The 57,671-nt window shown below is 47.9% G+C and carries 61 protein-coding genes and 1 other annotated feature (1 of these 62 running past the window's edge); of the genes, 35 read left to right on the top strand and 26 right to left on the bottom strand.

Translation table 11 applies throughout. The annotated features are described in order from the left end of the window. On the top strand, positions 1-673 hold the 3' portion of the coding sequence (locus tag K9W43_09150) for a thiamine pyrophosphate-dependent enzyme (GenBank protein MCF2137387.1). The gene continues 182 nt to the left of window position 1, outside the view; the window shows 673 of its 855 coding nt (coding positions 183-855); its start codon lies off the left edge, out of view; its stop codon occupies positions 671-673. 5 nt (positions 674-678) lie between these two features. Next, the gene (locus K9W43_09145) at positions 679-1,242 is read left to right on the top strand and encodes a 2-oxoacid:acceptor oxidoreductase family protein (GenBank protein ID MCF2137386.1); all 564 of its coding nucleotides are present in this window, start codon (positions 679-681) and stop codon (positions 1,240-1,242) included. 124 nt (positions 1,243-1,366) lie between these two features. Here the strand turns inward: K9W43_09145 and K9W43_09140 are convergent, their stop codons facing one another. The 7 genes from K9W43_09140 to K9W43_09110 form a co-directional block, all read right to left on the bottom strand. After that, complete coding sequence (locus tag K9W43_09140) at positions 1,367-1,738, bottom strand: 4Fe-4S dicluster domain-containing protein (GenBank protein ID MCF2137385.1); 372 nt, start codon at positions 1,736-1,738, stop codon at positions 1,367-1,369. 1 nt (position 1,739) lies between these two features. Further along, on the bottom strand, positions 1,740-2,831 hold the full coding sequence (locus K9W43_09135; GenBank protein MCF2137384.1) for an NADH-quinone oxidoreductase subunit H: 1,092 nt from the start codon (positions 2,829-2,831) through the stop codon (positions 1,740-1,742). A 4-nt stretch (positions 2,832-2,835) separates the two neighbouring features. Then, a complete protein-coding gene (locus tag K9W43_09130; protein ID MCF2137383.1) occupies positions 2,836-4,065 on the bottom strand; it encodes a nickel-dependent hydrogenase large subunit in 1,230 nt (409 codons plus the stop codon). Position 4,066: 1 nt separating this feature from the next. Next, positions 4,067-4,636: an NADH-quinone oxidoreductase subunit C gene (locus K9W43_09125; protein ID MCF2137382.1), complete on the bottom strand. Its 570-nt coding sequence runs from the start codon at positions 4,634-4,636 to the stop codon at positions 4,067-4,069. Further along, the gene (locus tag K9W43_09120) at positions 4,633-5,160 is read right to left on the bottom strand and encodes an NADH-quinone oxidoreductase subunit B family protein (GenBank protein ID MCF2137381.1); all 528 of its coding nucleotides are present in this window, start codon (positions 5,158-5,160) and stop codon (positions 4,633-4,635) included. Before K9W43_09120 ends, K9W43_09125 begins: the two co-directional genes overlap by 4 nt. A 13-nt stretch (positions 5,161-5,173) precedes the next feature. Further along, positions 5,174-5,503, bottom strand: coding sequence for an NADH-quinone oxidoreductase subunit A (gene ndhC, locus K9W43_09115; protein MCF2137380.1), 330 nt, complete (start codon positions 5,501-5,503; stop codon positions 5,174-5,176). An 87-nt stretch (positions 5,504-5,590) separates the two neighbouring features. Beyond that, complete coding sequence (locus K9W43_09110; GenBank protein MCF2137379.1) at positions 5,591-6,109, bottom strand: gamma carbonic anhydrase family protein; 519 nt, start codon at positions 6,107-6,109, stop codon at positions 5,591-5,593. A gap of 75 nt (positions 6,110-6,184) precedes the next feature. Here K9W43_09110 and K9W43_09105 point away from each other — a divergent pair, with 75 nt between their 5' ends. Further along, a complete protein-coding gene (locus tag K9W43_09105; protein ID MCF2137378.1) occupies positions 6,185-6,748 on the top strand; it encodes a DUF4184 family protein in 564 nt (187 codons plus the stop codon). Positions 6,749-6,761: 13 nt separating this feature from the next. Here K9W43_09105 and K9W43_09100 read toward each other — a convergent pair whose 3' ends face one another. After that, positions 6,762-7,706 (bottom strand): Lrp/AsnC family transcriptional regulator, encoded by a 945-nt coding sequence (locus tag K9W43_09100; GenBank protein ID MCF2137377.1) that lies wholly within the window; start codon positions 7,704-7,706, stop codon positions 6,762-6,764. Positions 7,707-7,782: 76 nt separating this feature from the next. Here K9W43_09100 and ahcY point away from each other — a divergent pair, with 76 nt between their 5' ends. From ahcY to K9W43_09080, 4 genes are all read left to right on the top strand, one after another. Further along, positions 7,783-9,039 (top strand): adenosylhomocysteinase, encoded by a 1,257-nt coding sequence (gene ahcY, locus K9W43_09095; GenBank protein ID MCF2137376.1) that lies wholly within the window; start codon positions 7,783-7,785, stop codon positions 9,037-9,039. 175 nt (positions 9,040-9,214) lie between these two features. Beyond that, on the top strand, positions 9,215-9,691 hold the full coding sequence (locus tag K9W43_09090) for a hypothetical protein (GenBank protein MCF2137375.1): 477 nt from the start codon (positions 9,215-9,217) through the stop codon (positions 9,689-9,691). Positions 9,692-9,765: 74 nt separating this feature from the next. Further along, positions 9,766-10,956, top strand: coding sequence for a winged helix-turn-helix domain-containing protein (locus K9W43_09085; protein ID MCF2137374.1), 1,191 nt, complete (start codon positions 9,766-9,768; stop codon positions 10,954-10,956). A gap of 174 nt (positions 10,957-11,130) precedes the next feature. Next, positions 11,131-13,224 (top strand): S8 family serine peptidase, encoded by a 2,094-nt coding sequence (locus K9W43_09080; protein MCF2137373.1) that lies wholly within the window; start codon positions 11,131-11,133, stop codon positions 13,222-13,224. 150 nt (positions 13,225-13,374) lie between these two features. On the opposite strand, the gene K9W43_09075 is transcribed toward K9W43_09080, so the two are convergent. Continuing rightward, positions 13,375-13,707, bottom strand: a complete 333-nt coding sequence (locus K9W43_09075; GenBank protein ID MCF2137372.1) for a hypothetical protein — start codon at positions 13,705-13,707, stop codon at positions 13,375-13,377. 215 nt (positions 13,708-13,922) lie between these two features. On the opposite strand from K9W43_09075, the gene K9W43_09070 reads away from it, so the two are divergent. Continuing rightward, complete coding sequence (locus K9W43_09070) at positions 13,923-14,231, top strand: hypothetical protein (GenBank protein ID MCF2137371.1); 309 nt, start codon at positions 13,923-13,925, stop codon at positions 14,229-14,231. Here K9W43_09070 and K9W43_09065 read toward each other — a convergent pair. Beyond that, complete coding sequence (locus K9W43_09065; protein MCF2137370.1) at positions 14,218-15,864, bottom strand: FAD-binding oxidoreductase; 1,647 nt, start codon at positions 15,862-15,864, stop codon at positions 14,218-14,220. The two genes, K9W43_09070 and K9W43_09065, sit on opposite strands and share 14 nt — an antisense overlap. A gap of 170 nt (positions 15,865-16,034) precedes the next feature. Here K9W43_09065 and K9W43_09060 point away from each other — a divergent pair, with 170 nt between their 5' ends. From K9W43_09060 to K9W43_09040, 5 genes are all read left to right on the top strand, one after another. Beyond that, positions 16,035-16,940: a metallophosphoesterase gene (locus tag K9W43_09060; GenBank protein ID MCF2137369.1), complete on the top strand. Its 906-nt coding sequence runs from the start codon at positions 16,035-16,037 to the stop codon at positions 16,938-16,940. Between the two features lie 123 nt (positions 16,941-17,063). Beyond that, positions 17,064-18,368, top strand: coding sequence for a hypothetical protein (locus K9W43_09055; GenBank protein MCF2137368.1), 1,305 nt, complete (start codon positions 17,064-17,066; stop codon positions 18,366-18,368). A 98-nt stretch (positions 18,369-18,466) separates the two neighbouring features. Then, positions 18,467-19,765 (top strand): anion permease, encoded by a 1,299-nt coding sequence (locus K9W43_09050; GenBank protein ID MCF2137367.1) that lies wholly within the window; start codon positions 18,467-18,469, stop codon positions 19,763-19,765. Between the two features lie 203 nt (positions 19,766-19,968). Beyond that, complete coding sequence (locus K9W43_09045; GenBank protein ID MCF2137366.1) at positions 19,969-20,466, top strand: hypothetical protein; 498 nt, start codon at positions 19,969-19,971, stop codon at positions 20,464-20,466. 84 nt (positions 20,467-20,550) lie between these two features. Further along, positions 20,551-22,323, top strand: a complete 1,773-nt coding sequence (locus K9W43_09040; protein ID MCF2137365.1) for an alanine--tRNA ligase — start codon at positions 20,551-20,553, stop codon at positions 22,321-22,323. A 57-nt stretch (positions 22,324-22,380) separates the two neighbouring features. Here K9W43_09040 and K9W43_09035 read toward each other — a convergent pair whose 3' ends face one another. From K9W43_09035 to K9W43_09020, 4 genes are all read right to left on the bottom strand, one after another. Next, positions 22,381-23,142, bottom strand: coding sequence for an MBL fold metallo-hydrolase (locus K9W43_09035; GenBank protein ID MCF2137364.1), 762 nt, complete (start codon positions 23,140-23,142; stop codon positions 22,381-22,383). Positions 23,143-23,353: 211 nt separating this feature from the next. Continuing rightward, positions 23,354-24,523, bottom strand: a complete 1,170-nt coding sequence (locus K9W43_09030) for a hypothetical protein (protein ID MCF2137363.1) — start codon at positions 24,521-24,523, stop codon at positions 23,354-23,356. Positions 24,524-24,668: 145 nt separating this feature from the next. Continuing rightward, positions 24,669-25,043 carry a hypothetical protein gene (locus K9W43_09025; GenBank protein MCF2137362.1) on the bottom strand — a complete coding sequence of 125 codons (375 nt, stop codon included), beginning with the start codon at positions 25,041-25,043 and terminating at the stop codon, positions 24,669-24,671. A 68-nt stretch (positions 25,044-25,111) separates the two neighbouring features. Next, entirely contained in the window at positions 25,112-25,660 is a 549-nt protein-coding gene (locus K9W43_09020; GenBank protein MCF2137361.1) for a nitroreductase family protein, read from the bottom strand. A gap of 482 nt (positions 25,661-26,142) precedes the next feature. Between K9W43_09020 and K9W43_09015 the strand changes: the two genes are divergently transcribed. The 7 genes from K9W43_09015 to K9W43_08985 all read left to right on the top strand — a co-directional run bounded on the left by K9W43_09015 (position 26,143) and on the right by K9W43_08985 (position 31,080). Continuing rightward, the gene (locus tag K9W43_09015; protein MCF2137360.1) at positions 26,143-26,802 is read left to right on the top strand and encodes a hypothetical protein; all 660 of its coding nucleotides are present in this window, start codon (positions 26,143-26,145) and stop codon (positions 26,800-26,802) included. A gap of 87 nt (positions 26,803-26,889) precedes the next feature. Next, positions 26,890-27,387, top strand: a complete 498-nt coding sequence (locus tag K9W43_09010; GenBank protein ID MCF2137359.1) for a leucine-rich repeat domain-containing protein — start codon at positions 26,890-26,892, stop codon at positions 27,385-27,387. Between the two features lie 15 nt (positions 27,388-27,402). Further along, on the top strand, positions 27,403-28,212 hold the full coding sequence (locus K9W43_09005; protein ID MCF2137358.1) for an SDR family oxidoreductase: 810 nt from the start codon (positions 27,403-27,405) through the stop codon (positions 28,210-28,212). Beyond that, positions 28,209-28,970, top strand: coding sequence for a class I SAM-dependent methyltransferase (locus K9W43_09000; GenBank protein ID MCF2137357.1), 762 nt, complete (start codon positions 28,209-28,211; stop codon positions 28,968-28,970). Before K9W43_09005 ends, K9W43_09000 begins: the two co-directional genes overlap by 4 nt. Positions 28,971-29,090: 120 nt before the next feature. Then, positions 29,091-29,747: a hypothetical protein gene (locus K9W43_08995; protein ID MCF2137356.1), complete on the top strand. Its 657-nt coding sequence runs from the start codon at positions 29,091-29,093 to the stop codon at positions 29,745-29,747. 1 nt (position 29,748) lies between these two features. Continuing rightward, positions 29,749-30,486: a PH domain-containing protein gene (locus K9W43_08990; GenBank protein ID MCF2137355.1), complete on the top strand. Its 738-nt coding sequence runs from the start codon at positions 29,749-29,751 to the stop codon at positions 30,484-30,486. An 81-nt stretch (positions 30,487-30,567) separates the two neighbouring features. After that, positions 30,568-31,080: a GNAT family N-acetyltransferase gene (locus tag K9W43_08985; GenBank protein ID MCF2137354.1), complete on the top strand. Its 513-nt coding sequence runs from the start codon at positions 30,568-30,570 to the stop codon at positions 31,078-31,080. On the opposite strand, the gene K9W43_08980 is transcribed toward K9W43_08985, so the two are convergent. Further along, a complete protein-coding gene (locus K9W43_08980; protein MCF2137353.1) occupies positions 31,072-31,428 on the bottom strand; it encodes a hypothetical protein in 357 nt (118 codons plus the stop codon). The two genes, K9W43_08985 and K9W43_08980, sit on opposite strands and share 9 nt — an antisense overlap. 135 nt (positions 31,429-31,563) lie before the next feature. On the opposite strand from K9W43_08980, the gene K9W43_08975 reads away from it, so the two are divergent. Beyond that, positions 31,564-32,064 (top strand): hypothetical protein, encoded by a 501-nt coding sequence (locus K9W43_08975; protein ID MCF2137352.1) that lies wholly within the window; start codon positions 31,564-31,566, stop codon positions 32,062-32,064. Between the two features lie 81 nt (positions 32,065-32,145). Beyond that, a complete protein-coding gene (locus K9W43_08970) occupies positions 32,146-33,228 on the top strand; it encodes a winged helix-turn-helix domain-containing protein (protein ID MCF2137351.1) in 1,083 nt (360 codons plus the stop codon). Positions 33,229-33,239: 11 nt separating this feature from the next. Here the strand turns inward: K9W43_08970 and K9W43_08965 are convergent, their stop codons facing one another. Beyond that, a complete protein-coding gene (locus K9W43_08965; GenBank protein MCF2137350.1) occupies positions 33,240-33,659 on the bottom strand; it encodes a MarR family transcriptional regulator in 420 nt (139 codons plus the stop codon). 114 nt (positions 33,660-33,773) lie between these two features. Here K9W43_08965 and K9W43_08960 point away from each other — a divergent pair, with 114 nt between their 5' ends. Together K9W43_08960 and K9W43_08955 are read left to right on the top strand one after the other, a co-directional pair. Next, a complete protein-coding gene (locus tag K9W43_08960; GenBank protein MCF2137349.1) occupies positions 33,774-34,745 on the top strand; it encodes an NAD(P)-dependent oxidoreductase in 972 nt (323 codons plus the stop codon). Positions 34,746-34,958: 213 nt separating this feature from the next. Next, on the top strand, positions 34,959-36,170 hold the full coding sequence (locus tag K9W43_08955; protein MCF2137348.1) for an NAD(P)/FAD-dependent oxidoreductase: 1,212 nt from the start codon (positions 34,959-34,961) through the stop codon (positions 36,168-36,170). Between the two features lie 43 nt (positions 36,171-36,213). Here the strand turns inward: K9W43_08955 and K9W43_08950 are convergent, their stop codons facing one another. After that, entirely contained in the window at positions 36,214-36,891 is a 678-nt protein-coding gene (locus K9W43_08950) for a hypothetical protein (GenBank protein MCF2137347.1), read from the bottom strand. Between the two features lie 277 nt (positions 36,892-37,168). On the opposite strand from K9W43_08950, the gene K9W43_08945 reads away from it, so the two are divergent. The 3 genes from K9W43_08945 to K9W43_08935 all read left to right on the top strand — a co-directional run bounded on the left by K9W43_08945 (position 37,169) and on the right by K9W43_08935 (position 39,418). Further along, positions 37,169-38,182 carry a leucine-rich repeat domain-containing protein gene (locus K9W43_08945; GenBank protein ID MCF2137346.1) on the top strand — a complete coding sequence of 338 codons (1,014 nt, stop codon included), beginning with the start codon at positions 37,169-37,171 and terminating at the stop codon, positions 38,180-38,182. Positions 38,183-38,512: 330 nt separating this feature from the next. Next, complete coding sequence (locus tag K9W43_08940; GenBank protein MCF2137345.1) at positions 38,513-38,665, top strand: hypothetical protein; 153 nt, start codon at positions 38,513-38,515, stop codon at positions 38,663-38,665. Between the two features lie 165 nt (positions 38,666-38,830). Further along, positions 38,831-39,418 (top strand): GNAT family N-acetyltransferase, encoded by a 588-nt coding sequence (locus K9W43_08935; protein MCF2137344.1) that lies wholly within the window; start codon positions 38,831-38,833, stop codon positions 39,416-39,418. A 92-nt stretch (positions 39,419-39,510) separates the two neighbouring features. On the opposite strand, the gene K9W43_08930 is transcribed toward K9W43_08935, so the two are convergent. The 3 genes from K9W43_08930 to K9W43_08920 form a co-directional block, all read right to left on the bottom strand. After that, positions 39,511-40,446 (bottom strand): restriction endonuclease, encoded by a 936-nt coding sequence (locus K9W43_08930; GenBank protein MCF2137343.1) that lies wholly within the window; start codon positions 40,444-40,446, stop codon positions 39,511-39,513. Between the two features lie 25 nt (positions 40,447-40,471). Next, the gene (locus K9W43_08925) at positions 40,472-42,079 is read right to left on the bottom strand and encodes an Eco57I restriction-modification methylase domain-containing protein (protein MCF2137342.1); all 1,608 of its coding nucleotides are present in this window, start codon (positions 42,077-42,079) and stop codon (positions 40,472-40,474) included. Positions 42,080-42,594: 515 nt separating this feature from the next. Then, the gene (locus tag K9W43_08920) at positions 42,595-43,206 is read right to left on the bottom strand and encodes a GNAT family N-acetyltransferase (GenBank protein MCF2137341.1); all 612 of its coding nucleotides are present in this window, start codon (positions 43,204-43,206) and stop codon (positions 42,595-42,597) included. Positions 43,207-43,448: 242 nt separating this feature from the next. On the opposite strand from K9W43_08920, the gene K9W43_08915 reads away from it, so the two are divergent. The 5 genes from K9W43_08915 (at position 43,449) to K9W43_08895 (ending at position 46,403) form a co-directional block, all read left to right on the top strand. Then, a complete protein-coding gene (locus tag K9W43_08915; GenBank protein MCF2137340.1) occupies positions 43,449-43,757 on the top strand; it encodes a nucleotidyltransferase family protein in 309 nt (102 codons plus the stop codon). An 86-nt stretch (positions 43,758-43,843) separates the two neighbouring features. Next, positions 43,844-44,080, top strand: a complete 237-nt coding sequence (locus K9W43_08910; GenBank protein MCF2137339.1) for a type II toxin-antitoxin system HicB family antitoxin — start codon at positions 43,844-43,846, stop codon at positions 44,078-44,080. A gap of 820 nt (positions 44,081-44,900) precedes the next feature. Then, positions 44,901-45,494: a hypothetical protein gene (locus K9W43_08905; GenBank protein MCF2137338.1), complete on the top strand. Its 594-nt coding sequence runs from the start codon at positions 44,901-44,903 to the stop codon at positions 45,492-45,494. A 2-nt stretch (positions 45,495-45,496) separates the two neighbouring features. Further along, complete coding sequence (locus tag K9W43_08900; protein MCF2137337.1) at positions 45,497-45,910, top strand: hypothetical protein; 414 nt, start codon at positions 45,497-45,499, stop codon at positions 45,908-45,910. A gap of 49 nt (positions 45,911-45,959) precedes the next feature. Further along, positions 45,960-46,403, top strand: a complete 444-nt coding sequence (locus K9W43_08895) for a GNAT family N-acetyltransferase (protein ID MCF2137336.1) — start codon at positions 45,960-45,962, stop codon at positions 46,401-46,403. Between the two features lie 224 nt (positions 46,404-46,627). Then, positions 46,628-46,723: a sequence feature (23S ribosomal RNA rRNA prediction is too short), on the bottom strand. Between the two features lie 120 nt (positions 46,724-46,843). On the opposite strand, the gene K9W43_08890 is transcribed toward K9W43_08895, so the two are convergent. Further along, complete coding sequence (locus tag K9W43_08890; GenBank protein ID MCF2137335.1) at positions 46,844-47,383, bottom strand: hypothetical protein; 540 nt, start codon at positions 47,381-47,383, stop codon at positions 46,844-46,846. Between the two features lie 270 nt (positions 47,384-47,653). After that, complete coding sequence (locus K9W43_08885) at positions 47,654-49,012, bottom strand: hypothetical protein (GenBank protein MCF2137334.1); 1,359 nt, start codon at positions 49,010-49,012, stop codon at positions 47,654-47,656. Positions 49,013-49,489: 477 nt separating this feature from the next. On the opposite strand from K9W43_08885, the gene K9W43_08880 reads away from it, so the two are divergent. Beyond that, entirely contained in the window at positions 49,490-50,644 is a 1,155-nt protein-coding gene (locus K9W43_08880) for a leucine-rich repeat domain-containing protein (GenBank protein ID MCF2137333.1), read from the top strand. Here the strand turns inward: K9W43_08880 and K9W43_08875 are convergent. Next, entirely contained in the window at positions 50,552-51,676 is a 1,125-nt protein-coding gene (locus K9W43_08875) for a type I restriction-modification system subunit M (protein ID MCF2137332.1), read from the bottom strand. The two genes, K9W43_08880 and K9W43_08875, sit on opposite strands and share 93 nt — an antisense overlap. Before the next feature lie 352 nt (positions 51,677-52,028). On the opposite strand from K9W43_08875, the gene K9W43_08870 reads away from it, so the two are divergent. Then, positions 52,029-53,387, top strand: a complete 1,359-nt coding sequence (locus K9W43_08870) for a hypothetical protein (GenBank protein MCF2137331.1) — start codon at positions 52,029-52,031, stop codon at positions 53,385-53,387. Positions 53,388-53,600: 213 nt separating this feature from the next. Then, positions 53,601-54,893, top strand: a complete 1,293-nt coding sequence (locus K9W43_08865; protein MCF2137330.1) for a leucine-rich repeat domain-containing protein — start codon at positions 53,601-53,603, stop codon at positions 54,891-54,893. Positions 54,894-55,534: 641 nt separating this feature from the next. Here the strand turns inward: K9W43_08865 and K9W43_08860 are convergent. From K9W43_08860 to K9W43_08850, 3 genes are all read right to left on the bottom strand, one after another. After that, positions 55,535-56,308: a hypothetical protein gene (locus tag K9W43_08860; protein ID MCF2137329.1), complete on the bottom strand. Its 774-nt coding sequence runs from the start codon at positions 56,306-56,308 to the stop codon at positions 55,535-55,537. Between the two features lie 15 nt (positions 56,309-56,323). Beyond that, positions 56,324-56,791 carry a hypothetical protein gene (locus tag K9W43_08855; protein ID MCF2137328.1) on the bottom strand — a complete coding sequence of 156 codons (468 nt, stop codon included), beginning with the start codon at positions 56,789-56,791 and terminating at the stop codon, positions 56,324-56,326. 234 nt (positions 56,792-57,025) lie between these two features. Continuing rightward, a partial coding sequence (locus tag K9W43_08850; GenBank protein MCF2137327.1) for a hypothetical protein occupies positions 57,026-57,671 on the bottom strand: 646 nt, incomplete at its 5' end.

Raw genomic sequence — 57,671 nt, 5'->3', positions numbered from 1 at the left:
CGGAAGAGTGTCAGGTTATTTCAAGACAGGCACATTCCACACCACCCATGGCAGGTCAATCGCTTTTGCAGAGGGCCTCAAGATCGCCAATCCCGAACTTGAGGTCATTGTTGTGTCAGGCGATGGAGATATTGCAGCAATCGGTGGCAATCACCTCATCCATGCCTGCAGAAGAAACATCGACATCACAGTCGTCTGTGTGAACAATTTCAACTATGGAATGACAGGGGGCCAGTTTGGACCAACAACCGAACACGGTAGATACACACAGACAAGCCCACGCCCACTTGGAGATATTGAGTGGCCATTTAATCTCGTCAAGCTTGCAGCATCTTCAGGAGCGACCTTTGTCGCACGATGGACCGCGGTCCAAGTAAGACGGGCCACAAGATCCATTGAACGAGGCATTGCCCACAAGGGATTCTCGTTCATCGAGATCGTTGGGGCCTGCCCAACTTCGTACGGCCGCAGCAATCAGCTCGGAGATGGTGTTGCTATGCACAGGCACCTATTGGAAGTTGCAGATATTCAGAACGGCCTACCACCTCATGAGGCTGAATTGGAATACAACTCACGTATCGTATGCGGTGAGTTCGTGGATATCGAGAAACCGGAATATACAGAAGTTCTTCGGGAAGCACAGGCAAAGATGCAGCAGCAGAAGAGGAAGTGAAGTGGATGACAAGATATGAGATCCGTATTGGCGGTTTTGGAGGGCAGGGTGTTGTGACCATGGCCGTTGTGATGGGCGAAACCGCCGCACTGTTCGATGGAAAGTATGTGGTACAGACCCAGTCATATGGCCCAGAGGCTCGTGGCGGTGCAAGCAAGAGCGAGGTGGTCATGGATGGAGAAGCTGAGATTGATTATCCCAAAGTACAAAATCCCGATGTCTTCATCGCAATGAGCAGGGCAGCCTATCTCTCATACAAGGATGGTCTCAAGGAGAATGGGGTTCTCATAATAGATGAGGATCTTGTCGAGATCGAAGGGGACTTGCCAGAGGGAGTAAAGACCTACAAGATTCCGGCCACCCGAATTGCAGAGAAAGAGATAGGAACCAAACAGGCCACAAACGTTGTCATGCTGGGTGCGTTTGCTGTGATAACAAAGGCGATCTCCGTTGAAGGACTCAGAAAACGAATCGAGGAACGCTGGCCACGTTTCGTCAAGACGAACCTTCTTGCTCTTGATCTTGGAATGAAGGCAGGAGAGGCTGCACTCACCAGCGGTGGCAAATAGACACCAAAGCAATCAGCACGTGATGATAGAGTTGTATTTACAGAGATCTCTTGAACGAGTGATTGTGAAAAGAAAAAGAAGAGTGAGGCCGCATGTAGCGGCCCATCGGTTTCTACGTGTATGATTAGTAGATGACCATATCACTACGACTCAGAAATGCCATCTCATACTCTTCATCGAGCCTGAGAACATTTCGGGGACAAGACTCGACACACTGCGCACATAGGATGCAACGGTCAAAGTGACAGATTGGTCGGACACCAGTCTTGGTCTTGAAATCATCAGGACGACACTCAATCATCTCGATAGCTCCTGATGGACAGACTCGTTCACAGATCTTGCAGCCCGTACATTTCTCCGGCTCCGCATAAGACCACTTTCCTCGGAGGCCCTTAGGAATATTGAGACCCTCTTTAGTAAAGGGATAGATGACTGTTGCAGCCTTCGAGTGAGCGCTCTTCATCAGCTCTTTTTGCATTTTACCTAGTCGAGGCATCTTAGATCACTCCCAATAACGGAAACACGTATACTATAGCCACCTGAACTACCATGAGAGAAACGAGTGCAAGTGGTACCATGACCTTCCAGCCATACCGGACAATCTGATCGATTCTCCATCGTGCAAAGACCGTTCGCATGTTGGAGAGAATAATGACGATTATTGCCGACTTGAACATAAAGACCAATGGATAGTAGAGCCAGCCCACCCAAGTGGTTGCAGCCAAGGTGGCAAAGTCAACCGAGAACATACTCAGGGGGATGAACTCCAACAGGTATGGCCCTCCAAGAAAGAGCGTGGTTGCCAGTCCAGCACTGAAGACAAGCAGGACATCCTCTGCAAGATGGATGAATGCAAGCTTCTTGCCGCTGAACTCAACCTGCCACCCGTGAACGATCTCGACCTCAGCATGACTCACATCAAAGGGGATGCGTTCCAGTTCTGCCTGAGCTGCGATCAGATAGATGACAAATGGCAGAACGAGTAGCCAAGCATATGCAGGGCTCAACTGAGTAATCCTGTATAGGATCGTGCTCAGCGCAAGACTCCCCGTCAAAAATGCCGGAACAATGAGTGCAAGAATGAGGGGGATCTCGAAGCTGACCAAGAGCATACCTGTACGAGCAGCACCAGTCTGACCATAGGGATTTGAGCTGAAGTACCCTGCAAGAATGATGACAAATGCCATCAGGGTGCTGATGAACAGGATAATGATCAGGTCGCCCTCAAAACTGAGAATCCCTTGGACACCCGGAACAGAGGGGTTCATGTCAACGATGGGGAGGAACATGCACAGCACTAGTGACAAGACCAACATGACAACTGGAACTGCTGCAAATCCTCTTCTGTCGGCCTTTTCAGGGGTCAGGTCTTCTTTTCCAAGTAGCTTGAAGAAGTCCATCAATGGTTGAAGGATACCCTTCCAGCCAGTATGGAGTGGCCCAACACGGTTCTGCAAACGCGCGTACACCTTACGATCGATCCATTCCCATAAGAGGGCCAAGAAGGTGATGAAGAAGATACCTGGGAAGATAAGAATCCAAAGACCTTGGACGAGCAGGCCTATGAACTGATCTACTATTGTCTGCATTTTATCACTCGCTCCTCGAATGCTCATTGTACCATTTGTTCGAGCGGACGCGAAGCACATCCAGTGGTACAAGCTCTATTGATTCGTCACTTGCGTCGATGACCGCTACTCTATCCGTACAACTGTAACATGGGTCAATCGCGGCCAAGATGATCGGCGCATCCGCAAGATAGTTCCCGCGCAGGGTATGTGCCATTGAAACCCAGTTAGCGTGGGTGGGTGCGCGCACCTTAATCCGCTCAGGCTTATCGGTTCCATTGGTCACTAGGAAGTGGATAACCTCACCACGTGGCGCCTCATAGCGAGAGAGGACCTCATTTGGTTGAATCCTGGGGCGAACCCGCTCACGGATTGACCCGCCGGGTAGGTTCTCGAGAAGCCACCGGCTCATTTTAATCGATTCGATAGTCTCGACGATACGAACTATCGTACGCCCAGCCACATCACAACGATCGTTGAGGACGATCTCAAAGTCGCCCGTATCAAGTAGATAGGGATATGCCTGAGTGGGATCATTAAAGCGAACATCGACTGGCACATTGCTCCCCCTTGCAGTAGGACCAACAGCCCCAGTCTTCTTGGCAATGTCGGTCTCAAGAAGCCCAACATCAGCAGCCCGATCCCAGAACGTCTTCTCGTGAATGGCCACATCACGGTAGTATATCATTCGTTCCTCAAGCTTGTCAAGACCACGGAGCAACTTTGGAACGAGCTCATCAGGGATATCACGACGAACACCACCAGGAGTATTCATGTCATAATTGACCCGGTTGCCAGAGATGTCCTCCAACATATCCATGACGACCTCACGATCTCGCCACGTATACATGAAGGCCGTATCAAAACCAACCTCGTGGAACGCTACACCGAGCCAGAGCGTATGAGAGTGAATTCGCTCCAGTTCCCAGACGAGAGTGCGAATGAACTTTGCGCGTTCGGGAATCTCAATCTCCGCAGCAGCCTCGACTGCTTGGGCGTAGTTACCATTATGGGTGGCTGAACAGATCCCACAGATTCGAGCCAGAAGATACAGATTTTGTATATGGGAATTTGTTTCTGCAAGTTTCTCAATACCACGATGGTTGTAACCGATATTGACCTCGGCATCCACAATGTACTCACCCTCAACGGTGAGCTTGAACATTCCAGGCTCCTTGAGCGCGGGATGCTGGGGGCCAATAGGAATCGTGACACGTGGGGGGATAACAATCCGTTTTTCATCGGCACTGGTCATGTTACAGTTCCTCCTTTGGCTTGGGGCCGACGGTCTTTGACCGCTTCATCAATCCTCGTGGGTCGGCCCAGTCCTTACGAAGCGGATACTCTTCTGAGGGCCAGTTCTCGGGTAACTCGCATCGCCGCACATTCGGATGTCCAACTGGGAAGATGCCAAATAGTTCCCGAAGCTCGTTCTCAACAAATTCCGCACCCGGTACAAGATCCGTGATAGACGGATACTCCGGATGGTCCCGTGGTACATTAAGTCGGATAGTGACGGCTATCCGTTGTGCGTTCAAGAAAAAGTGATAGTTCGCTTGAAGGTCGTCCCCAAGATCACGACCTGAGAGTGTGCTAAACTGCCACATATCATGCGTATTCTGCATATACACAATAAAATCACGTAGCTTCTCGGGGTGCACCCTAATGAAGACCCGACGAGGCTGTACGTGTACATAACACTCTTCGGCTACAACCGCATCAGGTTGATCTCGTAGGATCGTGTCAAGTAGTGCATACTCCTTCTTGTGCGACTCGTCACGTTCTGCTGGTCTGTATTCAGGAATTGCTGATTCAGTACCACTCATGCATGAACAGCCTCCGTATTCTCAGTAGTACTCTCCGTTGGGGGAGCTGGCTCTTCAAAATCAGGAGCTAATTCTTTGGGGGCAACCCCCATTAATTCTGCAAGAACCTGAAGAAGCTGGTAAGCACCATACATGATAGCAGATGGTTTTGGTGGACACCCGGGGACATAGGCTGTCACGGGGATGGCTTGATCGATACCACCAAGAACATTGTAGCCGCCTCTGAAGACACCACCACTACATGCACAGGAACCGATGGCCACAACATATTTCGGCTCTGGCATTTGTTCGTAGATGCGCTGGAGGCGAGGCTTGATCTGTTCTGTGACCGGACCAGTAGCCAGCATGATGTCTGCATGCCGCGGACTACCCACCAGTTTCACACCAAACCGTTCGAGATCCAGACGAGGCATCAGAGCTGCAATAATCTCGATGTCACAACCATTACAGCTTCCACTATTGAAGTGAAAGACCCATGGCGATTTGACTTTGGCCTTATCAGCCAGTCGTTTGAAAAATCCCACTCGTGATTCCTCCTTATTCGTTAGTTGGGGTCAGTGACACATACGCGGCCGCGACCAGTGCGATCAGTAGATATGCGATCACCACGATACCTGGGTTTGACCACGAGAGAAACAACATGAACCCAATAATGTCAAAGAGCATGAAGTATAGGGCGTAGTTGAAGAGTTGAAGGTGAAATTGCACCTTTCCACCCAGAAAACTTGGTTCTCCACAGGCATATGCCTCCACTGCTGCACCTGTCTGTCGTGCAGGTGGAGCGACCGAGCGCCCCAGCAGTAGAAGTAGGCCTGCAAAGAGAAAACTCAATCCGAGCACCAATATGAAACCGAGTATGAGGGTCATACCAATCCACGTCCTGCTGAATACGAGCGAGCGCCATCAGATAGCCCTAATATGCTTGCTGGTTGAGGACTGCTTGCACAACCGCTCTCACATGTCTTCCTGAGAACGGTAGATCTTGCCTAGCTCGATGTAGGACTTGGCACCGAGCAGAAACTCGGCCATCATATTCTCGGGAACTTCTTTCACGACCTTCCCGGGGATACCCAACACTAGTGAGTGTGGTGGGATCACAGTCCCCTCTGTGACAACGGCACCTGCACCAATAACGCTACCTTCACCGATCTTGGCGCCTGTCAGTATGATGGAGCCAATCCCGATTAGACAATTATCGCCGATCTCACAGGCATGAATCACACAATTGTGACCTGCCGTCACGTAGTCACCAACATAAGCCCCATTATCAAAGGTCGTATGGACGGAAGCATTGTCCTGAATAGAGGTGCCTTTCCCAATGCGTATCTCGTTCATGTCACCTCGAAGAACAGCAAATTCCCAGATGGACGATTCAGCATCAACCTCGACATCACCGATCAATGAGGCACGAGGCGAGATATATGCATCAGAATGGACTTTCGGAAACTTGTCTCTAAAACGGTAGAGTCCCAAATCTCAACACCGACCAAAAAAGCCATCTTACAGGCCTTAAGGTTATTGCCACAACCAACTCAGAGGTGTAATCACATGCCGCTCACTCCACTTCATTATCCGGCTGCGTATATCATGAAGAGAGCCTTCAGACGACTCCCCCTTCCAGCACTTGTCGTGGGAGCGGTGATCCCAGATGTTGAAGTCCCAATTCTTGTCATCTTCTTTCCGAGCCTTCCCGATCATCTGCTCTTGCACAGTCTCATAGGTGCGTTCACCATCGGTTTGCTTCTAGCAGTCATTGTGACACGATACCTGTACACACCAATCATCACAACGATATTCAAGGTTGACAGGAACGACCTCTCGGAGCAATGCAGGATCACACCACTACTGGTCCTCGCATGTGCCCTTGGAATACTATCACACTTGCTTCTTGATTTCCCAATGCATCCATTCAATCCCCTGTTCTGGCCGTGGATAAGTCCATATGCTCTCCCGGGACCACTATTGGTCTTCTTTGGACAGGGGGATCTTTCAGCAGGTTACAGGTACGCAGCTCTGCTATACGATATGATCCTCATCCCCATGTGGCTCATCATTCTGTACGTTCATCGCAGAGAGAAACTATGGACCAGAATCTGGGCGAATCTCGAATAATCAGACAAGAACCTCAGACAGGAATGAACCACTCCTCCAGTGAGATCTGCGAGCGCGTATCAATGATGTTCGAGTTCTCATAGAGCCGACGGAGAAATTGATTATAGTGCAGTATGCTGCTACAGCGCACTGTGGCAAACAGGCTGAACGACTCACTTGTCCGGTGGAGATCCCATACCTCATTCATCTCAGCAACTACATGGGCGGTCTCTGCTATGCTACCGGGAGCAGGCTTGATCTCTAGAAAGAACTTGATAGGCAGACCAATATGGATGAATAGCAGGTCTATCGAATATCCGAGAATAATGCCCGATTCCTCAAGTCGTGTCATTGCCTTTGATACTGCGGGTTGGCTCAATGGTGGAGCCATTCGTCGCCCAATCTCCAGCTGCGACATCGGAAAGGGATTGGACTCAGAGGGCACGTGGCGCCGAATGATATCAAGTAGCGCCCAGTCCTTCGGAGTGAGATGTACTTCTGAGGCCTTGTGGGTGTGAACAATAAAGCCCTTGGTCTTGTATGTTGTAAGGACCTGCACTAACTCGTACGTCTTGGATCCGGACTGCGCAATTGTACTGTCAACCATATTGAGAAAGGTCTCAAATGCATCAGCACTCCGGAACCTGAACAGTCCGAGGAGTGAATACTCTCCAGAGACCCCATCTAATGACTCAAGCCCAGGCATCTCAAGAAGTGCCCGACTCACCCCGAGCTCTCGCGGATTGGTCTTGATCAGAAGAATCGTGCTTCGTTCAGAATATGCCTGTAATGGGTCAAGCACGGTTGTGTATGCACGGACAACATTGTCCTTGGTCAATTGACGAAGAGTACGAGTGACCCAGTTTCTACTCTTTGAGAGATCCCGTGCAAGAGCAACTGCCCCTGCCCGTGAATTATGCAAAAGCAGCAGCAAGAGTCGTTGTTCCGTCGTTGTAATAACATGCACAGATTTCACCATTATTTGTGCAATTGATTCCGCTCTGTGATGAAGGATTCATATAAGTGCTCCCTTAGAGAGGTCGTGGTGTAGACTCATGGTAGAATACAAGGTCAAAGATATTGGACTTGCAGAAGAAGGCAGGATGCTAATCGACTATGCCGAGAAGCATATGCCCGTCTTGATGCATCTACGAAAGAAATATGCTGACAAGAAGCCTCTCAAGGGATTCCGAGTCGCAGGGTGCCTTCATGTGACAAAGGAGACCGCCGTACTTGTGGAATCACTTCGCGCATTAGGAGCGGAGGTGGCCTGGTCAGGATGTAATCCGCTCTCAACAAACGACAAGGTAGCAGCAGCACTGGCCGCAAATGATGTTCCCGTCTTTGCATGGAATGGCCTGAACACGGAAGAATACTACTGGTGTATAGATCAGACCCTCAAAATGGAACCCAATCTGACACTGGACGATGGTGCAGACCTGATCTTCACACTGCACAACAAGCACACAGAGCTGATCCCCAACCTCTATGGTGGCTCAGAAGAGACCACTACTGGCGTCGTCAGAATCAGAGCAATGGCAGAGGATGGAGTACTAAAGTACCCGATCATGGCAGTCAATGATGCCGACACGAAACACATGTTCGATAACGTCTATGGGACAGGACAGAGTTCTTTTGACGGAGTCTTGAGGGCCTCAGAGATCCTCATTGCTGGAAAGACTGTGGTCATTGGGGGCTATGGCTACTGCGGTCGAGGTCTCGCCATGCGCGCAAAAGGTCTTGGTGCTGACGTGGTCGTCACAGAGGTGAACCCAGTGCGTGCACTTCAGGCGAGAATGGATGGTTACAGGGTCATGCCTATGTCCGAGGCTGCAAAAGAAGGAGATCTCTTCATCACAGCCACAGGTATGAAAGATGTCATCACAAGAGAACACATGGAAGTCATGAAGAATGGTGCAATCCTTGGTAATTCGGGCCATTATAACGTTGAGATCAATGAACAAGATCTTATCGAGCTAAGCACTAACCGACGACGAGTTCGCCATGCGCTTGAAGAGTTCACTCTCAAAGATGGGCGTATATTGTATCTCCTTGCAGAAGGTAGGCTCGTAAACCTTGTTGCGGCAAGCGGTCACCCGAGTGAGGTCATGGATCTTAGCTTTGCAGGCCAGCTCAATGCAATGCTCTGGCTCGCAAAACATGGAAAGGATCTCAAGCCAGCAGTCTACGAGTTTCCAGAGGAACTTGACAAAGAGACCGCCCTCATGAAACTTGAGACTATGGGCATCAACATTGACAAATGGACAAAGGAACAAGAGGCGTACGCTCATGCCTATGCCGAAGGTACCTAAGACAATATAGCACACTTGGAGCTAATTGTATCAGCCGGGCCAAATACCGAGTGGCCTCGGCCTACATTTTTTTTGAAAAGTGGCAGTGCAGATTTAGCCAAAACCAATATATAGCAAGCTTGTTATAATAGGCATCATCTAAATAGAGAGGTCTTGTTTTAAGATGAGAGAGAGAATGTTCAAGACGCCTAGCCTCAAGACCCGGGCGATGGCGGGAATCTTGGTTTTAGCCCTCATGGCGATGATGTCAATGACACCTCCCGTGAAAGCTGCACCCACAAATGGACCATCAATAAATGTGACAATCTCGTTTGCAACATACTGCGATCTGGATGGGAACTATCGTAATGATGATGTCTATGTGGTTCTTTACTTCGAACTGGGAAACAATCCCTACTATGAAGTATATTATTTAATAACATTGCAACTCCCTTCAGGAACTAATTATTCATACCTCGTGTATATGGTAGCCATTACGGATGAAGTAGTTACGCATAATCTATTCTTTGATCATGCGACCGAATCCGGAGATTACACAGTGTATGTATCAGCACTCCTGTATACCCCTTATCAAGCAACTGACTCTGCACAATATACATTCGATCCGCCGGGTGGAAGCGAAGGCGGAAAACCAACGTTTGGAGTATATTGAGTCTATTGTTGTAAAGAACATCTTTAACAGCAATACTCAGAGGTGCTAACAAAATAGGGGAGAGAAGCAAACCAATGGCCTCGATGAGAACAACTGGCAGTCTGGACTCCAAGGATTATAAAATAATTCTTATACTAGATCAGAACCCATCTCTCAGTAATGCAAAGATAGCAGAAAAGGTCGGGGTTGCACCGGAAACTGTTCGTCTACGACTTCAAACACTCAAAGAAAAAGGCGTTCTCAGACCTGATCGAAAGGTGAAAATCCCCCTCTTGGGAGAGAGAGGACAATCTGAGGCCGAAAGTGCATATCTTCCAAGTAAACTTGGACTGATACGCCATCATGTTATTTTCACTGGGATTAACTCATGCCAAGAACTGGACAAGCTGAAGAAACTCTGTGATGCACACCCCCACACACACTATCGAGTAGTCGCATTTGGGGATGGGGCAGCTCTCTATACACAATTTGATGTTCCCCCAGCAGCAAATCCTCTGATCAGAAAATTGTATGCCGAGATCAAACACAAAGGTCTGTGTACAGATTATCTTCTTGTGGAATCAAAGTACACATCAGAAGGAGGAGCAGACCTCCAGAGGTGGAATGCCGAAACCAACCGGTGGGAGATCGAGTACGGCAAGAAATCGGGTATTGGAAATAGGCTCAGTAGACTCGAAACGATGTGGGCTGAGTTCGTCAAGAACTGCCCGCCCGAGGACCCGCCCGAGATCAAAATCTCTACCAAGGCCAAATTCGATGAACTTGACCTAATGCTGCTTCGTGAATTGACAGTCAATGCCCGACCGAGCTTCAAACTTTTAGGAAAAGTATACGACAAGGATCCTACAACGATCTCACGAAGGGTTGACAGAATCAGAGAACACTTTGCACCGATAGACATTCTCTACTATGACCGATCGGTCTTCGACCTCACATATCCACAATTGATGGTCGGTGAGTTCAAAGACAATGATGAACTGAATCCAAAGACCTTCCACTGGTTCCTTCAATCAGAGTACATGCCCTTCGAGTCAAAGGGCACCTCCGATGGCCACAAGTTTGTATTGTTTACCACAACGCCACCATCGTTCGCACCTGAACTCTCTGAATTCTTCTGGGAGCATGCCAATAACATCCAGATATTCCAACTACAACTGGATGCGTCATTTACATACTTCTTCTATCACGAGAACTGGAGTCCTCAGACGGGCTGGCGCGCAGATGAGCAATACGTACTTCATGATCCAATGACCGTGCTGGACTAATGAACTGGGAAAAAACTCAAAGTTGGCAAACAAGAGAAGAGGATCTCACCGATTTTGCAGATTTTCCCAATCTACTTAAATACCAGTTTGTGAATTATGCACCAGCGTTGCTCTAGGACAAGTGAGTTCTAGAGTTGCAGTCTTGCAGTAATGCAGGACAATGGTGATGAGCATATGAGAATACGAGAGAGAGCAGTACTGTCCACAATCGTGCTGGTTTCGATACTACTTCTATCAAATGCGGCCGTTTTCACTATGAGAAATGGCGGCATTCAAGACCAGAGAGTTGTGAACGCAATAGTGATGTTCAGACCAGGAGTGGATGTCAATCTCCAAGGGATAAACATCATTCATGAATACAAGCACCTGAATGGTATTGCGGGACGAATGCCAATCGCAGTTTATAATATGTTAAAAGCTGCATGGTTTGTCTCGTCGATCCAACTTGATCATGAGGTGACCATGTATCAAGACACTCTAGACTGGGGTGTGGATGATGTGGATGCCGAACAGGTCTGGGGTGGCGCTGAAGACGCTGTGGATGTCGTCCCAGGAAATGTGGCAGGCACAGGCGTGAACGTAGCCATTCTTGACACAGGTATTGATTACACACATCCCGATCTTGATGCGGTCTACAAAGGTGGGTACGACTTTGTGGATGACGATTCGGATCCGAAGGACCAAAATGGCCATGGCACTCACTGTGCAGGGATTGTTGCTGCCGAGGACAATGGTGATGGTGTAATTGGTGTTGCACCAAAGGCATCCATCTACGCCGTGAGAGTCCTAGACGCATATGGTTCAGGATCTACAAGTGATATCATTGCTGGAATTGATTGGGCTATCGATCATAACATGGATGTCATTTCAATGAGCCTCGGTGGAGGCGGCTTTGATTCGGCATTTAATGATGCAATAAATCGTGCATACGATGCAGGCATTGTTGTTGTTGCCGCCTCAGGTAATGATGGCAAAGAGTCAATCTCTTATCCGGCAGCATACGATAATGCAATTGCAGTAGGCGCTATTGACTCCAGTCACAACCTTGCAGACTTTAGCAACTACGGTCCAGAACAGGAAGTAGTCGCCCCTGGTGTTGACATCTATAGCACAATGCCTACGTACACTGTCACTCTAAACTACTGGTGGTACGGTGGTCACAGCAAGAACTATGACACGATGAGCGGCACCTCAATGGCAACACCAATGGTTGCAGGAGTCGTTGCACTCATTCTCAGTGCCAATCCGGATCTCACGCCGGCTGAAGTACGAGACATTCTCCACACCACTTCTATAGATCTAGGCAGTTCCGGTTGGGACAAGTATTTCGGATATGGCGAGGTCAATGCAAAAGCAGCAGTTGATAATGCAGGTGGTACGCCCCCCGATACGACACCACCAGCTAAGGTGACTGGACTGACCACTGAGACCCTTTCCCATACAGAGATCAAACTGACATGGAATGCCAACTCCGAGTCCGACCTTGACCACTACAATGTCTACCGTGATGGCACTAAGATCGCGGAGACCACCAGTACGACCTACACCGACACAGGCCTGTCCCCAGAGACCACCTATACCTATGAGGTCTCAGCAGTTGACACCTCAAACAATGAGGGCGAGAAGTCCGACCCGGCCAGTGCCACAACAGATGAGGCCCCGCCTGACACGACCCCACCAGCCAAAGTCACTGGTCTAAATGCAGACCCGCTCTCCCAGACGGAGATCAAACTGACATGGAACGCCAACTCCGAGTCCGACCTTGACCACTACAATGTCTATCGTGATGGCGTCAAGATTGCAGAGACCACCAGTACGACCTACACCGATACGGGCCTGTCCCCAGAGACCACCTATACCTACGAGGTCTCAGCAGTTGACACCTCAAGCAATGAGGGTGAGAAGTCCGACCCGGCCAGTGCCACAACACTCGGCGAGAATACCATGCATGTGGCTGCAATTGACATGTGGTACGAGAAGAAGGGCTTCTGGATCTGGACATGGTATGATGTCTACACAAAGGTCACAGTCCATGACTCCGCTGGCAGTGCACTATCAGGTGTCACCGTATATCTGGACATGACATTACCGGATAGTTCCCATTCCACAGGCAACGCGGACACAGGAACTGATGGGGCGGTCACGTTCGTCTATCAGTACGGAGATGCAGGAACCTACACCTCGACTGTCACGAATCTTGTCAAGTCCGGATACACATACAGCTCAGGTGATAATGCAGAGACTTCAGAGACATTGTCGGTCCCATAGTAGTAGTCTCTTGCCTCACAGAGGCCGGTGATTCACTCCGGTCTCTGTACTTCTCTTTTTCTTTCCTCAGAACCGGAGTTTTAACAGAGCAAAGAAACAACCTTCGCCTGTTCATGAGATCATTGCTCATGACTCGCTCACAAGCAGGTATCATACCTCGGTTCCCAAACTTGCCACCTCAGTAGGTTTGATCACAAGGTCCATGGTATTTAGAAAGAGCTTAATCTTCTGTAGTGATCGAAGAAGGGTCTCCCGGTTAGCGACGCAGAGGTCTGGCAGGTCGTTCATGACAAAATCGTACATGACCTCGGGGAGACTCCGTAGATCCACCTTTATCTCACCATTCTTGTAGGCCACCATTGCCTCCCTAACAGTCGCGAGGAATGCTTTCTGTGCTCGGCCGATGCTCTCGCAATCAGCATCTTGTTCGATGAGGTCCCTAAGGTAACGACAGGCCTCTCTCATTGCATCTATGGGGGTCACTAATCTTTTCTCCTGCATGCGGTAGAAGGGGGATTAAATCGGATATTGAGGTATCATAGCACCTATCTACAACGGGATATATAGTTTGCCTGCTGATATACGACCTTAGCAATAGCACCACCAACAGAGGGAAATGGTACCAGAGAGGAACGCTTAAGACCAGAGTTCAAATCGGGGCAATGATAGCTTGGTGGTGACCAATGGCTTGGTGTGTAATGGTCAAGGGACCTTGCAGAGGAAGAAAATGTGATTTTTGGACTCGTGTAAAGATACGCAAGAGGAGTGTCGAGTCCCTCGCATCATTGATGGCGGAGTTCTTGCAGCCCAAGCCAGAGGGCGGAGGACTCCCGTTCGAACAGGCCATCGAGGAGTTCTGGAAATCGTTTGGCGTCAAAGACATGCCACTTTTATGCAAGGAGGAACCAGACCTCTGCGAAAAGATGAAACAGGTCAAAGAAGAAGTAAAAAAGAGAGGGGTGGTGGACTCGGGCGAAACCACCAAGTCGGAGCTTACAGGTCAGTAGGAATATCAACCACGTTACCACGGTTAAGAAGCCATTTGGGATCAAGCACACGTTTCACATTCTGCATCTCTTTAATCCCAGCCTCACCATACATGATGACGAGAAACTCGCGTTTTAGCTTACCAATACCATGCTCAGCAGCAACTGTGCCACCAAGCTCCACGGCCTTCTTTGCAAAGATACGATAGTTCTCCATACCCTGCTCCACCTCTTCATTATTCCGTGGGAGCATGTTGACATGAAGGTGGTTGTTACCAATATGCCCGAAGACCACATACTCCATACCCTGTTCCTCAAGAACCTGTCTATAGAACTTGAGATAATCACGAAGCGCCTCATCAGGAACCGCCATGTCTGTACCGATCTTGTGAACTTGATGATACTCCTGCTTCCGTTGAGCAATGATACCATTAATGGTCTCAGGAATAAAGTGACGAACAGTCTTCATCTTCTCAAGTTCGGTCCGATCAAGTCCAGCCCAGCTAGACTCGGATGACGAGTTATGAACGTTGAGAACTTCCTCGAGAGCCATGACCTTTTCTTCCATGTCGGCCTCGGTGTAGGCGAACTCGAAGAAGACGATGGCCTGCGTAGAATCCGTGAGCGCAGGAACTGTGATCCCAGCACTGCTTGCCTTTTCACGGATAATCTTCAATGCGTTTGGTCCAAAGTATTCAAGAAACTCCATCTGGATGGGAGAGTCTTTTCCGCGGATGTCGTAGACAAAACCGACGGCATCATCTTCACTCGGGAAGAAGGCCATGACGGTCATTATATTTTCAGGCAAGGTCATGAGCCCAAGTTCAACAAGAGTGATCACACCAAGAATCCCCTCAGACCCGATAAAGAGGTCAATCAGGTCCATGTCAGGTCTTGCAAAGAGACCAGCTGCATTCTTGGTTGAAGGCATATTGTAGGAGGGGATCTTCAGGTCAAGTGCAGTACCATCACTGAGAGTTATTGAGAAGGCACCATCCTTCGCAAAGACCTTTCCTCGTTCAATATCAAGAACATCACCGTTCATCAACACAACACGAATACGAGTCACCCAGTCACGAACTGCGCCATACTTGAAAGTCCGTGCACCAGAGGCATTACAGGCAGTGATACCACCTATGAAGGCGCTGGTCTCCGTGGGATCCACCGGGAAGGTATACTCTGCTGGCTCGTTCAAGAAACGCTCTAGCACTTCCTGTTGCTGTGGAGTCCCTTTACCACGGAGCACGTTTAGACTCTTGGTGTTTACAGCCTTGACCAGATCCTCAAGGAGAACACCAGGCTCCGCAGCAATCGTATAGATGTTGCGTTCTGAGTCATAGTCCATATAGAGAAGATCATTCATCTTCTCAAGATTGATGGCGATTCCACTCAGTGGAACTGCACCACCAGTCAGACCAGTACGGTTACCTTGGATAGTAACTGGTTGACCTTTGGCATGAGCATTCCTGAGAATGGTGGCGACCTCGACCTCGGACACAGGGAACATGAGTGCGTCAGCCTTGCCATCAAAAGAATGCGATTCGTCATCAAGATATAATGCATAAGTGTCAGTGATCTCTGCAGAATTAGTCACGGTCTTGACTTCAGAGAGATCAGCTTCAGGAGAAGCCTCCGCCTGAATATTATTCGTCATAGGTACATCACCGCAGTATAACAGAAAAATCGAAGGCCAGCTCAAATATCAAGTTTCGGGTCGCAAACATCAGCCTCTTTGAGAGGCGGTGCAATAATAGACGTCGATAACACGCTACCTTAATATCAGCTATAAGTCAAGGCCAGTACACGGAACTCTTGGTGAGGATAGTGAGAATTGCCGCGGTCTCAGATATTCATGTTCTATCAGATGGGGCTGATGATCCATTACTGAATGCAATACGACATCGTGTCATGAGCTTGGAACCTGATGTCTTTATCATAGCTGGCGATCTAAGCCATCATTTGTCCATACTTGAAGATTCGCTGACAAAATTACGGATCGAGGGCATCCCCAACCTCTATGTTCCCGGCAATCACGATGTCTGGTTCGAAAAAGACCCTGCAATAAGTTCCATGGAGAAATATGCAAAGGCGATCGGAGCAATTTGCAGAAAGAGAGGCTTCCAGTATCTGCCGGACGAGCCCTATGAGCTCGACAGTATTGGATTTGTGGGGAGCATGGGGTGGTCGGATTATTCATTTGCACGTCCGGAACTCGCAATCCCAGAAGAGACCTATCAGCGCAAAGAGTATAATGGGGCCACTTGGTTTGATGTCTTCAACTTGGACTGGGAATTGTCAGACAAAGAGATCACGGACCTATTCAATAAAAAAATAAAGTACGACCTCTCAATACTCTCAAACTCCGTCAAGCAGGTAGTCTATGTATCACATCACTTGCCATTCAGGGAATTGACCATATACAAGTACAGATTGCCATGGGACTTCTTTAGTGCGTATATGGGATCGGTCACCACCGGAGAGATCCTCCTACAGGATGAACGGGTCATCCTCACAATCTCGGGGCACAGCCATGTCAGAAATATGATCCGGAAAGGCCCCATCACTGCAATAACCGTGCCAATAGGCTACTGTAGACCAACTGGTGACGAGCTTGAGGCATTCGTCAAAAAGGCTGTTGCAGACATCGAGGTCCAAGACGGGGCCGTCAACATCAGAGACTTCGTAAAGGGAGACATCTGTGAGGGGATACCATATCGCACAGCACGATAGGTGCGGTTAAATTAATAATTTTCGACAGATTAATGAAGCAGGGAATTTTTAGACGACAATAACAACTCATCTATAGCGACAATGTTGAGGAATTAATAGATAGAGGAAACCGTTGGTGCCAACATGAATGAACTTGGAATAGCCGTCCTCATTATCTTCATCAGCACGTATGCAATCATATCCACTGAAAAAGTCAATAGGACTGCCATGTCGCTATTAGGAATGGCCATTGTAGGAATGGTCCTCTGGGCCGGTTACGAGATGGGCATCGAGGGCGGCATCGCCTTCGATGAACTGGCAGTTCATGTTTCGTGGTCAACAATTCTGTTCGTCATGGCCATGATGATTATCGTGGGTGTTGCCGGAGCGTCGGGGATGTTTCAGTATATTGCACTCCAACTCTCTAAACCTAGTGGTGGGGATCATAAGGCACTCTTTCAGACGTTTATCATATTCACATTTGGCATCTCGCTCTTCTTTGATACAACCTCGACCATGCTGATCATGGCCCCTCTCACCATCGAGGTGTGTAAGGCATTAGAGATAGATTTCAAACCATTTCTTGTTTCCGAGTCCTTGACCTGCAACTTTGCCTCGATTCCCTCGATTGTAGGTGCTGTGCCCAATCTGGTCATTGCCGGGGAAACAGGGCTCGATCCGGGGTTTCTGTTCATTGTATTCATGCCTCTTGCAATCATTCTCCTTGCTGTCAGCCTGCCGATCATGACTCGTTGGTACGCCAAGTCTTTTGGTACTACTGAGGCATATCGAGTAGAAGCGGTCTTCGATATCGATCCAACCCACATGATTCGGTCTGAGCGTGATTTCTATGCGGCAATCGCAGCGATTGCGGGTCTGGTAATCGGGTTCGCACTTGGACCGACATTACATATTGAGCCGCCCTTAGTGGCATTACTGGTCGCCTCAATTCTCCTGCTGATGGCACATGAGAGAGCCAACGAGTTTCTCAGAGATGTTGGCTGGGACACCGTGTTCTTTCTTGTAGGCCTCTTCGGCCTTGTGGTTGCCCTTGAGGTTACAGGTCTCATCAATGATCTTGGCGCGGCAATTGGCACCATTATCGGTGACAATGCAATCTTTGCAACGGTCTTTCTCATCTGGATCCCTGCGATGTTATCCGCATTCCTCGACAATCTACCGGTCTCGGCCGTTCTTGCACCCATTGCCAGAGACTTCTCTGTGTTGAGCCCCGTTCTTCCTCTTGCCCTTGTCTTTGCAGTCAATATTGGGGGGTACCTGTTCACACCTCTTGGTTCTCCTGCAAACATGGTCGCAATGGGATTCGCCGAAAAAGAACACGAACACATACCATTCAGCGATTTCGCCAAGATCGGTACTGCATTGGGACTGATCCATCTTGCTATCGGAACTGTATGGCTCTTGGGAATTATGGTATTAATGGGCTAGCGACGAACTAGGTATGACGGAAGAGAGAGATTAATATCATAAATTAGCAGTATCTCATACACACTAGAATATGCCATCATATCTAGGAGGAGGCCACTTTGGAGCCAATTGCGGGACCAATTCTTCTCGTATTCGTAGGGACGTACCTTCTGATCTCAAGTGAGAAGGTCAATAGGACTGCAATGGCTATGACAGGCATGGGCGTTGTGGGACTCATCCTTTGGATTGCAAATACAGCGGATCCCACACAGGGGGCCCCCTTTGAACAGCTTGTCGAACACATCGAGTGGCACACCATCTTATTCATCACAGCCATGATGATCATCGTTGCTGTCGCCAGCTCTTCTGGGATGTTTCAGTACATTGCAATATCGATTTCTAAACCGACAGAGGGAAACCCGCGTAGGCTCTTTGTGATATTCAACGTCTTTGTCTTTGCCATATCGCTCTTTTTCGACACGGTCTCGACCATTCTCATCATTGCACCACTAACGATCGAGGTGTGCAATGCGCTTGAACTGGACTTTAGACCATTTCTCATAAGTGAGGCAATCGTCTGCAACTTTGCCTCGATTCCCTCTATCGTTGGTGCTGTGCCCAACCTTGTCATTGCAGACAAGACGGGTCTCAGTGCATCCTTCCTCTTTCTACTGCTCATGCCACTTGCGATCATTCTGCTGTTAGTGACCATTCCGATCTTACTCAAGGTCTTTGAAAACCAGTTAGTACCGGGACCTGATGACCTCATCAACCAGATGCTTCTCATTGACCCCGAGTACATGATCCGTTCGCGCAATGATTTCTACATGTCAATAGTTGCAATACTGGTCTTAGTATTTGGATTCACGGTCGGGACCAGTATGGGCGCAGAACCAGCCATGATCGCCATCATTATTGCATTCTTCATGCTACTGGTCTCACGAGAATACGTGGACAACATTCTGAGAAGAGTAGGCTGGGGGACGGTCTTTTTCCTCGTCGGCATCTTTGGACTGGTAGCAGCACTTGACATTACGGGAGTCATTGACGATATTGGGGCTGCGGTCGGGACTATCATCGGGGGCGATGTGACAACAGCAATCCTCTTTCTGATCTGGATTCCAGCAGGACTCTCGGCCGTGATCGATAACATTCCGGTCTCAGTAGTACTGGCTCCACTCGCAGTTCAGTTCGCAACAGTCACACCAGTCCTGCCAGCAGTGTTAATTCTTGCAGTAAATGTGGGAGGCTATCTCTTACCGATTGGTGCCCCCGCCAACCTTCTTGTCATTGCACTTGCAGAGGTGGAACACAGACCGATCACACTGGCCAGCTTTGCAAAGATCGCTACGACTCTGGCCATCATCCATCTGGCCATCGGAACAGCATGGCTGCTATTCATCTCGTTCTTTGTGTAAGAAAAGAAGGACGAACACAAGTGGCGCCTCCGAAGAAAGATCCAATACCGCCGGGAGGAGGTGACATGGAATCCGGTGACGCCAGTTACATAGTGTAATCATATCTTATTTTATCTTTCGATTGATAGAATAATTAAAATTACGAGCCTTCTTATGTAATATGTACACGGGCCAAGTAACCTCTATGAGAAGGAATTAGTGTCTTGCCGAAAAGAGTCCATTGCCCATATTGCGATCGACTGTTCAGTCGTGATGAGATAGATGAGCATGTCAGAAGATGCCGTGCTCGTGGGAGGCCTCAGAAACAACAAGCAGTACGAAAGCGTTTCAAAGAACTAATTGTCGATGGCAACAATATTGCATTCTACCTGACCGCGGGAGGCAAGCCCCGGCTTCGAAATCTAATCAATGCCCGACGGAGCCTCCAGAACAGTGGGTACACTCCGATAATAGTCGTCTCTGCGGCATTAAAACACAAGATTGACAGACCGGACACTCTGAGAGAGATGATCGACACAGGAGAGATCATCGAAACCGCTAGAGGTCAGAATGACGATCTGGTCATCATTCAGCTCGCACGAAAACGAGGATCTGCGATTCTCACGAATGACAGGTTTCTTGATTGGCGAGAGAGATTTCCATGGTTGGGGGAGGTATTAGTACGGTACCGACTGACACCGACGGGCCTCTTACTTGAATAGGCTCATCAGTGACACGCCTCTTCGAAACCGTTAAAATCAGATAACAGATTGTGACCGTCAAGTTGCAACTTCTGGTGATACCTGATGAAGATCAATGAACTACGCAAGAAATACCTCGAGTTCTTCAAACAGCGAGGCCATGCAATCATTCCCTCCGCGTCGCTTCTTCCTGAGAATGATCCGACCGTTCTCTTTACCACTGCGGGAATGCATCCGCTGGTCCCATTTCTTCTGGGAGAACCTCACCCAAAGGGGAAACGTCTTGCAAATTGCCAGAAGTGCATTCGGACAACCGACATCGATAGCGTGGGTGATACCACGCACCTGACATTCTTTGAGATGCTTGGTAACTGGAGCCTTGGCGATTACTGGAAAAAAGAGGCGATCAGTTGGAGCTTTGAGTTCCTCACCTCAAAAGAATGGTTGGGTCTTGATGCAAAGAAACTCTCCGTCACGGTCTTTACGGGTGATGATGATGCTCCGCGAGACACCGAATCCGCAGAGATCTGGGAGAGTGTGGGTATCCCAAAGGAACGCATCTATTACCTCCCAAAAGAAGACAACTGGTGGGGGCCTGCTGGCACGACAGGACCATGTGGCCCATGTACCGAGATGTTCATTGAAGTGGATGATATTCCCAAGTGTGGACCAGACTGTAGACCCGGATGCAGTTGTGGGCACTATGTAGAGGTATGGAATGACGTGTTCATGGAATACAATAAACGAGAGGACGGCAAGTACGAACCACTCAAACAGAGAAATGTGGACACAGGAATGGGGGTCGAACGGACAGCCGCGATGTTGCAGGGGGTCTCAACGGTCTATGATACTGAGAGCTTTATTCCTCTTATCAAGAAGATCAAGAGCCTCTCTCCAATAGAACAGTTCAGTGAGGAGGACAACATCCGATGCAGAGTGATCGCAGACCATGTCAAATCGGCAGTCATGATCATGGCCGATGATCGAAGAATCTCACCATCGAATGTCGAACAGGGGTATGTTGTACGAAGACTCCTGCGCAAGGCAATTCTCAGTGCCGAGAAATTAAATATCACGAGCGGCGTTCTGCAAGAACTGGCCGAAGTTGTCATTCAGATGTACAAAGATGTCTATGAGGAGACCGAACGCAACCGCGAGTTCATCATGAAGAACCTCGCCGACGAGGAACGCAAGTTCCGCAACTCTCTGAAAAAGGCCATGAGGAAACTACAACGAGTCATAGATGAGACCAGCACCGTCACAGGCAAGGATGCATTTCTTCTCTTCACCAGTTATGGTCTCCCTCTTGAGATCACTCGGGAGATGGCCGAGGAGAAGGGCATCAAGATAGACATGGAGGAGTTTCGACAAGAGTTCGAGCATCATCGTGAGAAATCACGGACTGCCACACAGGGCAAGTTCAAGGGAGGCCTTGCAGACCATAGCGAAGAGATCACCAAGCTTCACTCGGCGACGCATCTCTTACAGGAGGCCCTGCGAAGAGTTCTAGGAGAGAGCGTCAGACAGATGGGAAGCAATATCACAAAGGAACGGCTCAGGTTCGACTTCACCTTCCCACGTAAGTTGACACCAGAAGAGGTGCAACAGGTTGAAGACCTGGTCAATGACGCGATTAAACAAGACCTTGAGGTCAAGCGAGAGTTCATGAAATATGAAGACGCGATTGCCAGTGGAGCTCTTGCCTTTTTCAAGGAGACCTATGGTGACGAGGTTTCGGTCTATTCCATGGGCGACTTTAGCAAAGAGGTCTGTGGAGGACCACATGTCCAGAGAACAGGAGAACTAGGGCACTTCAAAATAATCAAGCAAAAGAAGATCGGAGCAGGACTGATACGAATTAAGGCGATCTTGGAATGAGCCTCTGCGCCCTACTCCCCACCTCGCCTATCTCCAAGATAGGAGAGGAGGAACCAACTATCGATCAATATCCTCAGAGACTACAAAGTCAGGAATCTTGTGTACTAGGATCGCATCCTTTGCGAGCGTGGCCAGTTTGTTGGCCTCTTCTAATGTCAGGTGTACACGATGTCCCTTAAGGGGAGTCTTTCTACGTGTCGCCTCGATAATTGCTAAATCGGCATCACGGACGATGTCTTCTGCACTGGAACAGTAACGGGTATCGCCAGTGTAACTCACGACTGTGGAGCCAATATGCACACGGTAGCCAAGAGCTGGCATCAGACGCTCTTCATTTGAGGTGTTCTCCATACCAAAGTGTTCTACCTCAAAGGCCTTCACTTTGAAAAAGTCCGTGTCAAAACCGGTATGATTTCCCACCTCTTGAATAAAGATCCGGAAGGGGATTGAGGTGGGATAAGAGTGGCGGAAAGCTTGGATAACAAGAGGCACCTCTACACAGCCGGCAGGTACAAGGATGCTCAACGGTTCTTTTCGTTCAAGCATTCGTAAGAAGCCCAGCAGAGCATAGAGACCACCAATATGATCGAAATGACCATGCGTGATCGCAATTATGTCTAGGTCGTGTAGAAACTCTGAGTTATAGGTGGAGATCAGATCACGAAGAACACCATCACCAGCATCAAGAAGGATGATCTTGCCTGTGAACTTGGAAGTGAGGACGATTGACGTACTGACACCAGCCACACTATATGGCACCACTACCTTGACCTCGTCATTTTCCCAGTTGTATGATGTACTAGTTGAGTCGTCATTCATAGAGAATCAATCTATGACTGACAAGTTCACCGATAAAACGCTTGCCATTAGAGTGACTTGGACGATATGATCACGGCTGCCTAGTTAAATGCAAACAAATTCGAGCAAAAAAGCATTCATTCTTGTGATCAATAGTCATTCTAAAAAAGAGAGAGAAGACTTGCACGGTTGCTGTGCAAGCCAACTGAATGCTCAGGCCTATTACGGCGCACTATGACTCATCGTATCCCAGCCGGGGCATTCGAGCCAACCAGTTCAGAAAGTATCCAATGATGACCGATACTACAAGACCTGCTGCAATTGAGAGAAGCACATCACTCCATGCAGGTGTGGCACCACCTAACATCTGCATCCAACTCCAGTAAGTACCAGCAATAGTCATTCCTGAAAAGGTGACCTTTTTGAGTGGCACTTTTACCGAGCGCGTCTGAAAGACATGGAGTTCTGTTAGGGCGGCTGCGACCGCACCTCCAACATCAGGTTTTACCTTGAGGGCCTTGGCGAATGTACCGACAGGCATCTTCGACTTCGGCTTCATCACCTTCAGTGCACGGGGGACGGTCTCAGCAACCTGCTTTGTAAAGAGCGTCTGAGCCTCTTGCCGAGTGATGTTGCATTTCGTACAGGAGTCTGCATGGGACTTCCATCGCTTTCGGCACTTTGGACACCGTTTGCCATCCCAGAGACCCTGTGCGATCCGTTCTACCTTCGGGGCGAGTTCCTCTGCGGTTGGTTGAGCCTCGTCACGCTTTCGCGGTCTGCGACGAAGGACAACTCCACGTGGGAAAATCATGGGTCTCTGCTCTCTGACCGCTCTTCGAACTTTACTGGCCCAAAGAATACCTTGTTGGAAATCATCAAGAGCCAATAGGAGGCCAAAGATGGACATCAAAGTAAAACCGACAGTGATCAGTCCTGATACGGACATCAGTGCTGCTGCACCAGTGGGGCCTATGTGCAGATAGAAGTCCTCAGAAACCGTGACATTTGTACCGGGAGATGTGACTAGTGAATAGACGAAAGAGAAGGATCCGCTAATCGTCCCTGAGACAAGTTCCAGCCCGCCCCCGCCTAGAGCTGCACCAAGAGGGATTGTTGTGTTTACCAGAGAAGCATTGGTCCCAGCAGGCACAGGAATATTGAACTCCAGTGGTTGATTAAAGAGGGGCACGGCCATATACATCATGACAAAGAGACCCGACCTCAAAATGATATCATCACCTGTGAATATTGTCAGATTCATGGTGGGATCTTCGGAGAGAAGCACCGTGATAGGATGGGAGGCATCCGATGCCGCGGCAGAGATTCCATTTATCCGAAGTTGAAATGCAAGAGTATCATCACCACTCCATCCAGCAGGTTGAGCCTGCACGGATGGCATTGACAACGAACAGATAAGAGATAACATCAATATGAGCGGGACTAAGTGGGGGGCACGAATAGTTCGCATTATGAATTCCTCTCAAGAAGTTCCTTTGTTCATACACATCGCCACCAATAAAGACTTGGGCGATGTACAGAGGCCATCAGATCTCGTCCTCAGAGGAACCACGTAGGGCCGCCTCAATCTCACGATCAAAGGCCTCGTCATCATCGTCCTCGTATATGATATGATGAACATAGCGGTGGGGAGTGGGGATCCAACCAACCACAAGACCAAAGAAAATACCACCAAGCATGGAGAGCGTACTGAGAAGATAGAGGGAGGGATCCCCCTCACGAAGAACAGAGGTGAACAGTGCCACCATCAGGCCGCCAATAAAACCAATCACAATACTGAGGGCTACGCGACTCTTACCACTGAAATCACTCTGTTTACCAAGAACGTAACCAGCACCGAGACCAAGCAGAATCGAAGGAATCGAATAGATAATGAGCGTCTCATAGGGAATCAATTGCACGAGATTTCATCTCCATGAACGAGTCTGTACTCATGGACGCTCATATATCAGTCGGTGGAAGTAGAAGATCACCACATATCCCAATGTACTATCTCTGATAGAGGGCGCCGCTCTTTAGGATGGAACTCTTTCTCGCGTTGTTCAGGAGGTACTTCTTCTCGGCTCAGCGGATAGCCAAAGAAGATCACGGTGACAATTCGATGGTCCTCAGGAATCTTGAGCTGGGTCTTCAGCTTAGCCTCGTCCCAACCTGCTGTTGGGTGCCCCATGATTCCGAGATGAACCGCCTGTAGGAGCATATTTTCAACTGCAAGACCGACATCCATCATGAAATACGGGAGGCCATGTGCAGAGCAACCTCCATCCTCTTTAGCGGTCACAATAATCATCAATGGGGCCTCTTTTCCCCAAGCATTCCCACGGCTCAATGCCACATGTGCCTCAGTCAGAACTGTTAGATCTTTTAGAACGACAAAGTTCCACGCCTGCGTATTCGCACAGGATGGTGCTAATCTTCCAGCCTCCAAGATGAGTTGGATGAACTCATCATCCAGAGGCCTCTTCTCAAAGGCACGGCCACTGCGCCGCTCAGTGATCTCACGTAGTAATTCACTCATTACATCTCACCTTCACTCTTGCAGCGTCATCGGTCTACCACAATGAATGGGAATGCCTTGATGACCACAGCTTGCGCCCATCCAACAGACCAGCTGTGAATCTTCCACATGCATTTCTTTTCCGCAGTGCATTGGCACTGGGGTCTCATGTCCACAGGTCTCACACAATAATTTCGCCATAATGTTTCACTTTGTAAGTTATGAGTGTGAAGGGATTTAACTATTGTGTACTAACAATGACGCGAATAGCCCTATAGAATATGATGACTTCAACCGCAATTTGCATAGATTATTCAGCAGATCACAGGCGAACCAAAGAGTTCTAGCAAAATGTGCTCACAAAAGTGTACAATAGTCATTAAAACAGCCAAAATGAGCAAAAATATACAGAGGCATAAATTATTATGAGACGGAGCTAATCTATAAGCTGCCACTTCAATCTTTTAGAACGTGGTCAAATGAGCAAAAGAGGTAATGTTCAGATGGATGAACCAGTACTCACATTCACAACTAAACAGGGTGAGGCATCAATCCGTCTCGAAACAGAAGTCACTCAGATAGATCTCTCATACAGGAGAATAACAGCAATCGATCTGAGACCATTGATACACTGCTCTAAGTTACAGGCGATAGACCTCTCAAACAATCACCTGAAAGAAATCGATCTCTGGCCGCTCATGAGATGCACCCAACTGGTACGACTCTCGCTGAAAGACAATCCACTAGAAAGAATAGATGTTACACCATTGTTTGCATGTCCACACCTTGCGACGATAGAGGTGGACCCGGTTGTAGAGATCCATGCAAACTACGAGATTGGCAAGAGCGTCAGAAGACCACGACCTCTTGACGGCTTACGTCGTCGGAGAATGGTAAAATGGATGTATGACGACGAGAGCTTGGACCCCCTAAAGGCAATTGAGCGGATTAAGAACGAGATCTATACAGAGTTGGCAGACACCTACAAGGGGCCTGATACTGAACCCTTAGTCGATGAGACCTTGAAATTCAATATTGTGGATGAGGTCAAGAAGAAGATTCAGAAGAAGATCGCAACAGCAGAAAAAGATGGCGACTTTAAGACCCTGTTCCTCCTTGAGAGAGGCCTTGAGTATCTTCAGAGCGGTGGGCCTTCGATTTGATTGCCACCTTGACGAGGTAGCCTTTAAGAGGCAGTATCACTAAGAGATATTTTGAGTACAATGCGGAGGCAACAAGGAGAGACCCTGGTGGATGAGATCATTTTACGTTATACTACAACTGGAGGCTTTATCGAGACGATTCACGTTGATCGAACGGAGAACCATCTCAATCTCTCATTAAAGGACATCGCGTCCATCGACCTGCTTCCTCTGATCTGGTGCACAGACCTTGAACGCCTTAGCCTCCAATACAACCGCATTGAGTCAATAGATCTCTCACCCCTTACAAAATGCACCACACTGGAGGAGATCAACCTCAGTCACAACAGACTCAGAGAGATCGATCTCAGTCCACTTGTGGGCCTTTCACACCTCAGAGAACTTCGATTGGAAAAGAACAATTTACGAAAGATCGACGTATCACCGCTCTTCGAGTGCCCTAATCTCTCAGTCTTTAGAAAGGACGACTTTGTCAGCATGACTGCTAGTATCTTTCTAAGATCTGTGGGCAGCTGGCCTGATGTGCTTATGGACGAGTATCACAGAATCCTCTGGGTGCATGGAGATAGTTCTCCACGCACATGAGTTAGGGTGAGAATAATGGACACAGGACTACAGGACGCGCATATCCTGATCACGGGTGCCGCTGGAGGTATTGGCATCGAAACTGTTAGAGCATTTCTCAGCGAGGGTGCTAGAGTCACAGCGGTATTCCATCATAATGAGGGAGCGCTACCTACTATTACAAATGACGATCGATTGCTCCTTGTAAAGACTGATGTTCGTCACGAAAAAGAAGTTGAAGCCGCATTTCGCAGCGCAAACGAAACCTTCGGAAGGGTGGATGTCCTTGTTTCAAATGCGGGAATTGCGAACATGGAGGGAGTAGGTGTTCATGAGATGACATTAGAGCAATGGAAAAAGACTCTGGAGGTCAATCTCACAGGTGCATTTCTCTGCTCCAAGTACTTTTTCAAAAACCTTCAAGAGTTCCCGGGAGAACTGGCAGCACTGATTCTTGTCGGTTCCACAGCAGCGGTCTTTGGTGAAGCGTGGTACAGTGATTATGCGACCTCCAAGGCGGGAATGCATGGTCTGATGATGAGTCTAAAAAACGAGATTGTGTATCTGGCTCATCGGGGCCGAGTCAATATCGTCAACCCCGGTTGGACCAAGACACCAATGGCGGAGGCTGCACTCGAAGATTTTGATATGGTACGTAGAATACATCAGACAATTCCAATGAAGAAGACGGCCACGCCGAAGGATATTGCCAATGCTATCGTCTTCCTCGCTTCTGACCAACTCGCGGGACACATCAGCGGCCAGAGTATTGTGGTTGCTGGAGGGATGGAAGGTCGTGCACTCTATACGCCTCACGAGGCACTCTCGTGGAGAGATGACAGATGACTTCTTTTGATGAGCTTGCAATAGCGTATGATCGAGCAATCAATTGGACACAGAGACTTGACCGAGAGATCCCATTCATTCTCTCACATCTTTCCAAAACACGACCACGGCGCATTCTTGACCTTGCATGTGGCAGTGGACAACATCTCATCGCTCTAGCATCTCACGGTTGCACGGGAATAGGCGTGGATAACTCGATGGCTATGATACAAATCGCCCGGGAGCTCGCTGAGGAGAAACATGCTAATGTACAGTTTCTATTCGGCGACATTCAGGAAGTCTCGCAGATGGTCGAGGGGCCATTTGATCTTGTGCTCTGTGTTGGAAATTCACTTGCACTTCTTCCGGGGCATGACATCATTGCCGAAACTGTGAGAGCTGTTAGAGAGCTCCTCACTGAGCAAGGTAAATTAATCATCCAAGTCCTCAATTTCGAGGAGATTCGTGAAACGGGTTTCAGGTTTTTTCCACTAAAAGAAGGGCATCTCAGAGATGGAAGACGTGTTGTCTTTGGTCGCTTTTTTGATCATGATAGCAACCTTGCCCGCTCTACACTTGTCATGTCTTCATTGATTGAACAAAACGGGGAATGGGACGCCACAGTTGCAACACAACAAGTCGTCAATCTAGACAAGGGGATCCTACAACGAATCCTTCTAGGGGAGGGCTTCCAGACAATTGAACTATTCAGTGGTTACAACCGGAAACCCTTCGATCCACACGCCAACAGAAACATTGTTGCTGTGGCAAGTAAATGAAACAAGTCTCAGAAGATATTTTCTCAGTCTGCGGCGCAAACATTTATCAATAAACTTTTACCATATTTTGGTTGAGAATTACCAAAATTTGTCGTCGGTTGACTATACTGGTGATCAAGAATGGGATTGCTTTCGACTCATGAGGCCATCGTCTGGCGAGAATTTCACCATGGACTGAGCACAGGAGCAATCGCGGAGGCGAGCCAAGATCCGTACTGGCTCTATGAGCATGGTCTCATGAATGACATTGAGAAAACGAAAGCGATTGATGCCATCAAGGAGATAGAAGATCGTCTGACTCGGGCAAGGAATAGCTCTGAGAAGCGACAGTATGAGCGCAGACGGGAACGTCTTGTTCATGAATGGGCATGGTCCCCGGCATATGTCTCTCGCGTCTTGTCCCGAGCTCGTAAAAAGATCAAGAAGACTTTACGAGAGCACGCTGCAAGTCATCGTCTTGATGTGGAGAGTGTTCTTGACTATAAGGGACTTCTCATCGGGTTTGACTATCAGGCAAACACACAGGTCTTCATCGTCTTTACGTTGAGTCATGGCATCATTATCTGGTACAAGCATGACTCGTACGCGGGCAAACTCTGTCACGAGTGCCCAAAGGAGAGTGCATGCCAAGAAACTCTAGATGTGATCATCAAAGAGTACAATCTTGGTCTTCGTGATGATGAAATGAGTCTCCCGATGACCAAACGATCCATTGTGATCTTTCACAAGCTGGCGGCAAAAGAGGTACCTCGATATAAAAGAAAGGAGTCTGATTAACATGGGAAGGGAAGTGGACGGGATAATCATTAGACCACCAATTGAAAAGATATCTAGCGGAAAAGTGTTCAGACCTGATCGGCGTCTGATATACAAACTCTATTTCACCATAATCTCCGCGGCGCTTGGTCTCTATGCCATAGTAATGCTGGGCTGGATCGGCATCGGTTACATAGTCATCATATTAGATGAGGGCCTGACCATGCAACAGTTTATTGATGTGATTGCCACATATCTACCCCCAACCACATTCTGGTTCTGGGTCATCATGGCGTTCTGGATGATTCCCGCGGCGTTACTCATTCCAGTTTATGTCAGGTCAATCGAGTATTCGGTCATCTCTGAATCGGGAGATGCAATGCCTGAGATCTATGTCAAGAAAGGCATCATTAACATTACACGGAAGCATGTCCCATTCAGGACCATCACGAACATCTCCAGTAGAGCAGGACCATTCGATCGCATCTTTGGGATTGGGAATGTCGAAATTGAGACCGCAGGCTATTCCGGGACAAGTCAAATGGGCCCTGAGGAAAAGTTAGAGGGAATAGTGTTCTTTGAGGAACTGCGTGACTTCATCTTACAAGAACTGCGTAAGATCCGAACGCCTTACAGCACTGCCACTGAACCAGTCATGGTTCAGGAAGCACCAGTACCGAATATGGCGGACTCGCTTCAAGATGAGATCTTGATCGTGCTTCGAGAGATTAGAGATCTCTTGAAGACTATAGCAACCTGATAGCCGAATGCGGTCCAACTGAGGACCGCTCTTTTTATGTATTAAACTGTCAGGATGCATGCGATCAGGGAGGTAATATCAGTGAACATCACCGTTCGCAACGGAACGCAGATTCGTATTGCCCCTTATAGACCAGAACATGCAGCATCAATTGCAAATAGTCTCTTTGATAATATACCAGTAGATGTGGTCCGGCAACAACGTGAGGAATTGCTTGCAGCTGGAGAGGAGGAGGTCATTAGTATCACGGCCTTGGATGGAGAGCGTGCAATAGGGATCTGCATTGGAATTCGAGGCAGATGGTACGGGGAACGTCATAGAGTGGACCTACTCCAAATCGTGGTTCATGAGGACTACCGAGAACAATGTGTTGCAAAAGCCATGATCAAGGAAGTTGCACATCACGTTGCGCAGCGTGGTGCCGAACTACTGACAGTCAATGTCGAGGACGAAAATTCAGTTGCTCGTACAGCATACAAGAGGATTGGTTTTGTTGAATATGGGGAGTTACCAAGAGGCCTCAAATTTAATGAGAAATACTCGACACAGATACTGATGATGCAGCCAATTAAGGATCTACTTAATTTACAATAGTACTCGCCGAATTATCATCTTGTAGTCTTCATCAGGCTTGTAAAAAGAGTGGTGAAGTTCTGCAACATAGACCGACCATGGCCCTCGCCGGACATCAAAGAGATAGAATTCAGCAAGACCATTGAAGTCGGTAGTTGCCTCACGATAAATCTGTAAAGTATCATCATAACTGAACATCAGACGTACTCGCCCATTCACGACAAAAGTCCCTCGGCCATCTACAATCTGCACAATGATTCGTATCGAGGTACGATCGTGGCTGTACTCTCTCACGATATCTATTGATTCAACATGCATTGTTGCATGTCGTGGCAAGAGCGCAACATGTGCGGTCGCATGAATGGTCACTGATGGGCTACCTCTATATGGTATAAAGAGGCAAGAACTTATAAGTTCTTTGACGTTTGTATTATTACCCATTATGGGATAAACGAGAAAAGAAATAAAAGTAAGGTTAGACATCTATTGTAGGGAGTGACCCCTTTGAAAACACCAGTACGAACCTTAGTGTTGGGATTCATTATCGTCATTTTAATCATCATTACTCCAGCAAGAGCACTGACAACTGATGATCCCAACGAGGCGACTTGGTTTAAAGTAGCAGCAACACATGCAGAATATTGCGATGCGGATAATGATGGATTTGCTGACGATATCATTACGGTCTTTGACATCACGATCACAAATACAGATATCTCATTTATGATCACATACATGTACTGCTATCTATATCTTCCATCAGGAGATGGCTATATGGTGGTCATTCGGGGCATTGGCCAATATACGTACCTGTCTATCACAATGGCATGGTATAACACTGTCACAGAGAGCGGATGGTACACATTCATTGTCTATGTCGAGATTCCGGTGAACGGCTTCACCTATTATTCGCTGGACGGCATCACATTTGATCCACCCGCGGGAGGCGAACCGGGGCCTCCACTAGTCGAGATAGTTTCCACAAACGTCACAGGGACAGGATAAGTACAGGAGAAAAAAAGCAATTAGAAGTGAGAGGAACAAGGAGGTGGGACTCTGGTCGGTCTATCAGGACAGTATCTATCAATGTTAATAGCCATTCAAGAAAAACCATTCGGAACTATTGAAGAATTGGCTGAACGTGCAAAGATTTCGAAACCTACTGCTGCAAAACGCCTCAGAATACTTCAGGGGGCTGGCGGGGGAAAGAAGTATTTCACAGTGAGCCCACTTCTGAACTATTATAACATGGGACTTGAGTCGGCCGATGTACTACTTGAAACCAACAATCTTGATGATATGAAGATCATTGAACAAATAGCCTATCACCATCCGTATACTGCATATCGCTGCCGAACCTATGGGGCTGCGAATGGAGTCTTTCTACAATTCAGAACGCCGTACAAATCAAGTCCAAAGATCAAGGAACTCATTCGTGTTCTTAAGAAAGAGGGGATTATAAAAAAATACAAGTTTCTGGCCACCAGTCAAGAACCTACCATCTACACCTCGTTAAGAATTGATGGGTGGAGTCCAGATACGCTGAGCTGGAACTTTGACTGGGAGAAATGGTTCAAATTAACAGTAAAGTCATCCAAACTGGACAAGAAGGCGGGAGAGATGGGGAGTGCTCTCAAGTGGCTTACACGCCGAGACCTCAACATCATTCATGAACTGATGATGGGCGCCCGTAGAAAAAATATCAGAATCATTAAGGCGCTTGCAGCATCTGGGGTAAAGTTCACACCACAGACATTTAGTAGACGATACCGGATGATCCGAGAGGAGTGTATCGAGGGTTACAGAGTCACATTTGACCCAGAGGTCTTTGATATCTATTCAAACGTTGTCATCTTCGGTAAAGGCGAGGAGAACAGTCTTACAACACTAAGGTCCAGATTAAAGACAAGACCGATCCCGTTCGAGTCAACAATGCGAACTGTCAAAGGGGATCTCTTCTGGTTTGTCAGGCTTCAACCCACTCAACTCTCGCCGCTCTTGACAAACCTCTACTCACAGCTTGATGAGATGTCTGTATGCCTTGTGGACTATACTAATAGTATGATCTACTATCTCTGGCCTGAAACCTTTGATGAAGAAACCCGCAAATGGCGGACCGATAGGAAATTCATGATTGATGACGTGATAGAGGCCGCTTTGAACAAGTAGGCAGAGAACCTCTATCGCTTAGCCACGTGGGGAAGAAACTTGTTGATGATCGTTAGCAGTGTCTGAATCTCTTCATCGGTCAAATGGTTTAGTGCGGTCTCTACTGAGTTCAGAGCCTCTGTTCGAAATCGCGTATGTGCGTCTTGGCCCATAGAGGTGAGGTGGAGCAACACTTTCCGTCGGTCCGACTCGGAATGCTTCCGTTTTACAAAACCGCGTTTCACTAGCCGATCAACAATTCCCGTCGCAGTGCTGGCAGCAATCGAGAGACCATCAATAATGTCCTTCATACTGCAATCGTCTGTTTCGGAAACGATGTCAAGAATCATGAACTCTTCTAACCCAAGATCATCATTTGCCAGATACGAGGTGGTTCGACTAATATCTCTCAGTGCTTCTATGAAATTATAGACAAGTTCCTCGCGAGTCAAAATAGATGACCTCACATATCTACCAAATCAGTACAAGTTACAATTAATAACAGTTCCCAATGATAAATAGTTCGTATACGAAATATTTATCACCGAATTATGATAGGAGGGGGTATGAAAATACTGATCACAGGAGCCTTTGGCAATATAGGCGAGTGCACCGTTTGGCAAATGCTCGGCCGAGGCTACACACTCAGATGTTTCGATGTGAAGACAAAAAAGAATGAGAAGACCCGCAAGAGATTGGCAAAATATGGTGAGTTCGAAACGTTCTGGGGGGACATCAGATCGTACGATGCTGTCAGAGAGGCTCTTGAAGGAGTAGATATTGTTGTGCATCTCGCAGCAATCATTCCACCGATGTCTGAGGTAAACCCAGACCTGACATGGAGTGTGAATGTGGAGGGCACGACAAATGTCATCAATGCAGCAAAGGAGATAGGGATTAGAAAGATCATCTATACCAGTTCAATAGCAACGTATGGCCATAGCACCGGAAGAGGACCACCAAAGACAGCTGACGACCCACAGATTGCTTATGACACCTATTCCAAGACGAAAATCGAAGCGGAGAAGAGAGTACGGGAGAGTGGTCTTCCATGGACCGTCTTCAGACTGGGAGCGGGGCCGTCGCCAGATTATAGATGGATATCACGTTCGACCGACACCGAGATCTTCATGATCCCGCTTGAGCAAAAGATGGAGTTTGTGCATCCAAATGATGTGGGACTGGCGATCACCAATGCCTTGGAGGCTGACACCATTGGGAAGATTCTCCTAATTGGTGGTGGAGAGAGATGCCGCATGACCTATAGGGACTTTATCGCAAAGACCTTGGAGTCTATGGGAATAGGAATGCTCCCCGAATCGGCATTTATAGTCCCTCAAAAGGAGGAAGACTATTTTCATACAGATTTCATGGATACATCAGAGTCGCAGGCGTTTCTACAATTTCAGACGAGGGATCTAGACGATTATCTCGAGGATGTCAAGAAACAGTTGGGAATTAAACGCTATTTCATTCCAGTAGCCAGATGGTTCATCAGAAGAAAGATGCTAGCAACATCTCCATTCTACAAGAGATGACTCACAGAGAGAAGGCGTGAAGACCTCAAATCGAGGCCCGAGCCACCTATATCTATCTGTTCAAAGCGCTCCTGCGAGCGATCCCTATCAGTCCAATGACGAATAGAAAAGGCGTAAATTTCGCGTATTACTATATCATCTATTGATTGTTGGGCGAGGCTCATGATATATAATGTACCATGAGATAAATACTACAGATATGGAGGAAGTCACTTGGAACACGTTGACGTGATTGTCGTAGGTGCTGGACCAGCAGGAGCCACAGCTGCAAGGCGACTCGCACTGGCAGGATCACAGGTGGTAGTCCTTGATAAAGAGAAATTCCCACGTTACAAACCATGCGCGGGGGGAATCAGATTCGAGGTTGCAGAGCTACTTGATTTTGATATCTCAGAGGTGATTCATAGAAAGATATCCGGTCTATCGATTATATCACCATCAGGCGTACGTGTTAATGCGATTCCGGACGACCGTTCCAAACCGGGATATATGGTCATGCGCGATGAGTTCGACACATTACTTCTGAACAAGGCAAGAGAGGCGGGCGCTGAGGTAAGGGAGGGCTATCATGTTATGCAGGTCTCACAGGACTCGGATGGTGTAGAGGTCATCGATAAGAGCGGAGAAAGAATCACTGCTAACTATCTGATTGGTGCAGATGGGATCAATAGCACGGTTGCCCGTCAACTGGGTTTTTACAAGGGATGGCCCGATGATAGTGCCTGTGTTGCTATTGAGGTTGAAGCAGAGATAGGTGAGGAGTCAGTCCACAGAATCTGTGCAGACCCTACAGGATATGATGCTGATCTCTTTTTCCTCTATTTTGGTTCAGTCCCGTACGGATACACATGGGTATTTCCAAAGAAGAACCATCTGAGCATAGGAATCTGTTGCCGGCAGGACCTCACCAAGAATCTTCGCCAAGCGTACGACAAATGGTACAAGCAATTCATTACAGAGCATGGAATCACGCCTCGAATCATCTCCGAAACCTCAGCCCGCTTCCCAGTACGGATTGCTCCAACATTGGTCAAGGGCCGTTCACTCCTTGTAGGGGATGCGGCCGGGTTTGTCGATGCGTTTACTGGAGAGGGAATTCTGTATGCGATCAAATCGGGGATTCTGGCTGCGGAGGCCATGAACTATACCATTCACAGTGGTGCGCCCAAGGATCTTATCAAATACAAGAAGCTCTGCAAGAGTCCGATACTCTCTGAACTCAAGGTCTCGCAATCGATGGCAAAGATGTTTTACAAGAGCGAAAAGAACATGGAAACCCTATGCCAGTTTTTCCATGATGACAAGTATGCAGCGTATTTGATCGCAGCCTCCATTGCAGGATTTCTGCCAATGGGTACGGTCAAGAGAAAATTGACCATGCACATGATGAGGACTCGTCCGCGTGATGCAATATCTCTTCTATGAACGGAACAACGGTGATAGTAGGTGGGGAATACAAATGTGCCATCTATCTTCGCCGTGCTAAGACAATCAAGACTATTGCAACGATCGTCGCGCCTACAACCAATAAACTTGCGACCGAAAATCCCATCAACTCGTTTGAGTCCTCCGGTGATGAGGAATTCGTGAAGAGAAACGCATGATAAAAATACGTGATGATCCCAGTCTTGGTCCAATTGCCCGTAGAGTCACAGGCAAAATAGCGGACATCCCATTGCGCACCTCGATGATCAGCGTCTAAGATGAACGAGGTCGCAACAGCAGAATAGTAATCATTACTTCCAGTTGTGGACAACGTGACGTTTTTCCAAGTTCCTAAAGATGCGTTCTTGAAGCTACCAATCACGACACTCACACCATCTTGATCTGTGACTCTGACTGTCAGATTCAATGTGATAATAGTGGGCCCGTAAATCACAAGATCGGAAATGACACCGTTCTGCTCATCAGGAGCAGGAACTTCATGAAATACGGGCCCTGAGGAGTCTGACAGTACTATAGACTTACGTGCGAATGGGACCAGTGGCGCAGCAGAGGAGAGAAACAGATCCGACGACTGATAGTTTTGTGCCGTTTCAATGATAGTACTGTCTGTAAGCGCAAGAGATAGAGAGAACAGCGCCATAGTGACCAAGAAGTATAGTGCAATTCTTGTTGTAACTCTATGGTCACCAACGTGCATCATTAATACCTCGACTAATCTACGCATTAAAAATAGATAGTTCTAATCATTAAACAGATTGTTCTAAATTTTGAACACCGATTATATGATTGATGGGAGATGAAATACTGACCTCGAATGACTGCAAGAACCATAAGAGGGCAGTTGCACATCAGTCAGTCCCCAGCTCTTAAAAATGAACTACTATCGAACATCTTGTTGATAGCATCTGGAGGCATCAATAATCCAATCTGTTGAGATAGAGTCCGTTACAGCCACTGGAGATAGAATTGTATGGAAAGTGCCATTAGATGCAAAGCTCTTTCATGTCCAACGACGCCAGATTGAGAGAATCGACCTCTCACCACTCAACAGCTGCACCAGCCTGCATGAACTCATCATCTATCGAAACAGACTAAGAAGAATTGATCTCGATGCTCTTCACGCCTGCTCCGACCTACAGAAGATATCGCTCTCCAATAATTACCTTCAATCTATCGATCTCGCACCTCTGAGGTCTTGCCCGTACCTGCAAACAATTGACCTCTCAGAGAACCGGATAGTGGAGATCGACCTCGTACCACTGGCACACTGTCACCTGCTCCGTGGGGTCTCGCTCGCCCGAAATCTGATCAAGACCATTGATCTATCACCTCTGACAGAGTGTACCGAGCTTGAATCGCTCAATCTCACACAGAACAAGCTACGGACCATTGATCTCTCCATACTCTCTTCATTCCCACACCTTCAATTCTTTGGAATTGCAGAGAATAGTATCACAACCATAGATCTCTCGCCACTCGAAACATGCACAGAACTAAGAGAACTGAGCATTGCCGACAATCAACTTGCGGATATCGACCTCACGCCCATAAGTAATCTGCACAAACTTGAGATCTTAGATTTGTCAGGAAATAGACTCACAGAAATAGATCTCGCACCATTGAGATCGCTCACGAGCCTGCGGGAATTGAGTCTTTCCGGAAACCAATTAGAAACAATCGATCTCTCACCGCTTACGAACATGCCCAAACTTGAGACTCTACACCTGTTTAATGACCAACTACAGAGCCTAGACTTGAGCCCACTTGCTACTTGTAGAGACCTATCAGTACTAAATGTCGCCCAGAATAAGATCGACACACTGAATGTGACGCCACTCGCCACTTGCAACCACCTAGATATTCTAAGAACTGATAGAGATACCGAAGTAGTAGCCTATTGCTCTAAAAAGATGGCCGACCATTTTCCATGGGCACTCCGTCGAATGCTACGTAATGGCCACCTCAATTTACATGATATAGAAAAGACCTGATCACAATAACCGCGTCAAGCCAAATCGGAATGCATCTCTTTCGCAACGATCTGTAGAGACCATTATCGTCTGAAACTGATAGTGACCATTGTTACATCGGTAAGACACGCCTGTAGAATGTATACAACAGATTCAGGCCATATCTAGTCATAACTCGACCTTAATAAAGCCCAAGACTAATCGCCATCACAAGTCTGCAAATATTGACTATTATTACAAATCTGATTGGACTCATTGCTCAAAGAATCGGAGGGGGAGGAATGACGCAATATGATGCATAAATATTCGTGAATTAAAATGCACAGCAACAACAACATTTCGCGGCAGTTCATGCCTGGTAGACCCGAGCCTGACACCCCATGGCAGTTCATGCCTGGTAGACCCGAGCCTGACACCCCATGGCAGTTCATGCCTGGTAGACCCGAGCCTGACACCCCATGGCAGTTCATGCCTGGTAGACCCGAGCCTGACACCCCATGGTAATAAAATAATAATAAAGGTGACCACGGAGTAATCTCTCCGGTGGTCCACTCACTTTTTTCGCCCCAAAAATCGATTTTTCATTATTACACCGAATTTTGCTTTCAATATGTGTGTTGCAGCTCCGACAAACAGACTGATAATTGAAATATCCAACTTTTTGGAGATATGAGCCTTAACATACAATTTGACATGACACAAGAGGCACGACACGAGATCGCCAAGCTCCTTTACGAGGCACTTGGAACAAAGATCATCCCAGTGTTCGGCCCGATGGACAGAGGCCTACCAATTGTAGCAGAGATACTACAGGAAGACAGAGTGATGATAGCAACGGTAGACGACACAATAGTCGGCTTTGCAGGTCTTCAATTTCATGGCCGGGGATATATGGACGCAGGCTTCTGGTCGCTCGCACGAAGATGTGGTCGTGGCATTTTTCGTATAATATTCAACGGTTGGCTCCTTGAATCAAAGGTTGCAGATGATGAGTTGTATTTGGACACCATTGCAGTCGCTGATGACTGGCGCGGTAAAGGTATTGGCAAGCAAATTGTCGAGTCAGTTTTTGCTATTGCTCAGGAGAAAGGTTTCAGTCGAGTGAAACTCGCAGTAGTTGATACAAATCCACGAGCCAAGGCATTTTATGAGAGAATCGGGTTTGCCGTCAAAAAGGTGGAGGCCATTCCATATCCTTGGAAACGAATATTCAAGTTTTCAAGCGCAGATATAATGGAGTATGATCTCAGGTCTTAACTGAGATCTACATTAGACGATTCAATACTCCGTCTGTGTGGGATAACGGCCTGCGGGAAGGATTTTGTTGATCTCATCACTTCAGTACTCGTTCAACCAAGTTCTCTGAAAAGTGTGGGGCCATTGAAATGAATTATGTGATCGGGGGTCTCATGAATCCAGACCTCGGTCCCCCATGCAATATCAGAGAGATGCTTTTTGAACTCCTTAAAGTCTGGAAATGCAGTTACATAGATTCGTTGGAGCTCACAATTCCTAAGGACATCCTCAAGTTCCATTTGCCGTTTGGGTGTAACAGGCCCGTGGCTTGTGACAACTTCGACAAGCACCAAAAGATTCTTTGATCTTGCAAAAAATAAGATGTCCGGTAACTTGTTATGTTTGGCCACAGGGATACCTAGTTCATCGAGAACATCGGTTGCAACATGAAGCATCTTATTTTCTGTGTCCCCCGCATACAGGACATCTGCACCGGGGACAAAACGAGCCGCAAAGTCCGTAATCACAACAGCTTGGAGCCTGTTATGTTTTCCAGGACTAAAAGTGAATTCGGTCCCATTCGGAAGCCTCACTGGAACGCGATGGCTTGCTCTGGCCTCACTGTATCTCTCAACAAGACTGCCTCTACGTTTTTTGAACTCGGCACACCGCTGGGTGTAATTTTTTGTCATGAATGCCTTGAGGACCGCTACTGCTTCAGGTGTCAATTGGTAGCATGTGTTGGGCGAATTTGTTGGGCGAGTGGGATCGTCAGGATTCATAATAACGAGGCCGCCTTGAATAAACTGATGCAACACCTGTCTTCTGAACGTTTCACGGCTATTCTCTGCGTATTTACGTCCATATTCTTTGCCGATGAATTCAATCATATCATGAATTCTGATTGGCTGTGGGTCTGTCTTATTCCATGTGTCACTGAGTCTAAGATGGGCCAATGCCAATAACGTCAAACAGGCAATATCACGTTGTTGTGCTTCAGGCAACCCGATATCTCTGAGAATACGTTCTGCTTCTTTAATATCTGCCATTCTTCAGAATCCCTCTCTCAGACAACTACAAAGCATCAGACAACACTTGCTCAACGAGACCATCAATTAAGTCTTGAGATGACTTCAGGTCAACTGCGTGTCCGAGGTAATGCTCACCAAGCAGTTCTATTTTTTCAAGTGGGGGAAGTGGCATCTGCCGGAGATCGTATGCATTGACCTGTGTGTTTCCATTTAGGATACGAAAGTATCGGTCCATTAAGGAGGAATTGAGCAGCACTGCAAGCCCATATGCAACATTGCGCTCAAGTCCCCTCATATTGCAATGAATAAAATTGAGATGGTTCTCGAGCCCGAGATGGTCTGTGTTCATGAGTGACTCCGGCACTACAGCAGCAACTAGGCGACGCTGTTCTTCTTTTGTGCTGAATCGTCTGATGAGAACGTAGCGTTCATTCGGTACGAGCATATATTGATTTGCGGGCGCATCGAGAATATACTCTGGTTTATGATTTCTCAAGGGCCATCTCACAGACATTCCGGTGATATTGTTCATCCAGAGCAGGGGGACCACCCGCCCCTTTTCGGAGGAGGGATCGTGTACTAAGAACTCAGTGGCTCTAAAAGGAACTACTGGGCCTGTGGAGACCTCAAGACCAAGGTCCGAGAGAGTGTTAGGCCATGCGTGCACAGACTCAAGCAACTGGCTTTCAGCCTCAGTCGTCGGAATCGCCAGTCGAAACTTTGAACCTGACAGAAGAATCTGCGATAGCCGAACAGTGATTCTCCTTGGACGATCTATGTCCTCTGAACCGTTGCTCGTCGTGATAATCACTTGGGAATCATCCGCACAGAGACGAGGACGGGCCACCATAATAATGGCCTCTTGAAGAACATCCATATGGGGAAAGACATCCTTTCTGGAATCAAATAGATGAAGGGCAATAGGACGCATATCTTGTAAAAAGCTCCTGCGAAAGGCCTGAAAGTACATACCCGAAGCAAAACTACGCGGTGTTATGGACACGAGGATCCCGTCTGAAGACAGGAGCTGCGAGGCCACAGAGAGAAAGAGTGTGTAGATATTGGTCTGTTTGCCAGCAAACTTGGCCACGGCCTTGACCCGAGGATCGGAAGCGCTCACTTTGAAGTAAGGAGGATTCATAATGACTGCATCGTAAATACTGGAGGACGAGGCCTGAACAGCAAGACTTCCTGCGATTTTTCCAAGCCCTGCAAATACAAAGTCCTCATTGTGAAACGTAAAGGTGACACGGACATTGCTACGCTCAGCCCATTTCTTTGCATAAGTAAGTGAAGCCGCGGCCACTTCGAGAACGTGAGGGTCAATGTCGAACCCATCTAGGCTGATGTTGCCACCATCCTGCTGTTGCTGCTGCTGAACGAATTGCTCAACAGTTGCACAGGAGAGGATACCAGTACCTATTCCGGGATCCAGAACGGATAAGGAGGATTTGGCGCTCATAGGAATATGTTGAGCCATGAACTTGGCAATTGAGGGCGGAGTGAAGATCTGCCCATCCGCATTAGTGGCTCTCGAAGAGTACCATAGTGCAAGACGATACGCATACGCTACCGGACTCTCTTCATAATTGGGGGCGGGAATGGACTGCACCAGTCCTTGACCCTCAAGTATCCCGTTTATGGAGTCCAAGCGTAATCACCAGCCGAGAGTATCAATTCGTTCTAGAGTTCCTCTTCGTTAACCTATAAGTCTAAGGTAAAGGGGGGGGAGGCCTGTGAAACAGTTGTGGATTAAAATATTCTCGATTCTTAAAGCAGGAGCCTATTTTGAAAATATGAGGCCCGTACCTATCTGTTAGAGAGATGCAATTTAATCTCATACCAGCGAGTAACTTATGCAAACCACTATGGGATTTAGGTGACATCGTGCAAATGCTAAAACAGAAAATGAACCGTTAATTGTAAATTGGGCAGGCCAGTCACGAGATCATACACTCTTCGGAAATTAGTAGCAGTGAGTAGAACATCTAATCGAAGATTGGTGCCTACACCCCAGCCCTATTTACCTCGCAAATTGAGTAATAGAAGGGAGATGGGAGCACAAACCGTTTGATACCCCACCTACAGCAATTGCCTAAAACCTAAGAGCATAGGGTTGACAACAGCCACAGAAGACTTGGACATTCATAGACATAGAGCATGGTGTCACACCGATTTCACCATGGTCTTCATACCATTTTCTATTTCACCAGTTTCTTTGAATCCAAGCGAATACCAGAACGGCTCAGCATCCGGAGCACTCCATAACCAGATATTATCTACACCATGAGTCTGGAGAATGTGGACAACGCGGTTGAACAGCCATCGACCCCAACCGTGTCTGCGTTTATTGGGGACTATAAAGAATTCCAAGATGACCCCCCAACCTGGACGTTCGCCACCGATTTTTATGTGCACAAAACCGATGTATTCGCCCTCATACTGTAAGAGAAGTAACCAACGGTTGGCTTCCCCCTGACGATCTATTATGCTCTGAACGAACCTTTCTCTCTTATCAGCAGGAATATCTGAGAAATAATCCTTTGAAATATTGAGAAATACTTCTACTGCTTCTGGATGCTCGTTGCCTACAGTTACGAGCTCGGCTCGGTCTTCAGGATCGAGTTGACAATAGCAGCAGAGAACTTGGACATTCATGGACATTATGGATAGGAGCTTAAATACTCCCAACCATAATTCAAGTATGACCTTCACCATGATGGTGAGGTAGTTGTTGCCCACTGCCGTTGGTGGGCGGACTCTGGATATACTGTCCAATATTGTCCAACTTACAATCAACGGTATCATCGTGATGCACAACTGTCCTACTAGCGATACCGCCTAACAACTTTTTGCTCTGGGTTATGCCAAGCAACTGTGTGAGGGAAGTGAGCCACGCTTTGGCCCTGCACGCCTCGGGAATTAGTAGTAGCGAATAAATCATAACACAAATCAGTGTTGCCATCACACATTCATAAGATTGAAGAGGATTAGTTCATTAAAGACAGCGGGAAAACACAATGACACTTCGAATTCGACCGCCATCAAAGGAAAAGATCTCGGACTTCTGCAGGCGCCATCATATTCGCAGACTATCCATCTTTGGCTCGGCCCTCAGAGAGGATTTTGGTCCGGATAGTGATGTGGATGTTCTTGTCGAGTTCGAAGAGGGCCACGCTCCGGGATTCTTCGCGTTCATCAGAATGGAGGAGGAACTCTCACATCTGTTCCGACGGAAGGTCGATCTGAGAACGCCCGCGGATCTTAGCAAGTACTTTAGACAGGAAGTCCTCGAAATGGCGGAGGTCCAGTATGTTGCAGGACACTGATAGTCACCAGTATGATCGTACGGTCCAAGGTACGGAATCGTTCTTCAGATTGGTTTAACTTGATTCACGTATAGTGCAAATGTGAGATGACAACAATCAGATTAACAGCAATCGTATGGAGAGAGGATGACACGTATGTGTCCAAGTGCCCAGAGATAGAGGTTGCATCAGCAGGCGATACTCCTGAAGAGGCACTTGAAAATCTGAGAGAGGCTGCTGAATTGTGGCTCGTGAATGCACGTGCTCTAGGGATCATGGATGAATATATGCCTGTGATCTCATCCACAGAAAAGACTACAACATGCATTGAAGTTAAAATGTGAACCTAACACATTCGGTTCGCCGCTATAAGCGTCATCTGACTAAGTAAGGTATGGACCGTTTTCTACGAGATAGACTCTAGAAAACTCAATCGCTACTCGCTGTTGACACCAGCAGTAATGATCGGTCTTCGTTGCCACTTGCGAGAGGAAAGATAGGCTAGACCGATTCTATTTCATCTACTGAGATCGTATGATACAACTAACTAGACCCGGACGAGCTTGAGGCATTCGGTGAGGACGAGATCGCAGAGGCGGTCGTAGAACCATCACTCCCTTGAATTACGGAAACCTCTTGTCCTTATGATATCCACTACCACGATTACTATCATAAGAAGATCAGGCCATATCCACATCATGAGCTCAGGTAAGCTGTTGACGAAAACAATTCCATGAAGAACTGGGAATGTCAGTAAGATCACATTGAGGAGCGAACACAAGATGCTGCTGCTGAGAATGGCTAACGATTTCATCCGAAAGCCCCTTCTGTCTTCTAACCAGTCTTTCCTGAAGAGAAAATACATGATACATAGGAGGAAAATGATGTAAGTGAAGAGTGGAAAATATCTCACGATCATCGTCATGATGAGGAACATCTTTTGTAACCACCATCGGTTCGTATCGATATGAATAGAGAAGTCGAAACCGCCTAAAAATTATTGATAACACGAGAAGATTTTAGTACATCATAGACTTTTTAGGGAAATCTACAATCAAATACACATAATACAATGTGGATCATTAATAGTAGAGATGGTTAAAAGTCACGCGATAATTATAATATGAACAACTGATCAAAATAAGATAGGGGAATTAGAGCTGGATGGCAAAGGATGAAAAAGGGGCAGATAAACAAAAAACTGCCAAATTGGTCAGAAATAGACTTCTTGATGAGGATAGATTCAAACAGATTTTAGACACATTACCGCAAATACTATCACAAAATATAGTATATATACAAGTAATACCCCGAGGATTAAAATTAGAGATCAACAGGACCATTTTAGAAACAAAGTTTCCACACATTTTGGCTCACGATCTTGGTCAAGTTGTCGAGTTTGTATCTACCTATACTCACTATGTTACTAGTCACAGCATAGACGAATTTTATGCAAGTTTTAATGATGAAGAGAAAGAGAGAGTAAGCCAGCTCATCGAGATTTTAAAAGTTAATAAAAATGCGGAACATCTAATTTTCAGAAGCCTCCGTAGAACAAACTACATAATAGGCCCAATGGAAGCCCATATGAAATATATAAAGTTCGTTGAAGAACAACCCGCTCTTGTTCAAGCGTACGATATCACCATTCCATTTATAGATGGTCAAGGTGAGGAAATTAATCTCAGACTAGAAATAGATAAGATTGAACTTGAGAACCTAATTACGGCATTAACGAATTTACTTGAGAGTGAATAAAAATGCAACAATGCCTGTCCAAGAAGGATTTCAAAAAAGATCACACTACTTTCGAGAAAAGAGAGAGAATAGATGTAGACTCGCCAAGTTCGTTTATTCCCCCACGAAAATTTGTATTGTTTATCCCATTCGGATATTTCGAACAAAGACATGAAAAGTTCACATTCGAACAAATAATAGATTACAAAGGACACTCTGAAGAGCATATTAACATCCTTACATTAGAGGAAGATACACTCAGTGAATCAGTAGAGGTGGAACCGTCAGAAGACGTGATTACTGGAAAGGAGGCAATTAGATTTTACTCTCTTATTATGAGTCCACCAGAGAATCCATTACGGGAAAAAATAATTGAAGACGCACTCCGAAAATTTCCAAATCCTGAACAACCAACAGAAGTAGATATCGATCTTTGAGAGGCTGAACTGTTTGGTCAGGCCCATAATTAGAAAACTTGAACGGAGGATGGCCATAGACGAATTTGATTGTGGAAACGATCTTGTAAATGGATTTCTTAAAGAGAAAGCAGTTGATCAGCAATTCCGACAATTGACAAAGATATATGTGATCTGTCATGAAGATCGGGTTATAGGGTATTACGCAATTGCTTGCTCATCCATAAGAGTGAAATTACCAGATATGCTTAAAGAATTCAAAGTGCCAAGTATACTATTAGGTATGATTGGTATCGACAAGCAGTACCAAGGAAAAGGCATTTCAAAAGTACTAATTGAACATTGTATATCTTTGTCAATTAACGTGGGAAAAACAATAGCCTGCAGAATTGTTTGTGTCGACGCATTAGATACATTGGTAGAGTATTACAAAAAAATGGGTTTTATAGAGGTCCGAAAAATTGCTGGGCGCAATCAGCATACAATGTATTTGGATCTTTCAGCTGAACTGTAACATTAAACAAAAGCCCAAACTAAATTACAATTCAATAAGATTAGATGGCCCGCAGAGGATGAAGACTCTTTTACTCAATAGATATAGCGTTTGCTCGATCGGTCTACTACGGCTTTGCACATTCACCAGAACCAACAACTCGTCTACAAATTGTATAACAACCCAAAGTCCTTCACAACTCTAGGTAGGTACTGCGCAAGCCACACTTTGGCCCTGCACGCCTCGGGAATTAGTAGCAGTGAGCTGAACACCTCGCCTCACCGAAGCTTGGTGCTTACACCCCTGCCCTATTTACCTGGTCTTCTACCAGATCCCTCGTTCGCAGACTCAGCGTTGACGTCGCCACCCCCGCCGCTCTTCGGTGGGAGCACCTGCAAAGTGGGTATCTATTTTTGGGTCTGGCTTCATTGACGCTTAGATGCCCCGATATGAAACATATGTCAACTACGAAGGGAACCGGTCACATAACCTCCACCGTTCAAGAGTATATCGAGCAGGGGATAGTCTGACCGGTCAGGCGTTGCATAGACAGTCCCTATCGAATAGGGAGGTACGCTCTTAAGACGCCACCGTCCCGCAATCGTTATATCATGAGGGTTAGTAAGGGTCAGCTGCCCATCTAGAGCATCGGGGAGATCCACATCGACAAAACAGGTGCTGTCTCGCATGAGGTATGTCGGCGTGTGCACGCGAAGCCCACCTTGGACTGTAACATTTTTTGTGAATGTGAAGTACACATGACCCTCATAGTAATCCAGCGTGACCTCATTATCATTGATCAGGGCACCGTGATCGTACACGATGCTCACGTTCAGGTTTTCACCATCTAACATGAGAGAATAACTGTGGTTCACGCCAAGGGTGATATGAACAGATCGGGCTCGCCTCATTGCAGCAGTCCCACGCTGCATCATGCTCAGCACACTGATGATGATAAACACTGCACAAAAGACCCGTACTAATCTGCCCCTCTCTCTCATATCGGTGACCTCGATCGTCGATAGGTTGATTGGCGTATCGAGAGTGTATGCTCCCTCTCAGGATTTATACTCCCCCAATTTTAGTTGGTGGCCAGCCCCTTCACGACGGGCTATAGCTCCACCATGGTAGCGTGCCCCCTCTCGGCAGCAGCACAAGTATCAATCAGGGAAGACCATCCCTGTATTACGCGGATATCATTCGGCTATTTATGTCTGCTGCCAGAGCGGCACCGCGACAGGGACTCTCTATGAGAGGAGGAGGGACAAGGATCAAGCATCGGAGAACGTGAGGCGCCCCCGCTCGTGCAACTGGCGAAGCGCGTACGGCAGGCTTTCGGAGTTCTTGGCCTCCTCGAAGCGGCCACGGGAAACATGGAGAACGACCGAGGGGTCGACTTTCAAGTACCACAAGGAGGGACAGGTGAGCAATGGATCAAGGTCCAGCTCGCGCAGGGGGTTTGCGGTGAGTTCGATATCTTCCAGACGGGGGAGTCCCGCGAGCGGCGAGAGATCAATCTGGGAAAATTGATTGTTTTCGAGATGCAACCGCTTTAGATACTGATGCTCAGAAAGAGGGGAGAGGTCTACGCGCGATAAGAGGTTACTGTCAATTGCCACATCAGTTAGATAGGGAAGGTCTGTAAGAGGAGTCAAGTCAAGTGAGGCCAGACGATTATTGTGTACAAACAGGAACTGAAGGGATCGATGCGTTTTGAGCGCGGTCAGGTCGATGTGGGTCAGACCCTGGTCCGAGAGGCATAGTTCCCGTAGTTCCGTGAGGCCCGCAAGCGGCCTCAGGTCGATGTGGGTCAGGGCCAGACCTGAGAGGTACAAGTCCCGTAGTTCCGCGAGGCCCCCGAGGGGCGTCAGGTCCACCTCCTTCAGGGTATTACCGGACAGACTTAACCGCCGGAGATGCGGGATGGTACGCAGAGGCTCCAAATCAACCGTGCTCAACCGATTTTGACCAATGAACAGGACCTCGAGCGTGGGATGACCCTGTAGCTGCCGCAGGTCAACGGCCTCCAGCTGATTGAAAGAGAGAACCAGAAATTTCAGAGCAGAGGCCTCGCGCAGCGGACTCAGGTCGATCGTTGACAGACGATTATGCATAAGATCTAGCATCTGAAGCGAGGGGTGCCCACGCAGTGGCTCAAGGTCGATGTGGTCAAGTTGGTTATACCGAAGAACCAATTTTTGGAGAGCGGGCACCTCACGCAGCGGCTCAAGGTCGATCGTCACCAGTCGGTTTTGTGTCAAATCCAACGTCTGGAGCGTGGGATGCCCGCGCAGCGGCTCAAGGTCAATGTGGTCAAGTTTGTTACGCCTGAGGACCACTTCTTGGAGAGCAGGTACCTCACGTAGCGGCTCAAGGTCGATCTCCTTTAGCCAATTGGACTTCAGATCGATGCAGCGGAGCGTGGGGTGACCGCGCAGGGGACTCAGGTCGATATGTCTGAGGTGGTTATAGCTCAGATCAAGGAGCTCCACTCGTGGCATATGCTGCACTCCCGACAGGTCGACCTCCGTCATATCAAAATCCTCCATGATAAACTGCGTACAGTTAGAGGGGTACTCCTCCTCGAAGGAGAACTCGTCCCGGCGATACTCAATAATAATGTACTTCATCTCTCAGTGACTCCCACAATACCAGTCTTTCAGGCCTTGAAAAAGATAATACAGACGAAGTCATGTACAGCCCTCTACTCTCTAGAGGAGATACTATCATTTAAGCTCATGCACGGATGAATTACAAAGATGACTTGTCATCCATTCTAGGGTGTTCCCCCTCAATGCCAGTCATCAAATCGCAGCCTGTTCTCGACTCTCGGAGGTGGGGCAATTGATGTATTAGCTTAAATAGTGAGGCTCGGATATCCATTCCGTATGAGACTGGAGACCCACCGAGTTGCATGCATACATGCATGATGGCGTCTGCGTAGAGTCCCGCTTGGCTGGAAACGGCCCTTGCAGGTATTGCAAGATTGTAGTTGTTGTAGTAGTGGTGGTGGTGGTGCAGTCGTTGTCGTACGGATGTATGTGGCTCGTGTCTCTCTTCTTCGTGCAATCCCACTGATTGGTACCGAGTGATGGAGGTAGCAATGAATGAATGTTCCCGCAGATGTGCAGAAGAGGCGGACGGAAGACGGCGTGAGTGACGACAAGGTACGTCTGCCTTACGAGGCGACCAATGGGTATGAACGGGTGCATGGGTACATCGAGGTTGAGAGGACGGCGCGTGAGGTCCGGGTTGTATATTTTAACGGGGACATCGTAGATATTGATCTCGCGCCTCTCTCGGCATGCACACAACTAGTCAGTCTGAAACTATATTGCAGAGCCCTAGAAGGTCTTGACCTGAGTCCGCTGACCTCCTGTCCACAGTTACAGACGCTCAACCTGAGCGGGAACTGGTTGGAGGCGATAGACCTGAGTCCTTTGGCCGCCTGTTCGCAGTTACAGACGCTCGACCTGAGCAGTAACCGATTGCGCTCAATAGACCTGAGTCCCCTGGCCTCCTGTACACAGCTCACAGCTCTCTATCTAAGCAGGAACCAGCTAGAGGTGATAGACCTGAGTCCCCTGGCCTCCTGTACACAGCTCACCACTCTTCATCTGAATGAGAACCAGTTGCGATCGATAGACCTGAGTCCCCTGGCCTCCTGTACACAGCTCATGGAGATTAATTTAGGATCTAACAAGTTATCGACAATAGATCTGAGTCCCTTGGCCACCTGTTCGCAGCTTATGCAGCTTATTCTAAGCTTTAACAAGTTATCGACAATAGACCTAAATCCCCTGGCCACCTGTACACAACTCACACATCTTTATCTGAGCAGTAACCGATTGCGATCAATAGACCTGAGTCCCTTGGCATCCTGCCCCCAGTTTGCTAAACTTAATCTTGGTGGGAATCACTTACGGGAGCTCGATCTGACCCCTCTCCATACGATATGTTCGCAACGAACCGACCAGCGCATCAAATACAAGTATCTCTCGGTCGCGGTGAACAACAATCGGCTGCGGGCGATAGATCTAAGTCCTCTGGCTGGGTGTCCTTATCTTATTGCGTTGTATCTCACAGGTAATCCTCTAAAGAGGCTTGACCTGACGCCTCTCATGACCTGTAAGGAATTCGTGCGTCTAACCATTGATGACGATATCTTTTTAGATGCCGACATAGATTCGGAGCGCTTGTCCCCTCTGCCAGAAGGCGTGGAGACCTACAGCTATCTCATAAACTGGTATCGCCGGGACTAATCCACTTCCCTCTTCCCACTCTCGTTCAATTCCTATATTCTTATCATCATGCTCCTTTTTCACTTCTTTTTCAACAGCCCGCCAATCCACTCCAAATGGGGGATTACACAACATGTAGTCAAAAGTTTTATCCGGAAAAAGGTCGTGCGTAAAAGTATTTTGACGAGCAATGTTTTCAGGATTATGTCCTTTGATTAGCATGTCGGATTTGCATATTGCGAATGCCTCATCATTAAGTTCTTGGCCATATAGTACTAATTGCACAGTGGGATGTAACCTCTGTAGGTATTCTTCTGCCACAGATAGCATCCCTCCTGTCCCACAAGCTGGATCATAAAGAGTACGAACCAATCCTTCTTTTTGCAACACATCTTTGTCTTCAATAAATAAGAGATTGACCATGAGTTTGATGACTTCTCTTGGAGTAAAATGCTCCCCAGCAGTTTCATTTGATTGCTCTGAGAATCTGCGGATTAATTCTTCAAAGATATATCCCATCTCGATATTTGACACTCGATCTGGATGAAGGTCAATCTTCTCTGGATTGCAGAATTCTTTGAAAACCACATAGAGCAAATCCTTCTCTGCTAACTTAGTGATATGTGTCTTGATATCGAATTTATACATGATATCCCTTGCATTCGGAGAGAACCCGTCAACGTAATTGAGTAAGTTAGCCGCAAGATTATCCGGATCTCCTAGTAGCTTCTCAAAATTGAAGTAACTTGTATTGTAAAATGAATGTCCTGCGACCTTCTGCAGTTTCATGTCCAATGCTACGCTCTTCAGTCGGCTCTTGTATTTCTTGTATGCGTCCTGAACTTTTGTTCTACTATCTTCAAGAACTTGATCAAGTCTTCGAAGGACCGTGAATGGCAGTATTATCTTACCGTAATCTGATCTCTTATACGTACCGCGTAGCAAATCAGCGATGTTCCAGATAAATGAAACTTTCTCACTGAAGTTGGTTGTTCCATAATTGAATGCGGAGGAATCATCTGTTCCATTTCGCCTGCTCTTTTTCTTGCCCAAAATACGATCCCTCAAATGTTTGTTAGTACACTTTTCTAATCAGTTCACACTCTAAAAGGTTATGGGGTTTTATCTAAGAACTTCATTGTATTGTGCATTCTTATGGTGAGTGACAAAAAGTTGTGCAAAATGACATCAAACAATATAAAACGAGTCCTGAAGAGTCTTGGATTCGGACACAAAATAGGACCCTTTTTTCATAACCTCTATGTTACTGACTTTTCACAGAGCCTCATCCGTGCATGAGCTTAAATGATAGTATCTCCTCTAGAGAGTAGAGGGCTGTATATGTCTCCGTTTGTACAGACTTCCTCAAAGCATAAAGGACCGATGTCTTGGGGGCCACTGAGCGATGAAGTACATTATTATCAAGTATCACCGGGACGAGTTCTCCTTCGAGGAGGAGTACCCCTCTAACTGTACCGAGCTCTTCATGTCCGGCTATGAACTGACGGAGGTCGACCTGACGGGTGTACAGCACCTGCCACGACTGGAAGCGCTCGATCTGAGCAGTAATTATCTTGACCACATCGACCTGCGACCGCTGCAGGGCCATCCCACGCTCCGCCGCATCAATCTGACATACAATTGGCTAAAGGAGATCGACCTCACGCCGCTGCGTGAGGTGCCTGTTCTACAAGAACTGGTCCTCATGCGTAACCATCTCGAACGCATCGACCTTGAGCCGCTGCGCGGGCATCCCTCGCTCCAAACGTTGGATTTTACACAAAACCGACTGGTGACGGTCGACCTGCGTCCGCTGCGTGAGGTGCCAGCTCTCCAAGAACTGGTCCTCTGGCAAAACCAACTTGACTACATCGACCTTGAGCCGCTGCGTGGACACCCCTCGCTCCAAAAGTTGGATTTGACACAAAACCGACTGGTGACGATCGACCTCACGCCACTGCGCGAGGCCTCTGCTCTAAAAGAGATGGCTCTCTCGTCCAATCGGCTGGAGGCCGTTGACCTGCGACCGCTGCAGGGCCATCCCACGCTCGAGGTCCTGTACATCGGTCGGAATCGGTTGAGCATGGTAGATTTGGAGCCTCTGCGTACCATCCCGCATCTCAGGCGGTTAAGTCTGACCGGTAATACCCTGAAGGAAGTGGACCTGACGCCCCTCGGGGGCCTCGCGGAACTATGGGAACTACGCCTCTCAGGTCTGGGCCTGACCCACATCGATCTGAGTCCGCTCGCGGGTCTCACGGAACTACGGGACATACGCCTCTCAGACCAGGGCCTGACCCACATCGATCTGACCGCGCTCAAAACGCATCGATCCCTTCAGATTCTGTTTGTACACAATAATCGTCTGACCTCACTTGACTTGACACCTCTTACAGACCTTCCCTATCTAACTGATGTGGCAATGGACGGTAACCTCTTGTCGCGCGTAGATCTCTCCCCTCTTTCTGAGCATCAGTATCTAAAGTGTCTGTATCTCCAAAACAATCAATTTTCCCAGATTGATCTCTCACCGCTCGCGGGACTCCCCCGTTTGGAAACAATCGAACTCACCGCAAACCCCCTGCGCGAGCTGGACCTTGACCCATTGCTCACCTGTCCCTCCTTGTGGTACTTGAAAGTCGACCCCTCGGTCGTTCTCCATGTCTCCCGTGAGAGATTTGAGGCGTCCATGAGCGCCGAGAGCCTGCCGTATGCGCTTCGCCAGTTGCACGAACGGGGGCGCCTCACGTTCTCCAATGAATAATTTGTGATCCTCTCATCATATAGGAGAGAGTCCCTGTCCAATCGATGTATGAGCTTAAATGGTGAGGTTCGGATATACATTCTGTATGAGACCGGAGGCCCACCGAGTTGCATGCATCCACGCATGTCGTTGTCGTGCTGATTGTATGTAGTTCGTGCCGCTCTTTCTCGTACGGCCTTACTGGTTGAATCCGAGTGATGGAGGTGGCAATGGATGAATGATCTTGCAGATGTGCAGAAGAGGCAGACGGAAGACGACGTGAGTGACGACAAGGTGCATCTGCCTTACGAGGCGACCGTTAAGGATAAGCGGGTGCATGGGTACATCGAGGTTGAGAAGACGGCACGTGAGGTCCTGATCGTATATTTTGACAGGCACATCGTAGATATTGATCTCACCCCACTCTCGGCGTGCTCGCAACTTGTCCGCCTGAATATATATTGCAGTCACCTAGAAGGTCTTGACCTGAGTCCCTTGGCCGCCTGTCCCCAGTTGCAGACGCTTGATCTGGCCAGTAACCAGTTGCGCTCGATCGACCTGAGTCCCCTAGCCTCCTGTCCCCATTTACAGACGCTTGAACTGAGCAATAACCAGTTGGAGGCGGTTGACCTGAGGCCCTTGGTCTCTTGTCCCCAGCTCACCACCCTTTATCTGAGGGGGAACCAATTAGGAACGATCGACCTGAGTCCCCTGGCCTCCTGTTCGCAGCTTGCGGAACTTTATTTGAACGAGAACCAGTTGCGCTCGATCGACCTGAGTCCCCTGGCCTCCTGTTCGCAGCTCACGAAGCTTTATCTGGGCAGGAATCAATTGCGCTCGATCGACCTGAGTCCCCTGGCCTCCTGTTCGCAGCTTACCACTCTTTATCTGAACGAGAACCAGTTGCGCTCGATCGACCTGAGTCCCCTGGCCTCCTGTTCGCAGCTTGCGGAGCTTTATCTGTACGGGAACCAGTTGCGCTCGATCGACCTGAGTCCCCTGGCCTCCTGTTCGCAGCTTACCACTCTTTATCTGGGCAGGAATCAGTTGCGCTCGATCGACCTGAGTCCCCTGGCCTCTTGTTCGCAGCTCACGAAGCTTTATCTGTACAGGAACCAGTTGCGCTCGATCGACCTGAGTCCCCTGGCCTCCTGTTCGCAGGTTGCTACACTTAATCTTGATGAGAATCTCTTGCGAGAACTTGATCTGAGTCCTCTATACACGATATGTTCGCAACGGGCTGACCAGCGCACCATGTATCTCTCAGTCTCAGTGAATGACAATCGGCTGCGGTCGATCGATCTAAGTCCTCTGGCGGGGTGCCCCTATCTTGTTTCGTTGTATCTCAGAGGTAATCCGCTAAAGAGGCTTGACCTGACGCCTCTCATGACCTGCAAAAAATTGGCGCGTCTGTCCATTGATGACGATATCTTTTTAGATGCGGACATGGATTCGGAACGCTTGTCCCCTCTGCCAGTCGGTGTAGCGCGCTACTACCATCTCATAAACTGGTATCGCTGGGATTGATCCCCTACCGTTGATTGTAAGTTGGACATTTATTCCACAGCGAACCCTAGAACAAGAATAAAAAAAGACACTCTTAGGTGTAAACTCTCTAGTGATCTCGCCGCGTAGATGAGATGACGCAGGTAACTCACATCCTAAGAAAACACTCACATAGGAACAAGAGACTCATTAAATAAAATCATTAGAAAAAAACCCCAGTGACTCACAAAAAGGTGGAGAGCAGATGGTCCGCAGAGGATGAAGACTCTTCCTTCGTGATCTACCTGTAATCTCGCAATAGGTAGATTATTGCACATTCACCAGATCCAACAACCCTTCTACTTCTTCAACAACTCTTCAACAACCCAAAGTCCTTCACAACTCTAGGTACTGCGCGAGCCACACTTTGGCCCTGCACGCCTCGGGAATTAGTAGCAGTGAGCTGAACACCTCGCCGAAGCTTGGTGCTTACACCCCTGCCCTATTTACCTGGTCTTCTACCAGATCCCTCGTTCGCAGACTCAATGTTGGCGTCGCCACCCCCATCGTCCCTCGGTGGGAGCGCCTGCAAAGTGGGTATCTATTTTTGGGTCCGGCTTCATCTCACTTGCTGAGGTCTAACAACACAACCAGATGTGGTAGATCAGAGGCTCCGCCAGCCCTCATCCTCGCAGCGACCCAGTGGCATAGTCACCTCCAGGAAGTTCTAAATTAAACAGGGGGGCGTCTTTACGATCTGGTGTGGCATACGTAGTGTCATAGGGAGTAACAGACTTGAGCGCCCAGCGACCAGATATATACAGATTATCATGAGTCCCAACCATAACCCTGCCATCCAGATTCTCGGGGAGGAGTACATCAACATGGGTCGTCTTCAAATGACCCCCTGCGCCTACCGTTAGACCACCCTGCACGACTACATCCTCCGTGAACGTAAAATCCACAGTCCCTGTATAGGAGAGATCGACCTCATTATCATCCAGCAGAGCACCATGATCGTACACGATGCTCACGTTCAGGTTTTCGCCGTCTAAGAGAAGAGAATAACTGTGATTCACGCCCAGGGTGATGTGTACGGCACGGGCTCGTCTCATCGCAGCAGTCCCTCGCTGCATCTCTAGCTTAGCGTGATACCAGTCAGGCGACGCCTTGTACAGGTACACCTGCCAGACCGGACTCGTGTACTGCATCTGCCACCCGTACAACTCCACCTCCATGCGACACATCAACCCCGGCTCGTTGACGAACCGTACCGTCACGTTCGCATCTACAAAGTGCAGTACATCAACATAGACTGGAAGCTTATCATTTGGGTCAGAGAAACGCGACTCATAGACGAGGTGCGTCCGGAACGGATTGAACACATAGAACAGCCCACCCACCACTACGGCAATGATCACCAGCGCGTACAGTCGTCTTCGGGTCAACTCGATCATTACTCGTCCACCTCACTACTCAAGCGCATCAATATTAGCAACAGCACCACATCCAGCATACCCCTCACACATTGCCCTAAAACCACCACGGCCGGCAACCTGCATCGAGACATAAGCATCAACGATCTGGTCCAGCATGGCTCTCAACTCTCCGGTCCACGTGGTGGAATCCGTATCATGCACCAGCAGCCGGACTGCCTCCAATGTGGACTCTAGCGTCGATGATTCCCCAGGTCGAGGACCAAACCCTGTTCCGGTCGGATCATAGCAGGTCGCCACATACTCCGACAGGGGCAGAGGTTGTGATACTTCTTCAGTATTGCGCGCCACAACAGTGGTCACTACAGAACTGGTCAGTAGGACTAATACTAACAACACTATTCTAACAAAGAGCTTCGAGTCAATTCGCAATCGCCACTCCTCCTCTCTATGACAATAGAACGTGAGATCTTTGGGTGTGCGAGAGAGCATACTCTCTGACATAGGAGGAGCCCGCGTCCTCTATACTCCCTTCCCCATATCATCGTATAGCATTACCTCTCTCGGGCGAAAAAGTAGTAGCAGGCTTGGCTAGGTCTCAGTGAAATATATATCTTTCGAGAGGTGTGTGGAAATTGTGAGAACGATCATCTGGTGAACAAAAAGACTGCCTGTAAAAAGAGAGAGTCTGCTTGGGAGAATGAGGGCATTGGAGAGACTGAGAGAAGATTGTTTAGATTATATGTACCGATACCAGTGTATGAAGTCGTAATAGCGTGCCACGCCTTGGGGAAGATCGTCAGGTGGCGGGGGTGGAACATCTGCACCCTTGTCGGCCTCTAGAAAGATATCGATATCACTCTCTAAGAGTGATAGCTTTTTGCAAGTTAAAAGAGGAGTCAGATCAAGACGCTCCAAGGGATTACCTTTAAGATACAATCCAGTGAGTTGAGGACACCCCGCCAAGGGACTCAGGTCAAGCTCGTGTAATCGATTGTTGTTTATATCGATGGCGAGCCATTTAGCATGCGCGTCGGACTGTTGCGAACAGATGCGACCTATAGGGGTCAGATCAAGTTCCCGCAGATGATTCCCGTCGAGATTAAGTTTAGCAAGCTGCGAACAGGCGGCCAGCGGACTCAGGTCGATCGAGCGCAACTGGTTACTGTTCAGATGAAGATATGTGAGCTGCGAACAGGCGGCCAAGGGTCTCAGGTCTATTGTAGATAACTTGTTAAATCCCAGAGCAAGCTGCATAAGCTGCGAACAGGCGGCCAGCGGACTCAGGTCGATCGAGCGCAACTGGTTACTGTTCAGATGAAGATATGTGAGCTGCGAACAGGCGGCCAAGGGTCTCAGGTCTATTGTAGATAACTTGTTAAAT

It is taken from the genome of Candidatus Thorarchaeota archaeon (assembly GCA_021498125.1).
In the GTDB taxonomy this organism is placed as follows: Archaea; Asgardarchaeota; Thorarchaeia; order Thorarchaeales; family Thorarchaeaceae; genus B65-G9.
This window is presented reverse-complemented; position numbering and strand designations above follow the sequence as displayed.

Bases quoted from the DNA above. Each gene is read 5' to 3' on its own strand.
- K9W43_09145 (MCF2137386.1), top strand. From the start codon at position 679: ATGACAAGATATGAGATCCGTATTGGCGGTTTTGGAGGGCAGGGTGTT.
- K9W43_09140 (MCF2137385.1), bottom strand. From the start codon at position 1,738: ATGCCTCGACTAGGTAAAATGCAAAAAGAGCTGATGAAGAGCGCTCAC.
- K9W43_09135 (MCF2137384.1), bottom strand. From the start codon at position 2,831: ATGCAGACAATAGTAGATCAGTTCATAGGCCTGCTCGTCCAAGGTCTT.
- K9W43_09130 (MCF2137383.1), bottom strand. From the start codon at position 4,065: ATGACCAGTGCCGATGAAAAACGGATTGTTATCCCCCCACGTGTCACG.
- K9W43_09125 (MCF2137382.1), bottom strand. From the start codon at position 4,636: ATGAGTGGTACTGAATCAGCAATTCCTGAATACAGACCAGCAGAACGT.
- ndhC (MCF2137380.1), bottom strand. From the start codon at position 5,503: ATGACCCTCATACTCGGTTTCATATTGGTGCTCGGATTGAGTTTTCTC.
- K9W43_09105 (MCF2137378.1), top strand. From the start codon at position 6,185: ATGCCGCTCACTCCACTTCATTATCCGGCTGCGTATATCATGAAGAGA.
- K9W43_09100 (MCF2137377.1), bottom strand. From the start codon at position 7,706: ATGGTGAAATCTGTGCATGTTATTACAACGACGGAACAACGACTCTTG.
- ahcY (MCF2137376.1), top strand. From the start codon at position 7,783: ATGGTAGAATACAAGGTCAAAGATATTGGACTTGCAGAAGAAGGCAGG.
- K9W43_09090 (MCF2137375.1), top strand. From the start codon at position 9,215: ATGTTCAAGACGCCTAGCCTCAAGACCCGGGCGATGGCGGGAATCTTG.
- K9W43_09085 (MCF2137374.1), top strand. From the start codon at position 9,766: ATGGCCTCGATGAGAACAACTGGCAGTCTGGACTCCAAGGATTATAAA.
- K9W43_09080 (MCF2137373.1), top strand. From the start codon at position 11,131: ATGAGAATACGAGAGAGAGCAGTACTGTCCACAATCGTGCTGGTTTCG.
- K9W43_09070 (MCF2137371.1), top strand. From the start codon at position 13,923: ATGGTCAAGGGACCTTGCAGAGGAAGAAAATGTGATTTTTGGACTCGT.
- K9W43_09065 (MCF2137370.1), bottom strand. From the start codon at position 15,864: ATGACGAATAATATTCAGGCGGAGGCTTCTCCTGAAGCTGATCTCTCT.
- K9W43_09055 (MCF2137368.1), top strand. From the start codon at position 17,064: ATGAATGAACTTGGAATAGCCGTCCTCATTATCTTCATCAGCACGTAT.
- K9W43_09040 (MCF2137365.1), top strand. From the start codon at position 20,551: ATGAAGATCAATGAACTACGCAAGAAATACCTCGAGTTCTTCAAACAG.
- K9W43_09035 (MCF2137364.1), bottom strand. From the start codon at position 23,142: ATGAATGACGACTCAACTAGTACATCATACAACTGGGAAAATGACGAG.
- K9W43_09030 (MCF2137363.1), bottom strand. From the start codon at position 24,523: ATGCCATCCGTGCAGGCTCAACCTGCTGGATGGAGTGGTGATGATACT.
- K9W43_09020 (MCF2137361.1), bottom strand. From the start codon at position 25,660: ATGAGTGAATTACTACGTGAGATCACTGAGCGGCGCAGTGGCCGTGCC.
- K9W43_09015 (MCF2137360.1), top strand. From the start codon at position 26,143: ATGGATGAACCAGTACTCACATTCACAACTAAACAGGGTGAGGCATCA.
- K9W43_09005 (MCF2137358.1), top strand. From the start codon at position 27,403: ATGGACACAGGACTACAGGACGCGCATATCCTGATCACGGGTGCCGCT.
- K9W43_09000 (MCF2137357.1), top strand. From the start codon at position 28,209: ATGACTTCTTTTGATGAGCTTGCAATAGCGTATGATCGAGCAATCAAT.
- K9W43_08995 (MCF2137356.1), top strand. From the start codon at position 29,091: ATGGGATTGCTTTCGACTCATGAGGCCATCGTCTGGCGAGAATTTCAC.
- K9W43_08990 (MCF2137355.1), top strand. From the start codon at position 29,749: ATGGGAAGGGAAGTGGACGGGATAATCATTAGACCACCAATTGAAAAG.
- K9W43_08970 (MCF2137351.1), top strand. From the start codon at position 32,146: ATGTTAATAGCCATTCAAGAAAAACCATTCGGAACTATTGAAGAATTG.
- K9W43_08960 (MCF2137349.1), top strand. From the start codon at position 33,774: ATGAAAATACTGATCACAGGAGCCTTTGGCAATATAGGCGAGTGCACC.
- K9W43_08950 (MCF2137347.1), bottom strand. From the start codon at position 36,891: ATGATGCACGTTGGTGACCATAGAGTTACAACAAGAATTGCACTATAC.
- K9W43_08940 (MCF2137345.1), top strand. From the start codon at position 38,513: ATGCCTGGTAGACCCGAGCCTGACACCCCATGGCAGTTCATGCCTGGT.
- K9W43_08935 (MCF2137344.1), top strand. From the start codon at position 38,831: ATGAGCCTTAACATACAATTTGACATGACACAAGAGGCACGACACGAG.
- K9W43_08930 (MCF2137343.1), bottom strand. From the start codon at position 40,446: ATGGCAGATATTAAAGAAGCAGAACGTATTCTCAGAGATATCGGGTTG.
- K9W43_08915 (MCF2137340.1), top strand. From the start codon at position 43,449: ATGACACTTCGAATTCGACCGCCATCAAAGGAAAAGATCTCGGACTTC.
- K9W43_08910 (MCF2137339.1), top strand. From the start codon at position 43,844: ATGACAACAATCAGATTAACAGCAATCGTATGGAGAGAGGATGACACG.
- K9W43_08905 (MCF2137338.1), top strand. From the start codon at position 44,901: ATGGCAAAGGATGAAAAAGGGGCAGATAAACAAAAAACTGCCAAATTG.
- K9W43_08900 (MCF2137337.1), top strand. From the start codon at position 45,497: ATGCAACAATGCCTGTCCAAGAAGGATTTCAAAAAAGATCACACTACT.
- K9W43_08895 (MCF2137336.1), top strand. From the start codon at position 45,960: ATGGCCATAGACGAATTTGATTGTGGAAACGATCTTGTAAATGGATTT.
- K9W43_08890 (MCF2137335.1), bottom strand. From the start codon at position 47,383: ATGAGAGAGAGGGGCAGATTAGTACGGGTCTTTTGTGCAGTGTTTATC.
- K9W43_08885 (MCF2137334.1), bottom strand. From the start codon at position 49,012: ATGAAGTACATTATTATTGAGTATCGCCGGGACGAGTTCTCCTTCGAG.
- K9W43_08880 (MCF2137333.1), top strand. From the start codon at position 49,490: ATGAATGTTCCCGCAGATGTGCAGAAGAGGCGGACGGAAGACGGCGTG.
- K9W43_08870 (MCF2137331.1), top strand. From the start codon at position 52,029: ATGAAGTACATTATTATCAAGTATCACCGGGACGAGTTCTCCTTCGAG.
- K9W43_08865 (MCF2137330.1), top strand. From the start codon at position 53,601: ATGAATGATCTTGCAGATGTGCAGAAGAGGCAGACGGAAGACGACGTG.
- K9W43_08860 (MCF2137329.1), bottom strand. From the start codon at position 56,308: ATGATCGAGTTGACCCGAAGACGACTGTACGCGCTGGTGATCATTGCC.
- K9W43_08855 (MCF2137328.1), bottom strand. From the start codon at position 56,791: ATGTCAGAGAGTATGCTCTCTCGCACACCCAAAGATCTCACGTTCTAT.